Raw genomic sequence first — 57,149 nt, forward strand, 5'->3', positions numbered from 1 at the left:
TCGATTGAACCTCTGGTTTCATTCAACGCCTAGGACTTCAGGTGGAGTGTGGCTGGCATGGAAGGCAGGTTGCAGGCCTGATTCGAGACATTGTGACGAAGGACCGCTCTTGGCCGATTGTGCCCCTTGCCGTAGGCCAAACATGGCCGCGAAAGCTGATGTCTATCCTAGAAAAAAGCAGGCGCTGCTTGGGCGCTGCATCAAGGACAGCTGCAGTCCGGCCAGAGCATGCTGAGGCTCCCTCAACTCGATGGGAGACCATCATGGGATCAGTAAACACTGCAACCTGCCAAGTGCCCTGGAACAAGGGCAAGATCGTCGGCCAGAAGGCCCCTTTCAAGCTCAAGGACATTTGGGCGCTGCGGGTGCGGCTGCAACTGGAGGGCCGAGTGCGCGAGCTGGCTCTCTTCAACTTGGGTCTGGACAGCAAGCTGCGCGGCTGCGATCTCGTTAGCCTGAAGGTCAGGGACGTCTGCCACGGGGAGCAGGTTGCACCACGGGCGACGGTGATGCAGCACAAGACCCAGCGTCCGGTGCAGTTCGAGCTCACGCCTGGAACCCGAGAGGCTGTGCATGCGTGGATCCAGCGCACCGGCCTGCGATCGGACGACTTTCTGTTCCCGAGCCGAATGCACGGCTCGCCGCACCTCGGCACCCGGCAGTACGCCCGAATTCTGGGTGGCTGGGTCAGACAGCTTGGACTAGATCCTGCCGATTACGGCACTCACTCGATGCGGCGGACGAAGGCTACGCTGATCTACCGGCGGACGAGAAACCTTCGTGCGGTGCAGTTGCTGCTCGGCCATTCGAAGCTCGAGTCGACCGTCAGATACCTGGGCATCGAGGTGGATGACGCCCTGGAGATCTCGGAGCAGACAGAAATCTGAGCGAGCGTCGATTGAGCAGCGCAGGTCCGTCCTCCTTGCTGCGGCGGTGAGGCGGGTCAATGCGCTGCCGGATGGCTCGATTGCGGCGCACAGCAGACATTCAGCGGGCCGCGCCGACTGACCGCAACCAGTCTTGAGCCGACCTCCAAGCTACTGGCCAAACTCGAATTGCGCACGCATCACCGCGCTGCGGTGGCATTGCACAAAGCCCTGACAGTCCCCCGCCGAAGTTCACGATCAGCAGCGAGAGAAGCGGCAGCAATCAATCACCCCTGCCCAAACTCCCGCGCATGCTCCACCGCGTACTTGATGAGCTCCGCCTGCCCTTCGATGCCCAGCCGCCGCTTGATGCTCTGGCGGTGTGCCTCCACCGTGCGCACGCTCAGGCCCAGGTCGCGCGCAATCTGCTTGCTCGATTCGCCCCGGCCCAGCGCAGTGAGGATCTCGCTCTCGCGCGGCGTGAGCAGCGGCCGCGGCGCCTGGTTGCGAAAGAGCTTCTTCGACACGGCCGGGCTGAGGAACGTGCCGCCCGCCGACACCGCTTCGATGGCGGCCACGATCTCGGCCGCGGGCGCATCTTTCAGCACGTAGCCGCGCGCGCCAACCTGCATCGCCTTCTGCACGTACTCGGGGTTGTCGTACATGCTGAGCATCACGATGTGCGGCGCGGGGTGCGGCGGCAGAGGATCACGTTGCAGCACCAGCGCGGCAAGGTCGATGCCGTTCATGTCTTTCATGCCGACATCGACCAGCATGAGGTCGCACCGCAGCGTGTCGAGCAGCGCGAGCGCCTCGGCGCCGCTGCCGGCCTCGCCGACGATCTCCAGGTTGGGCATGGCGCCCAGGCGCGCGCGCAGGCCGTCGCGCACCAGCGGGTGGTCATCCACGATGAAGAGGCGGATGGGCCTTGGCTGCGACTGCGTGGGCGGTGTTGTCATTCCGGCCTCGCGCTGCGGGCCGGCACCTCGGCCACGATGGAGGTGTGGCCGCGGCCCGAGCGCATGGCCAGGCTCCCGCCGATCGCCTCGATGCGCTCGCGCATGTTGCGCAGGCCGATGCCGTGGCGCGGGTCGAGCTGCATCGCCTCGACGTTGAAACCCACGCCGTCGTCGCTCACCTCCAGCCGCACGGCCTCGTCGGTGAAGCCCAGCGAGATGTGCACGCGGTGCGCCTCTGCATGCTTGCGCACATTGGTGAGCGCCTCTTGCGTCACGCGAAAGAGCGCGGTCTTTGTTTCCTGCGAAAGCTCGAAGGGCTCGCCCTCGACCATGATGGATGCGTCGATGCTGCCCTCTTCGCCGAACTCATGGCCCAGACGCTCCAGCGCGGCGGGCAGGCCCAGCGTGTCGAGCAGCGCGGGGCGGAGGCGGTGCGAGATGCGGCGCACTTCGGTGAGCGAATCATTGAGCCGCTGCAGCGCCTTGCCGAGCGCGGGCGGCGCCGGCTGGTGGTCGCGGCCGAGCGCGTCGACGGCCGATTCGATCAACAACTTGGCCGACACCAGCGTCTGGCTGGTGCCGTCGTGCAGCTCGCGCGCGAGGTGGCCGCGCTCTTCTTCCTGCGACTGCACCACGCGTCGCGCGAGCAGCCGCAGCTTGGCTTCGGCCACGCGGTGCTCGCTCAGGTTCAGGAACAAGCCGGCCGCGCTGACCACGCCCAGGCACAGCGCCGCGATGCCGGCAATCCACAGCAGCGTGGCGGTGACGTTGGCGTTCATCTGCTTGTCGAGCGCGTCCATCGTGGACTGGATGTCGTCCAGGTACAGGCCGGTGCCGACCATCCAATTCCAGCGCGGCAGCGCCGTCACGTAGCCGAGCTTGGGCGCCATCTGCGCGCTGGAGGGCTTGCGCCATTCGTACTCGACATAGCCGCCGCCGTTTTCTTTCGCGCCCTTGATGAGTTCCTGGATGGTGAAGCGCCCGCGCGAGTCGCGCATGCCCCAGAGGTTCTGGCCGACCAGCTCAGGCTGGCGCGAGTGCATGAGGGAGTTGCCCTCCAGGTCGTACACGAAGAAATAGCCGTCGTCGCCGTAGTCGAGCGCAGCCAGGCGGCGCAGGGCCTCGTTGCGGGTGTCCTCGTCGTCCAGGCCCGAGTCGTACAGCGGCCGCAGGTTGCTCACGGCCAGCTCGACATAGCTGCGCAACTCGCTGCGGCGCTGGGCCATGTAGCTGCGCTCGATGAGCGCGCGCTCGCGCTGTGCGAGGTCGTGCTCCTGGTGGCGCACCGCGAGGGCCACGAGCACCAGCGCGACCAGCAGCGGGGCGACGGCCAGCGCGACGATCTTGGTGCGGAGGTTCATGGGGGAGGAAGACTACCACCAGGGCCCGGCCGAGGGCTCTCTGGCTCAGCGTTCGGGGTTCGCCCGCGGCAGCACGCCGCGCTCGCGCAGGGCTTCCAGCAGCGCCTCTTGGTCGGCACCGCCTTCGAGCAACAGGTCCAGGTTCTTCCCCGACTTCGGACGGATGGCAAGGAAGTCGAATTCGTAGCCGAGGCCACTGGCATGGCGGTAACTCGTGCGGGCCTCCAGCAGGTCGGCATGCCATGTGCCGTCGATGCTGCGCAACCGCGTGCCGTCGAGTTCGAAGGCGCGCACCCGCGAATGCGAAAGGATGCCGGTCTGCGCGAAGGGAATGGCCCAGACCAGCCACGCGATCATCGGCATCAGCACGCAGAGCGCCACCACGGTCTTCAGGAAGCCGACGTTCGGTGCGTACACGACAAGTGCCACACCCGCGGCGGCGGCCAGCCCGTAGCCCGCAGCTATCCACGCGACGAAGCATCGCCAGCAGAAAACGATGGCGCGGCTTTGCAGAGTGCCCGTAGGCATCGACTCTGCATCGCTTTTCAACGCGAGATAGTGGTTGATGACCGGCGCCAGTTCATCGACGGGCGCGGTCAGCATCAGCTTGGCGAAGGGGCGCGTGTGAACAACCAGGTAGTTATCGCTGTCGGGAATGCCTTCGATGGCCAGCACGTCAATCCAGCCCACATGGCCGAGCCCTTGCACCGACAGGCCGTTCTCGCCGATGTCGACCTGGGCGCTCTCGCTGAACGCCTTCGGCCGGCGCTTGACCGATGCCAGCCAGCGCTCCTCGACCCAGATCCATGCAGCGGCAACGACAAGCAGGCCGACCATCCACACCGCAATGAGCACCAGCAGTGCGACGGTACTCAGCACGGCGCGCCAACCGGTCGCGTCCTCGTCGAAGAGCCATGCGCTTCCCATCACCATCAGGAAGGAGTAGGCCGTGCAGAGCACCACGATCGCCCCAATGCCGCGGGCGTCCATCTGGGTGACGGGGATCTTTCGCGAGAAGACCGGTGAAGTCATGGCGTACCGGCAGCAGTCCCGCTTATCAGCCGACGAACGCGGGCACGGGCCGGCGACGGAACTCGGTGAGATACAGCAGCAAGGCCATCGACACGAACCCGCCACCCAGCAGGCACAATCCGGTCCAGCCGTGGAAGGCATACACCGCCGCCGCAATGCCCGAAGCCACTGCCGCGCAGATGAAGATGAAGGTCATGAACAGCCCGTTGAGCCGGCCGCGCAGCTCGGGCGCGAGCATGAACAGGCTGCGGAAGTTGAGCACCTGGCACAGCTGGACCGCGCCATCGAGCAGGATGCCGGCCGCGACCAGTCCGGCCAGCGAATGGAAGTGCATCGACACAGCGCCCAGCACGAAGGACAACAGCGCGACAACAATGGCTGCGCCCGTCGCGGGACGTGTCAATCCGCGGTCGGCCAACCGTCCCGCCACCGGTGCCAGCAAGGCCCCCGCCGCACCCGCCAGCGCGAAGAGCCCGATGCCGCGCTGCCCCATCCCGAACTCGTGCACCAGCGCCAGAGGTACGGCTGTCCAGAAGGCCTGGAAAGCCGCGAACATCATCCCCTGGTACCACCCGCGCCGGCGCAGCAGCGGCGTATTCCACACGATGCCCGGGAGCGACGCCATGGTGCGCGCATAGCCGATCGAGGCATGCGGCCGGCGCTCGGGCAGCACGCGCCACAGGACGGTGATGAGCGAGGCCATGAGCACGGCCGAGATCCAGAACAGCGCCCGCCAGCCGAGGCTCGCGGCCACCATGCTGGCGAAGGGGCGCGACAGCATGATCCCGCCCAGGAGGCCCGCCATGATGTTGCCGACCACCTTGCCGCGCGTGGCCTCGGGCGCAAGGTGCGAGGCGAAGGGCAGCAGCACCTGCGCCGCGACCGCGCAGGCGCCGACCATGAAGGACGCGGCGAGAAAGGTCACTGCCGAGTTCGAGAGCGCGATGCCCACGAGCCCGATGACGGCACCGAACAGCGCGACGATGATCAGCCGCCGGTTCTCGACCACGTCGGCCAGCGGCACCAGCAGCAACAGGCCGGCGCCGTAGCCGAGCTGGGTCAGCGTCATGATCAGACCCGCGAGCCCTGCATGGAGCTGCAGTGCGTCGGAGATCGGGCCGATCAGTGGCTGGGCGTAGTAGATATTGGCCACGCACAGGCCGCAGGCCACGGCGAAGACGAAGGTCAGCGCGGGCGTGAGGCCGACGGCGGAAGAACGGGTGGTGCTGGAGGCGGGCACGAGTCGGGTTTCTGCAGGCGCAGGCTCAATCAATGCAGGCTGGTCGGACGGCCCGATGCGACCCACGCGTCGAGCCCGCCGGTGAGCGGCAACGCACGCCGCGCCCCGCGCGCCAGCAGCACGCGCGCGGCCTGTGCGGCCGACACCTCGTTGGGGCAGTTGCAGTACAGCACCACGTCGCGGTTCGGGTCGATGGTGAGGTCGAGGTGACGGTGCTGCAGCGCCTTGAGCGTGTACGGCAGCGCACCCGGAATGCGGCGCGGATCGACCTGCACGCCAGCCTTGCCGCGCACGTCGATGATCAATGGCGGCTCCTCGCCGCTCAGCAGTTCGTGCAGTTCCTCGACCGAGATGCGCGGCATGCCGGTGAGCCGCATGAAGGCGCGGCGGCGCCAGTAGCGCACGGCCAGGATCACCAGCAGCAGCACCGCGACCGCGGCGGTGGCGATGCCGCCGGCCTGGGCCAGCACGGCGAGCACTTCCTGGATCTGGTCGCGGAAGGCCCAGCCGAGGCCGAGGAAGAGGCCGGTCCAGACCAGCGCGGCGCCCACATCGAAGCCGATGAAACGCCGCACCGACATGCCCAGCGCGCCCGCCATCGGCGGCGCGACCACCGAGACGCCCGGCACGAACTTGGCCGCCACGAGCGACAGGCCACCCCAGTCGGTGATGAGCGATTCGCCGCGCCGCACGCAGGAGTCGGGCGACAGCGAGATGCGGCACAGAAGGCGCATGAAGCGGTAGCCGAAGCGGCGGCCGGCATAGAACCAGGCGCCGTCGCCCAACAGGTTGGCGATGACCGCGGCCAGCACCACGCCGATGACCGACACATCGCCCGCCGCGAGCAGCGCGCCCGTGACCACCAGCACCGCTGCCGCCGGAACCGGCAGCCCGAGGCGTGCGGCAAAGCTGGCGACGAACACCACCAGGATCGCGTTCTGCACCAGCAGCGACATCAGCTGTGCCACGCCAGCCTTTCGGTCGATACGGGGATAAAACGCGGAGTGAGAGCGGGGTTCATGCGAACCGCGATTGTCCGGCATGCCCCAAGAACGTACCGGGCGCAGGCCATTCGAAACCGCCGTTTCAGCCGGTCCGCGAGACGCTGAAAGCGAAGGTGTTCACTCCGCCTTCGCTCGAAGCGCTGACCTGCCCGCCATGCATGCTCGCCACCGCCTTGACGATAGCCAGGCCCAGCCCGTGGCCGTGGTGCTCGCCGCCGCCGTCGTTGCGGGCAGCGTCGACGCGGTAGAAGCGGTCGAACAGGTGCTGCAGGTGCGCCTCGTCGATGGCCGTGCCGGGGTTCGACACGGCGATCCATGTCGCGGCCGGGTCTTCCCGCAGCGTGACAGTGATCTGCGCCCCCGGCGGCGAGTGCTCGATGGCGTTCTGCAGCAGGTTCGACATCGCCCGGCGGAACAACGCGCTCTCGAGCCGCGCCTCGGCCTGCACGTCGCCCGCGATGCCGACCTGCGTGCGGCTCTCGTCGAGCACGAACTCGAAGAAGTCGATGGTCTTGCGCACCTCCAGCGCCACGGGCGTGAGCACCAGCCCGGTGGCCACCTCGCCACGGTCGGCGCGCGCCAGAAAGAGCATGTCGTTGACGATGGAGCGCAGCCGCTCCAGGTCTTCGAGGTTGGCCTGCAGCACCTCCTCGAAATCGCCCGCGCTGCGCTGGCGCGAGAGCGCGACCTGGGTGCTGCCGATGAGGTTGGCCAACGGCGTGCGCAACTCGTGCGCCACGTCGGCATTGAAGGACTCGAGCTGCCGGTACGCCTCCTCGAGCCGGCTGAGCGCGCCGTTGAAGGCCTCGGCGAGCGCGGAGAGTTCGACCGGCAGCGCCGTGGTCTGCAAGCGTTGCGACAGCGTCTTGGGCCGCAGCGCCTGCGCTTCGCCCGACAGGCGCTCCAGCGGCCGAAGCCCGACCCGCGCGATCCAGTACCCCGCCAGCACCACCACCAGCACGCCGCCGAGCCCGAGCACCAGCAGCGCGCTCAGGAAAGTCTTGCGGGTGCGCTCGTAGGGTTCCGAGTTGCGCCCGACGATGAGCCGCACCGCCGGCCGGCCCTCGAAGGGCGGAATGTGGACCGAGAGCGTGCGGAACGGCCGCTCCTGCCCCGGCAGCAGGATGTTGCTGCTGCGGCCGTTGGCCTCGCGGGTGAGGCCGTCGAGCTCGGCCAGGCCCTTGCCGTACTGGAAGCGCGGATCGTCGCTCAGCACCCAGAAGCGCACGCTGCCGTCTTCGGGCGTCAGCGCGTCCATGCGGGCCTGCACGCGCGACCAGCGGTCGGCGGTGCCGATGGCGCCGATCCAGTACTGCAGGCTCTTCAAGGTGGTGTCGAGCTCCTCGTACTGGTGGCGTTCCAGCTCGCGCACCAACACGCCGTGCAGCGCGGCGCCGATCAGCGCGAAGGTGGCGAGCGCCGCCGCCGCGAACATCGCCACCAGCCGCACGGTGATGGAGCCCTTCACGAGTTTCACAGGGCGCCGCCCTCCCCCTGGGCTTCGTTCGCGCCGCCTGCATCGGTGTCGCGCAGTTCCATCACGTAGCCCATGCCGCGGATGGTGTGCAGCACCTTGGGGCTGAAGGGCGCGTCGATCTTGTCGCGCAGCCGCTTGATGGCCACCTCGACCACGTTGGTGTTGCTGTCGAAGTTCATGTCCCACACCAGCTCGGCGATGGCGGTCTTCGAGAGGATCTCGCCCTGCCGCCGCGCGAGTACCGCGAGCAGCGCGAACTCCTTGGCCGTGAGGTCGATGCGCGTCGTGCCGCGGAAGGCCTTGCGCGCGAGCAGGTCGATCTGCAGGTTGGCGATGCGCAGCTGCACCGGCTCCTGCTTCCGGCCGCGCCGGTTGAGTGCCTGCAGGCGCGCCAGCAGTTCGAGGAACGAGAAGGGCTTGACGAGGTAGTCGTCCGCGCCCTCGTGCAGGCCCTTGATGCGGTCTTCGACGCGGTCGCGCGCGGTGAGCATGATGACCGGCGTCTGCTTGACGGCGCGCAATGCGCGCAGCACCGCGAAGCCGTCCTGCCCGGGCAGCATGACGTCCAGCACGATCACGTCGTACTCGTGGGTGAGCGCCAGGTGCTGGCCATCGATGCCGTTGTGCGCCATGTCGACCGTGCAGCCCTGCTCGGTCAGCCCCTTGGAGAGGTAGTCCGCGGTCCTCAGCTCGTCTTCGACAATCAGGATCTTCATGCTCTTGTCTCGCTCCATTCGGCGGGCACTCAACCGTGCGCTTCGGCCACCGGCGGTGGGGTCTCCTCACCGCGCCTTGCCGCCTTGCGGGCCTTGCGCGCTTCCTTGCGGCGCAGGTACCAGTAGTGGGCGCGATCCAGGTACAGGTAGACCACCGGCGTGGTGAACAGGGTGAGCGCCTGCGAGAGTATCAGCCCGCCGACCATCGCGTAGCCCAGCGGCCGGCGCAGCTCGGAGCCCGAACCGTGGCCCAGCATCAGCGGCAGGCCCGAGAGCAGCGCGCACATGGTGGTCATCATGATCGGGCGGAAGCGCAGCAGGCACGCCTGGTAGATCGCCTCCTGCGGCGCCATGCCCTGCTCGCGCTCGGCCTTGAGCGCGAAGTCGATCATCATGATCCCGTTCTTCTTCACGATGCCGATGAGCAGGATGATGCCGATCAGCGCGATCACGCTGAGGTCGTAGCCCCCCGCCATCAATATCAGCAGCGCGCCCACGCCGGCCGATGGCAGCGTCGAGAGAATCGTGAGCGGATGGATGTAGCTCTCGTACAGGAGGCCCAGCACGATGTACACCGCCACCAGCGCCGCGGCGATCAGGTAGGGCTGCGAAGACAACGAATCCTGGAAGGCCTGCGCCGTGCCCTGGAATGCGCCGCTCAGCGACTGCGGAATGCCCAATTCAGCCTGCGCCTTGTTGATGGCGTTGACCGCATCGCCCAGCGCATGGCCCGGTGCGAGGTTGAACGAGATCGTCACCGCCGGGAACTGGCCCTGGTGGCTGATCGAGAGGTACGCGGTCTTGCTGGTGTCGACCTTCACGAAGGTGGACAGCGGCACCTGCTGGCCGGTGAGCGGCGAGGTGAGGTACAGCTTGCTGAAGAGCGCCGGGTCCTGCTGCAGCGCGGGCGTCACCTCCAGCACCACGTGGTAGCTGTTGAGCTGCGTGAAGTACTGCGCCACCTGGCGCTGGCCGATGGCGTCGTACAGCGTCGCGTCGATGGTCGCTGGCGAAATGCCGAAGCTCGATGCGCGGTCGCGGTCGATGGTCAGCACCGCAGATGCGGCGGCGTTCTGCTGGTCGGAGGCGAGGTCGGTGATCTCCGGAATCTGCCGGAAGCGCGCGAGCAGCTTGGGCGCCCAGGTGTTGAGCTCGTCCAGGTTCGAGTCGGTCACCGTGTACTGGTACTGCGTGCGCGACGAGCGGCCGCCCACGCGGATGTCCTGCCCCGCCTGCAGGAACAGGTTCACGCCCTGCACCTTGGCCAGCTGCGGACGCAGCCGCGTGATGATCTCGTCGGCGCTCGCGGTGCGGCCCTCGTCCTTGGGCTTGAGGTTGATGTAGAAGTTGCCGGTGTTGAAGGTCGACGAGCTGCCGTTCATGCCGAAGGCCGAAACGTCCGGATCCTTGCGCACCACATCGGCCAGCTCCAGCATGCGCGCGTTCATCGAGGCGAAGGAAGCGTCCTGCGCCGATTCGGCAAAGCCCGAGATGAAGCCCGTGTCCTGCTGCGGAAAGAAGCCCTTGGGAATGACCATGAACAGGAAGCCCGTGGCCGCCACCGTGGCGATGAAGACCATCAGCGTGATGAACTGGTGGTCGAGCACCACATGCAGCCCGCGTTTGTAGCCATTGAGCATCGCGTCGAAGCCGCGCTCGAACAACAGGTACAGCCGGCCGTGCTTGCGCGCATGCTCGTTCTTCAGGAAGCGCGAGCACAGCATCGGCGTGAGCGTGAGCGAGATGACGACCGACACCACGATGGTGAGCGTGACCGTCACCGCGAACTCGCGGAACAGGCGTCCCACGATGCCGCCCATGAGCAGCAGTGGAATGAACACCGCGATCAGCGACACGGAAATCGAGATGATCGTGAAGCCGATCTCGCCCGCGCCCTTGTATGCGGCTTCGAGCGGCGACATGCCCTCTTCCACGTAGCGGTAGATGTTCTCCAGCATCACGATGGCGTCGTCCACCACGAAGCCCACCGCGATGGTGAGCGCCATGAGCGAGAGGTTGTCCAGGCTGTAGCCCAGCAGGTACATCACCGCCACCGTGCCCAGCAGCGCGAGCGGCACCGTCACGCTCGGAATGAGTGTGGCCGGCACGTTGCGCAGGAACACGAAGATCACCGCCACCACGAGCGCGATGGTCAGGAGCAGCGTGAACTCCACGTCGAGCACCGAGGCGCGGATGGTCTGGGTGCGGTCGACCAGCGCGTTGACTTCGACCGTGGGCGGGATCGACGCCTTCAGGCGCGGCATCGCGGCATTGATGCGGTCCACCGTCTCGATCACGTTCGCGCCCGGCTGCTTGGTGATGGCCAGCACGATGGAGCGGCCGTTCTGGATGGTGTTGCCTTCAGGTGCGGCGGCGCCCGCATAGGCCCAGCCGGCGATCTTGGCGTTCTCGGGGCCGTCGATGGCCACGCCCAGGTCGCGCACGCGGATCGGCGCGCCGTTGCGGTAGGCCAGGATCACGTCGTTCCACGGCTGCGCCTTGAGCAACTGGTCGTTGGTATAGACGGTGAAGCTCTGGTTCGGCCCGTCGATGGTGCCCTTGGGCGCGTTCACCGTGGCCGACGAGAGGACTGTGCGGACGTCTTCCAGGCTCAGGCCGAGCGCGGCCAACTTGGCCGGGTCGAGCTGCACGCGCACCGCGGGCTTCTGCGCGCCGCCGATGTTGACGAGACCCACGCCCGCGATCTGCGAGATCTGCTGCGCGAGGATGTTGTCGGCGTAGTCGTTCACCTCGGTGAGAGGCAGCGTCTTGGACTGCACCGAAAGAATGAGGATCGGCGAATCGGCCGGGTTCACCTTGCGAAAGCTCGGCGGACTCGGCAGGTTGGCGGGCAGTTGGCCGGTGGAGGCGGTGATGGCCGCCTGCACGTCGAGCGCGGCGGCGTCGATGTTGCGGTCCAGGTCGAACTGCAGCGTGATCTGCGTGGAGCCAAGGCCGCTGGTCGAGGTCATCTGCGAGAGACCGGCGATGAGCGAGAACTGCCGCTCCAGCGGCTGCGCCACGTTCGAGGCCATGGTCTCCGGGCTCGCGCCCGGCAGGTTGGCCGACACCTGGATCGTCGGAAAGTCGACCTGCGGCAGCGGCGCCACCGGCAGCAGCGGGAACACCGCCGCACCGACCAGCAGGATGGCCAGCGCCAGCAGCGTGGTGCCGATGGGGCGCTTGATGAATCCGGCGGAAATGCTCAATTGCCGCTCCCGGTGCTGGTCGCGACTTGCGCCGCGTTGCCCGTCGTCGTGGCCTTGGCAACCGGCGGCGGCTCGACGATGGTGGCGCCGGCGCGCAGCTTGTACTGGCCGTCGACCACCACGCGCTGGTCAGCCTCGAGGCCCTTGTCGATCACGGCCACGCCGTCGGCGATTTGCAGCACGTGCACGGGGACGTTGTTGACTTTGTTCTCGGCATCGACCACCCAGATGTAGGTGCTGTCCTGGCCGCGCTGCACGGCGGCGGCGGGCACGGTGAGCGAATCGGGCCGGCGGTCCAGGTCCAGCCGCACGTTGACGTACTGGCCGGGCCACAGCGTGTGCTGCGGGTTGGCGAAGCTGCCCTTGAGCTGCACCGTGCCGTTGGTGGTGTCGATCTGGTTGTTCAGCAGGATGAGCTTGCCGGCGCCCAGCATCTGGTTGCCGGCGCGGTCGTAGGCCACCACCGCGAGCGGCTGGTTGCTCTGCTGCTGCACGCGGTTGATGTCCTGCACCGCTTCTTCTGGCAGCGTGAACTGCACGGCGATGGGGTCGATCTGGTTGATGACGACCAGGCCGTTGGTGTCGACCGCATGGACGATGTTGCCGGGGTCCACCAGCCGCGCACCGACGCGGCCATTCATCGGCGAGACGATGCGGGTGAAGCTCAGCTGCACCTCGGCGAACTGCACCTGCGCGGCGTCGGTCTGCACGGTGGCCGCGAGCTGGTTGACGAGGGCCTTCTGCGTGTCGACCTGCTGCTGCGTGGCGGCGTCCTGCGCGATCAGCGTGGTGTAGCGCTTCAGATCCGCGCGGGCGTTGACGAGCTGGGCTTCGTCCTTTGCCTTGGTGGCCTGCGCCTGCGCGAGCTGCGCCTGCAGCGTGCGCGGGTCGAGCTGCGCGAGCAGTTGGCCGGCCTTGACGTCCTGCCCTTCGGTGAAGCCGACCTTGTCGAGCTGCCCGTCGATGCGCGCTTTCACGGTGACCGTGGCCATCGAGGCGACGGTGCCGATGCCCGAGCGGTAGACCTGCACGTTCTGCGGCGTGACGCGCGCGGTGGTCACCTGCACCGGCGGTGTCTTCGGCGCCTCGGGCTTGGCGCCGAGGGCCTTGTTGTGGTTGAGCGCCCAGGCGCCGCCGCCCAGCACGATCACGAGCGTGGCGGCCGCGACCCAGGTCGAGCGGCGCTGAAGAGGAGCTTGGGTTGTGGTCGTCGTCATGGCATCAATTTCCGGAAGTCGTTTCAGCAGCGGTCCAACCACCGCCCGTGGCTGCGATCAGCGAGACGCTGGCCGCGAGCTGGCGGCCGAGCACCTGCGCGGCGGTGCGCTGGTTCGTGAGCGAGAGTTGCTGCGCCGTCACCACGCTGAGGTACGTGGCGGTGCCGGCGCGGTATTGGCTCAAGGCCAGCCGCTCGGCGAGTTGGGAAGCCTGCACGGCCTGCGCCTGCAGTGCGGATTCGCGGTCGAGCACGCGCAGGGTCGCAAGGTTGTCCTCGACCTGCTGGAAGCCGCCGAGCACGGTCTGCTTGTATTGCGCGACCGAGGCGTCGTAGGTGGCCACGGCCTGGTCGGTGTGCGCCTTGCGCAGGCCCCCGTCGAACACCGTCTGCGCAAGCGCGGCGCCGAGCGACCACACGCGGCTCGGCGTATTGAAAAGCGAGGCGAGGTTGCCGGCGCTGAAGCCGCCGCTCGCGCTCAGCACGATCTGCGGGTAGTAGGCCGCCTTGGCGACGCCGATGTTGGCGTTGGCGGCCTGCACGCGGCGTTCGGCGCCGGCGATGTCGGGCCGGCGTTCGAGCAGTTCCGAAGGCAGGCCCGCGGGCGTGACCGGGAGCTTCACGCGCAGCGCGTCGGTGGACGAGAGCGATGCGGCCGTCGTCTGTGCGGACGAGGGAAGCGGTGCCAGCGTGAAGGACGCGGGCGCCTGCCCGGTCAGCACAGCGACGGCGTGTTCGAGCTGGCTGCGTTGCGCTTCGAGGTCGACGGCTTGCGCTTCGGCGGTCTTGAGCTGGCTCTCCGCGAGCGCCACGTCGGAACGAAGCACCGTGCCGGCGGCGTACTGGTGCTGCGTGAGTTCGAGCGCCTTGGCGTAGGCAGCCGTGGTGCTGGCGTACAGGTCGCGCTGTAGGTCGATAACGCGGATCTGCAGGTAGTCCTGCGCGAGCGTGGTCTGGATGCTGAGGCGGGCGCCGGCCAGGTCATCGGCGCTGGCCTCTGCATCGGAATTGCCGGCCTCGACCGAGCGGCGCACGGCGCCCCACAGGTCGGGCTCCCAGCTAGCCGTGAGGCCGAGGGTGTCGGTGGTGGCGCGCTTGATGGCGCCGGTGCTGTTGGTCTGGGCGCGATTGGCGCCTGCGTCGAGGCCCACTGTCGGGAAGAAGCCCGCGTGCGCTGCGGCTGCTATCGCCTGTGCTTCGCGGTACTGGGCTTCGGCGACGCGGATGTTCTGGTTGGCGGCGTTGGCCTGCACGACCAGCGCACTCAGCGTGGTGTCGCCGTAGGCCTCCCACCAGGGATGGCTGGCGTCGATGAGCTGCGGCGTGGCGGTCTTCCAGGGGCCGGTTTCCTTGTAGGCGACCGGCAGGTCCATGGAGGGCCGCACGTAGTCGGGGCCGACGGCGCAGCCTGCGAGTAGCAGTGCGGCCAGCGCAATGGCAGTCGCTTTGGGTGATGGGGAAGTGGCGAAGAGAACCATGGTGGGTTCACTCTAGGAACCCGGCTCCAACCCTTCGCTGTCGTCTAACTGACAGTTCTGACAGTTTTCGGTTTGGCTCCCTTCCCCGCTGGGGGAGGGTTGGGGTGGGGGCACAGCGGCGCTCGCCTCGGGCGCTCTGCCTGCCCCCATCCCCGCCTTCCCCCAGAGGGGGAAGGAGCAAGACAGGATCAGCGCGGCGCGTCGCCCTTGCGGTACTCGGCCGTCAGCTCATCGAGCTTCTGCTTGAGCGCCGGATCGAGCTTGTACTCGGCCGCCGCAATCGTCGCTTCGAGCTGCTCCGGCCGGCTCGCGCCGAGCAGCGGCGCGGTGATCAGCGGATTCGCCATCACCCATGCCACCGCCAGCGTCGCGAGCGGCACACCCGCTTCGTCGGCCAGCTTGTGCAGTTGCGTCACGGTGTTGAAGCTGCGCTCGTTCCAGTAGCGGTCCTGGTACATGCCGCCGGCGGTGCCGAGCGTGAAGCGGGTGTTCTCCTCGGGCTTCGCACCAGGCTTGTACTTGCCGGTGAGCAGGCCGCCGGCCAGCGGGTTGTAGGGAATCACGCCCAGGCCCTCTTCGCTCGCGAGCGGCAGCAGCTCGCGCTCGATCTCGCGGAACAGGAGGCTGTAGCGCGGCTGCACCGACACGAAGCGCGTGAACCGGTGCAGGTCGGACTTGCCGAGCGCGCGGGCGAGGCGATAGGCCAGGAAGTTCGACACGCCGATGTAGCGCGCGCGGCCCGACTTCACGATGACGTCGAGCGCCTCGAGCGTCTCTTCGAGCGGCGTCTCGCGGTCGTCCATGTGCAGCTGGTACAGGTCGACGTGGTCGGTCTTCAGCCGCTTGAGCGAGAGATCGATCGCGTCCAGCAGGTGCTTGCGCGATGCGCCCTGGTCCCAGGGATTGGGGCCGACCTTGTTCACGGCCTTGGTCGCGACCACGAAGCGCCGGCGGCCCGCGGGGCCCTGCTTTTCGAGCCAGTTGCCGATGATCTCTTCGGTGCGGCCGGTGGTCTCGACGGTGCCGCCGAGCGGGTACACGTCGGCGGTGTCGAGGAAGTTGATGCCGCCTTCGGCCGCCTTGTCGAGGATCTGGTGCGACACGGCCTCGTCGGTCTGCAGGCCGAAGGTCATGGTGCCGAGGGCAAGGCGGGAAACGGTGAGGCCGGTGCGGCCGAGGCGGGTGGTGGGAATGCTCATGGGGCGCGCTCCGAGGGAGAGGAGGGAGGGGAGGGAGGGGAGGAAGGGCGGCGGCCATCATAGGCACGGCCGCGCAATCCTGCAGGCGCCGGAGATTTCGGGCGCGCGCCGTGATGCGCGCCGGCGGTGCTACGAAGCGCTCGTCGCGCGCTGGACGGCGCCGGGGCGCGCATCGGCCCGCGCACTCATCACGCCCCAGCCGAAGATGCCGATGCCCGCGAGCGCGAGCAAGGCGCCGACCCAGCCGGTGGAGGTCCAGCCCAGGCCGGCCGAGATGGCCACGCCGCCCAGCCACGCGCCGAGCGCATTGGCCATGTTGAAGGCCGAGTGGTTGAGCGCGGCGGCGAGCGTCTGCGCATCGCCCGCTACGTCCATAAGGCGGATCTGCAATGCCGGGCCGATGGCCACGGTGGTGCCGATGAGGAACACGCCGATGGCGGCCGTCACCACATGCTGCGCCGCGAAGGTGAAGAGCGCGAGCACCAGCACCGCGTACACCAGCACGCCGGCGATGGTGCGCATCAGCGACTTGTCGGCCAGGCGCGAGCCCACGAGATTGCCGGTGACCATGCCCAGGCCGAACAGCGCAAGCACGAAGGGCACGTTGTGCACCGACAGGTGCGCCACCTCGGTGAGCGTGGGCTTGATGTAGCTGAACACCGCGAACATGCCACCGAAGCCGATGGCGCTGATGCCGAGCGTGAACCAGACCTGCTTGCGCTTGAGCGCGCCGAGCTCGCGCCACGGGCTGGCACCGGCGGCCGCGGCGATGTCGGGCACGTCGCGGCGCAGGAGCACCACGGCCACGAGCGCGATGACGCCGACGAACACGAAGGCCGCGCGCCAGCCGAAGAGTTGGCCGAGCCATGCGGCAATCGGCACGCCGACCAGCGTGGCACCGGTAAGCCCCAGCATCACGAGGCCCACGGCGCGCGCACGGCGCCCCGGTGGCGCGAGCGTCGCGGCCACGAGCGCGGCCACGCCGAAGTAGGTGCCGTGCGGCAGGCCCGTGGCAAAGCGCAGCAGGTTGAGCGAGAGATAACCCGGCGCCATCGCGCTCGCGAAGTTGCCGGCGGCGAACACGGCCATCAGTGCGATCAGCAATGCGCGCCGGCCCCACCCTGCCGCGAGCACGGCCAGCACCGGCGCGCCGACGACCACGCCGAGCGCATAGGCGCTGATGACGTGGCCGGCCTGCGGAATGGTGACGTCGATGTCGCGCGCGACTTCGGGCAGCAGGCCCATGATGACGAATTCGCCCGTGCCGATGGCGAAGCCGCCGACGCCGAGCGCGAGCACGGCCCGCAAAAAATTGACGGGCGCAGGCGACGGGGAAGAAACGGGAATGGCGGTGTCCGCGCTGTCCAGCGCGGGTGGGGAGGCGTTCAAGGCCAGGCTCCTGGGAGGGCGCCCGGCGGCGACGGGCAAGGGCGAATTTTAGGGTAAACCCTGAATCGACACCGATACGCAGATGCCAAAGACCCGGTACCGGCAAGGCCTCGAAGCGCCGCTGCCCGTGGTCAGATCGCCACGAGCTGGCGCACGCCCTGCGCTTCCATGTCCTTGCCCAGGCCCCGCGCAATGACTTCGCCGCGCTCCATCACGAGGTAGTCGTCGGCCAGCTCCTGCGCGAAGTCGTAGTACTGCTCGCACAGCACGATGGCCATGTCGCCGCGGTCGGCCAGCATGCGGATGACGCGGCCGATGTCCTTGATGATGCTGGGCTGGATGCCTTCGGTGGGCTCGTCGAGGATCAGGAGCTTGGGCTTGGGCGCGAGGGCACGCGCGATGGCCAATTGCTGCTGTTGCCCGCCCGAGAGATCGCCGCCTCGCCGGTTGATCATCTGCTTGAGCACCGGGAACAGCTCGAACAGTTCGGAAGGAATGGGCGTGCTGCCGCTCTTGTAGGCCAGCCCCATGCGCAGGTTCTCTTCGACCGTGAGCCTCGCGAAGATCTCGCGCCCCTGGGGCACGAAGCCGATGCCCGCCCTCGCCCTGTCGTAAGGCGTGGCCTTCTGGATCGGCTTGCCTTCGAGTTCGATGCTGCCGCTCTTGATCGGCACGAGTCCCATCAACGACTTGAGCAGCGTGGTCTTGCCCACGCCGTTGCGACCCAGCAGCACGGTGACCTTGCCGAGCGTGGCCTCGAAGCTCACGTCCCTGAGGATGTGGGAGCCGCCGTAGTACTGGTGGATGTTCTTGACTGTCAGCATGGCTTCGGTTCCTCAGCGGCCCAGATAGACCTCGATCACGCGCTCGTCGGCCTGCACCTCGTCGAGCGTGCCCTGCGCCAGCACCGAGCCGTCGCACAGCACGGTCACGATCTCGGAGATGGTGCGGATAAAGCTCATGTCGTGCTCCACCACCATCAGCGAATGCTTGCCCTTGAGCGTGAGGAAGAGCTCAGCGGTGCGGGCCGTTTCCTCGTCGGTCATGCCGGCCACGGGCTCGTCGAGCAGCAGCAGCTTCGGGTCCTGCATCAGCAGCATGCCGATTTCGAGCCACTGCTTCTGGCCGTGGCTCAGGTTACCGGCCAGGCGCGACACGCTGTCGGCCAGGTGGATCGTCTCCAGCACTTCGGCCAGCCGGTCGCTCTGCGCGGAGTCGAGTTTGAAGAGCATCGAGGCGCGCACGCCCTTGTTGGTCTTGAGCGCGAGCTCCAGGTTCTCGAACACGGTCAGGTGCTCGAACACCGTCGGCTTCTGGAACTTGCGGCCGATGCCCAGCTGCGCGATGTCGGCTTCGCGGTGGCGCAAGAGGTCGATGGTGCTGCCGAAGAACACGGTGCCCGAATCGGGCCGGGTCTTGCCGGTGATGATGTCCATCATCGTCGTCTTGCCCGCGCCGTTGGGACCGATGATGCAGCGCAGCTCGCCGGGCGCGATGTCGAGCGAAAGCTTGTTGATGGCCTTGAAGCCGTCGAAGCTCACGCTCACGTCTTCCAGGTACAGGATGCGGCCGTGCGTGATGTCGACTTCGCCCGGCGTGGCGATGCGGCCGAAGCCGGCCTCGCGGCCACCGGACTCGGTGCTGCCGCTCGCGTAGGGAACGCCGTGGGCCCGCGCCGCGCGTTCGGCGCCGGCTTCCATCAGGTCGGGCGTCATGCGCGGGCTCCCTTCACGTCGGCGGCGAGCGGTGCGTGCAGCGCCTCGGGCTCCATGCCCTGCCCTGCGGCCATGGCGCGTTGCGCTTCTTCGCGGCCTGCGCTCGGCGCGGCGGGTGCCGCCTTCTCGCGCGACAACCATTTCTTCGCCAGACCCACGATGCCGTTCGGCAGGAACAACGTGACGGCAATGAACAGCGCGCCCAGAAAGTACAGCCAGTACTCGGGATACGCCACCGTGAGCCAGCTCTTCGCGCCGTTGACGATGAAGGCGCCGATGATCGGCCCGATCAGCGTGGCACGCCCACCGACTGCCGCCCAGATCGCGATCTCGATGGAGTTCGCCGCGCTCATCTCGCCCGGGTTGATGATGCCGACCTGCGGCACGTACAACGCGCCGGCCACGCCGCACATCACGGCGGAGATCACCCAGATCGTGAGCTTGTACGGCAGCGGGTTGTAGCCCGAGAACATCACACGCGTTTCCGCATCGCGGATGGCCTGAAGCACGCGGCCGAACTTGCTGCCGATGAGCCACTTCGCGAACAGGAAGAAGCCCAGCAGCGTGAGGCCGGTCAGCGCGAAGAGCGTCATACGCATCTCTTGCGTGGCGATCGGGATGTTCAGGATGCGCTTGAAGTCGGTGAAGCCGTTGTTGCCGCCGAAGCCCGTCTCGTTGCGAAAGAACAGCAGCATCGCCGCGAAGGTCATGGCCTGCGTGATGATCGAGAAATACACGCCCTTGATGCGCGAGCGGAAGGCGAAGAAGCCGAACACGAAGGCGATCAATCCCGGCACCGCGACGATGAGGATCAGGGTGGCGATGAAGCTGTCGCTGAAGGTCCAGTGCCAGGGCAGCGTCTTCCAGTCGAGGAACACCATGAAGTCCGGCAGGTCGCTCTTGTAGTTGCCGTCGCGGCCGATCTGGCGCATGAGGTACATGCCCATCATGTAGCCGCCGAGCGCGAAGAAGAGGCCGTGGCCCAGCGAGAGGATGCCGGTGTAGCCCCAGATCAAATCCATGGCGAGCGCGCAGATGGCGTAGCACATGATCTTGCCGACGAGCGCCACGGCGTAGTCGCTCATGTGCAGCGGGCTGTCGGCCGGCACCCACATGTTGAGCACCGGCGCCACCGCGCACACCACGATCAGCGCGACGAAGAAGGCCGTCCAGCCCTTGCCGCTCAGCAGCGGCCCCTTGGTTGGCAAAACGACCTTGCTCATGCTTCCGCGCTCCGGCCCTTCATCGCGAAGATGCCTTGTGGCCGCTTCTGGATGAAGATGATGATGAAGACAAGCACCGCGATCTTCGCGAGCACCGCGCCCGCCCAGCCTTCGATGAACTTGTTGAGAATGCCCAGCCCCAGCGCCGCATACACGGTGCCCGCGAGCTGGCCGACGCCGCCCATCACGACCACCATGAAGCTGTCGACGATGTAGCTCTGGCCGAGGTCGGGACCGACGTTGCCGATCTGGCTCAGCGCGCAGCCCGCAAGACCCGCGATGCCCGAGCCGAGCGCGAAGGCGTAGGTGTCGATTCGCGCAGTGTTCACGCCCATGCACGAGGCGATCGGGCGGTTCTGCGTGACGCCGCGCACGAAGAGACCCAGGCGCGTCTTGCCGATGAGCCAGCCCATCGCGAGCAGCACGAGCACCGCAAAAATGATGATGCAGATGCGGTTCCACGGCAGCGTGACGTTGCTCAGCATGGTGAAGCCGCCGCTCATCCAGCCGGGGTTTTCCACGCCGACGTTCTGCGCGCCGAAGAGCGTGCGCACGAGTTGCTGCAGCATCAGGCTGATGCCCCAGGTGGCCAGCAGCGTCTCGAGCGGCCGGCCATAGAGGAAGCGGATCACGCCGCGCTCCAGTACTGCGCCCACGAGCGCCGACGCGAGAAACGACACGGGAATAGCAGCGACCAGGTACCAGCCGAACGCCGCCTCGGGCATGTACTTCTGGAAGATGCCCTGCATCACGTAGGTGGCGTAGGCGCCGATCATCATCAGCTCGCCGTGCGCCATGTTGATGACGCCCATCAGGCCGTAGGTGATGGCCAGGCCGAGCGCCGCGAGCAGCAGCACCGAGCCCAGGCTGATGCCGCTGAACACGGCGTTGATGCGGTCGCCCCAGACCAGCGCACCGTCGATGTTGGCGATGGAGGCGGCAATGGCCGTCTTCACGTCGGCTTCTGTCTCGTCGGCCAGGCGCTGGTTCAGCAGCAACTTGGTGTCGGGGTTGCGGTTGTTGCCCAGTTCCTTGGCGGCCGCGAGGCGCTTGGCCTTGTCGGTGCTGGTGAGCATGCCGGCGGCGCGCACGAGTTCGAGCTGCGCCTTGATCTTGGGGTTGGTCTCGGCGGCCAACGCCTTCTCGACCATCGGAATACGGGATTCGTCGGGCTCCTTGAAGAGCGCCTGCGCGGCTTCGGCGCGCACCGCGTCGTCGGTGCTCGTGAGCTTGAGCGCGGCCTGCGCGGCATCGAGCGCGCCGCGCATGAGGTTGTTGTTGACGACGTCTTCGGCGGTGTCGGGCACCTTCAGTTCGGCGCCTGTGACGGGGTCGTAGCCCTTGTCGTCCTTCATCACGAAGACCTTGTCTCCGGTGTACTTCACGGCGTCATCGGACATGGCCTGGATGAACGCGGCGGTCTTGTCGTCGGCGGTGAGGACGGCCTTGTTGAGCGCGGCGATGCGGGCTTCGGATTCGCCGGAGGCGATGGCCCGGGCTTCGTCGGCGGTCAGCGCGTGGGCGGGCGCCGCTGCCAGGAGCAGCAACGCCGTCGCACAGAAGGAAATTGAGCGCAGTAATGAATGCACAGCGGTTCTCTCATTCGGGAACACCGAGGAACCGGCTTTGCCGGGCCTCAGGTGTTGCCCCCGGTAGGGGGTTGGCGAAGCGACACGAAGTGCGCGCAGCCTGGGGGCGAGCCCCAGTTACATCGACTTGCCAGCGGGGTAGTCAGGCTTCTTGTCGTTGCCTTCGATGTACGGGCTCCAAGGCTTCGCCTTGACCGGACCCGGCGTCTTCCACACCACGCTGAACTGCCCGTCGGCCTTGATCTCGCCGATGAACACGCTCTTGTGCAGGTGATGGTTCTTCTCGTCCATCTTCGAGACGATGCCCGAGGGGGCCGTGAAGGTCTGGCCGGCCATCGCCGCGATCACCTTGTCGGTGTCGGTGCTCTTGGCCTTCTCGACCGCCTGCTTCCACATGTGGATGCCGATCCAGGTCGCTTCCATCGGGTCGTTGGTCAGCGGCTTGTCCTTGTGGCCCGCGATGTTCTTGGCCTTGGCGTAGTCGCTCCACTGCTTGATGAACGCGGTGTTGGTCGGGTTCTTGATCGACATGAAGTAGTTCCATGCCGCGAGGTGGCCCACGAGCGGCTTGGTGTCCACGCCGCGCAGTTCTTCCTCGCCCACCGAGAAGGCGACGACCGGCACGTCCTTGGCCTTCAGGCCCGCGTTGCCCAGTTCCTTGTAGAAGGGCACGTTGGAGTCGCCGTTGATGGTCGAGACCACCGCCGTCTTGCCGCCGGCCGAGAACTTCTTGATGTCGGCAACGATGGTCTGGTAGTCGCTGTGGCCGAAGGGGGTGTACTTCTCGTCGATGTCGGTGTCCTTCACGCCCTTGCTCTTCAAGTAGGCGCGCAGGATCTTGTTGGTCGTGCGGGGGTAGACGTAGTCGGTGCCGAGCAGCACCCAGCGCTTGGCGCCGCCGCCTTCCTTGCTCATCAGGTAGTCGACGGCCGGAATGGCTTGCTGGTTGGGTGCGGCGCCCGTGTAGAACACGTTCTTGGAGAGTTCTTCGCCCTCGTACTGCACGGGGTAGAACAGCAGGCCGTTCATTTCCTCGACCACCGGCAGCACCGACTTGCGCGACACCGAGGTCCAGCAGCCGAAGATCACCGAGACCTTGTCCTGGCCGAGCAGCTGCTTGGTCTTTTCAGCGAACAGCGGCCAGTTGGAGGCCGGGTCGACCACCACGGGCTCGAGCTGCTTGCCCAGAACGCCGCCCTTCTTGTTGATGTCGTCGATCGCCATCAGCACCGTGTCTTTCAACACGGTTTCCGAGATGGCCATCGTGCCCGACAGCGAGTGCAGCACGCCGACCTTGATGGTGTCGGCAGCGAATGCGGGCGCAGCAGAAATGCTGGCCAGCGCGACGGCGGCGGTGAGCGCCTTGAGTGTGAAACGACGTTGCATGTGGACTCCTGCTCCGGTTGGGTTGAACCTTGTCGACAGCGCGTGGCTGGCGATGGAGAGGAGTCTGCGGAATGCACCAAGAAGGGGAAATACGCCGGGTGGCGTACACGGAGGTACTCAGGCGGTCGGATCGACGGGGACCGGATACTTCTGCGCGTTGACCACCATCTTGCGTTTCGCTGCATCAATCAGGTCGATACCGAGCTTGTCGGCGAGCTGCAGCAGATAGAGGAACACATCCGCCATCTCGGCGCCGACCTCGGCGCGCTTCTCGGGCGCGAGCGACCGGCTCTGCACTTCGGTGAGCCACTGAAAGTGTTCGAGCAGTTCGGCGGCTTCGACCGACAGTGCCGAGGCGAGGTTCTTGGGGGAGTGATAAGGCTCCCAGGCCCGGGCCTGCGCAAAGTCGCGCAAGGCCTGGACCAGTGATTTCAGTTCGGATTCCATGGCGCACCTGATGTTCGGCGAATCGCTTGCGCAGCGGTCGCCTTTTGGAAAAGCCATCCTAGCCGGAGGCGGTGGCGACTAGTCCTGCTTGCGCATGCCCTGCAACGCTTTCGTCATCGCATCCACGATCCCCGCATTGGCCGCATCGTGCAACCGCACCACGCCCACGGGCGGCAGGTTCCATTGCAGGCGCTGGGGCATCACACGGGCGCCGCTCGCGTCGGCCACCTCCTGTGCGATGTCGTCGGGCAGGATGGTGATCGCATCGGGCATGTGCCGCAGCACCGAGACCAGCGTCTTCTGTGCGTAGGCCTCCAGCAGAGGCACCGGCACCGGCTGCCCTGCCGAGGCGAAGATCGAATGGATCATCTGGCGGATCGGCGTGTCTTCCGGCGGAAAGATCCAGTGCAGGGAAACAAAGGCCTCCCAGTCCAGCCCGCGCCGCACCAGCCGCTGCGCGGCCGCGCGCGACACCACCAGGCGCGGCTCCTGGGTGTAGAGGAACTCCTGTGCCAGCCCGGCTTCGGCGCTGGCCGAGGTGAAGCGGCAGATCGCGCAGTCCAGCGTGCGTGCGCGCACCGCCTGCACCAGCGCGTGGGTCGTGGCCTCCTCGACCACGAAACCCAGCCGCGGCCGCACGGCAAGGAGGTGCTGCCAGACGGCGTCCTGCGTGGCGCGCGCGAGGAACGGCAGCACGCCGATGCGCAGCCGCCCCTGCAGCCCCGTGCCGAGCGCGGCCAGGTCCTGCCCCAGCGATTGCGCATCGGCCAGCGCCACGCGGGCCCGCGCCAGCACCAGCAGGCCCGCGGCCGTGGGCTCCAGGCCGCGCCGGCTGCGGGTGAACAGCGGGGTCATGAAGATGTTCTCGATCTCGCCGAGCGCGCGCGTGACGGTTGGCTGGCTCAAGCCCAGGTGCTCGGCCGCGCGGCTGACCGAGCGCTGCCGTTCGAGTTCGGCGAGCAGCGCGAAATGGCGCAGCTTGAGCCGCGGCGTGAGGTGCTGGAGGGTCGGCGCTGACATGCCGTGATGCTAAGCCAGAGGTATAGCAGTTGGCGCATACATGCATCAGCAAATATGTGCTTATGGCTATCCGGTCTTTCTACACTCGGCCGCATGTTCACCACCCGCCCTGAAATCGCCGGCACCTTCGGCGTCGCCTCATCGACCCATTGGCTCGCCTCGCAGACCGCGATGGGCGTGCTCGAACGAGGCGGCAACGCCTTCGATGCCGCCGTGGCGGGCGGCTTCGTGCTGCAGGTGGTCGAGCCGCACCTCAACGGACCCGGCGGCGAGGCGCCGATCCTGCTGTGGAGCGAGCGCGAGCAGCGCATGCACGCGCTGCGCGGGCAAGGCTGCGCGCCGGCCGATGCCACCGCCTCGACCTTCCGTGCCCTGGGTTTCGAGCAGGTGCCGGGGATCGGCCTCCTGGGGGCGACGGTGCCGGGTGCTTTTTCGGCCTGGCTCACCATGCTGCGCGAACACGGCACATGGTCTCTCGCCGAGGTGCTGGCTCCAGCGATCGGCTATGCGCGCGACGGCTTTCCGCTGGTGCCCCGGGTGGCCGAGGCGATCCTGGCGGTGCGCGGCCTCTTCCTCGAACACTGGCATTCGTCGGCCGAGGTGTGGCTGCCCGGCGGCAAGCTGCCGCAGCCCGGTTCGCTGTTCCGGCTGCCGGCGCTGGCCGCGACCTACAGCCGCCTCGTGGAGACGGCCGAGCGCGAAGGCAGCGGCCGCACCGGCGTGATCGATGCGGCGATCCGCACCTGGCAGCAGGGCTTCGTCGCGCGCGAGATCGATCGCTACTGCCGCAACACCACCGTGCGCGACAGCAGCGGCGAGGCGCATGCCGGCCTGCTGCGATTCGACGACATGGCCGAATGGCGCGTCGCCAGCGAGGCACCGCTCACCGCGGACTTCGGGCGCTACACCGTCGCCAAGTGCGGCTTCTGGAGCCAGGGGCCGGCCTTCCTGCAGCAACTGGGCATGCTGCGCCACGCGGGCCTGGAGCACCACCTGCCCGGTTCGGCGGGCTTCGTGCATCGCATCACCGAAGCCGCCAAGCTCGCGCTGGCCGACCGTCTCGCATGGTACGGCACGGCGTCCGGCGCGCGTGGCGATGCGCAAGAGGCGCTGCTGTCGGAGGCATACCTCCGCGAGCGCTGGGCCATGGTCGACCTGCAGCGTGCGTCCGAGGTGCTGCGTCCCGGCGCGCCCCTCGGTCTTGTGCCGCGCCTGCCCGACCTGGATGTGAGCGCGCGAACGCTGCGCACCGCCGACACGCGCTTCGGCATCGGCGAGCCCACCTTCGCCGCGCTGCCACCGGTGGCCGAATGGGCCGAGCGCGAGATCTTCGTGGGCGACACCTGCCACATCGACGTGATCGATCGGCACGGCAACATGGTCGCGGCCACGCCCTCGGGCGGCTGGCTGTCGTCGAGCCCGACGATTCCGACACTGGGCTTTGCCCTCAACACGCGGCTGCAGATGAGCTGGCTCGACGAAGGCCTGCCCGGTTCCGTGGAGCCGCGCGTCGCGCCCTGCACCACGCTGTCGCCGTCGATGGCGCTGCGCGACGGCGAGCCGTACATGGCATTCGGCACGCCCGGCGGCGACCAGCAGGACCAATGGTCGGTCGGCTTCTTCCTGCGCCATGCGGTGCACGGGCTCAACCTGCAGCAGGCCATCGACGCGCCGGCCTGGCACGTCAAGCACGCGCCCAGCTCGTTCTGGCCGCGCCAGACCACGCTCAACACGCTCACGCTGGAATCGCGCTTCGACCCCGAAACGCTCGACGAACTGCGCGCGATGGGCCACGGCGTCCAAGTCGGCGATGCCTGGTCCGAAAGCCGCATGTCCGCCTGCAGCCGCGAGCGCGACGCCGAGGGGCGGCTGGTGTTCCGCGCCGGCGCCAATCCGCGCGGCATGCAGGGCTATGCGGTGGGCCGCTGAGGCGCCCTCGCTTTTTTCATCTTCGTTCCAAGGACTTCATCACCATGTTCCAACGCGTCCTGCGGGGCCTGCTTCTGCTGGCCCTCACCTGCACTGCGCAGGCCGGCCTCGCCGCCTATCCCGAGAAGCCGATCACGCTGATCGTTCCGTGGGCCGCGGGCGGCTCCACCGACATCCTGGCGCGCGCCATCGCCGAGCAGCTCACCAAGTCGATGGGCCAGGCGGTGGTGGTGGACAACCGCGTCGGCGCCTCGGGCAACATCGGCTCGAACTTCGTCGCCAAGGCCAAGCCCGACGGCTACACCCTCTTGATCGGCTCGATGAGCACGCACGCGATGAACCCGACGCTGATGCCCGGCATGCCGTTCAACGGCACGGACGACTTCACGCCCATCGCGCTCGTAGCCAACGTGATCAACACGATGGTCATCAACCCGTCGGTGCCGGCGAAGAACCTGCGCGAGTTCATCGCCTATGCCAAGGCCAACCCGGGCAAGTTGGCATATGCCTCGGCCGGCGGCGGCTCCACCAACCACCTGAGCGCCGAGATGTTCAAGAAGGCCGCGGGCATCGACATGCTGCACGTGCCCTACAAGGGCGGCGCGCCGGCCGTGCTCGACACCGTGGGCAACCAGACCCAGGTGCTGTTCTCCGCCGGCACGCAGACGCTGCCGCACGTGAAGGCGGGCAAGCTGCGCCTCCTGGCCGTGACGGAGCCCAAGCGCTCTTCGCTGTTGCCCGACACGCCCACCGTCGCCGAGACGCTGCCCGGCTACGAGATGAGCGTGTGGTACGCCGCGTTCGGCCCGGCGGGCATGCCCGCCGAACTGGTTACGCGCCTGAACACCGAGATCAACAAGGCGCTGGCCGTGCCCGAAGTTCGCGCGCGCATGGATTCGATCGGCGTCGAGCTGGTGAAGAGCACGCCCGAACAACTGGCCACCTCGCTGCGCAGGGACACCCAGCGCTACGACAAGATCATCAAGGACCTGGGGATCAAGCTTGACTGAGGCGGGCGTGCTGCCCCTGGCGGTGTGCGAGCAGCTCTGCAACGCGCTGCTGCGCACCACCACCTTCGATGCCGCGATGGGGCACGTCGAGGCGGCACGCCTGGCGCTGCTCGGCCCGGGCCTGCTCACGGTGAACCTGAACGCGACGACTTCGGACGATCCGCCGGACGAGGTGCAACTGCAGCGCCTGTGGTCCTCCAATCCGCAGGCCTACCCCGTGGCCGGGCGCAAGCGCAAGACGCTCACGCCGTGGACGCGGCAATTGCTCGTGCGCGCCGAAGTGTTCATCGGTGAAGGCGATGCAGCGTTGGCCGAGGTGTTCGACGACCATGCGCTCATCACCGCGCTGGGCCTGCGCGCCGTGGTCAACGTACCGCTACTCAAAGGCAGCCGATGCGCGGCGACCTTCAACGTGCTGGGCACGCGAGCACGCTGGATGCCCGAGGAGATTGCACTGGTGAAACTGCTGGCACTGGTGGCGACGCCCTGGGTATTGCGCGCGCGCCACGCAGCCTGAGCAGCACGGGACCCTCAGACTGCTACCTCCGGCTGGAGGGCCGAGTGCACGATTCGCGTGCGCAGTTCACGCGGCGTGCAGCCGCGTCACCAGGCTGCCGGCGGCCTTGCGCAACGCGGGCAGGAAGGTCTCGCGCACTTCCGCCAGCGTCATGCGCTCGGCGCGCACGGCGATGCTCATCGCCGCCATGACCTGGCCCGAGCGGTCGAACACGGGCACGGCCATCGAGCGCACGTCCAGTTCGAGCTCGCCGTCGTTGCTGGCGTAGCCCTCTTCACGGCAACGCGCGATGAGCGCCAGCACCTCGCCGGCATCGGTGACGGTGCGCGGACTCAGGCGCGGGCGCGGCATGGCGCGCACGCGCCGCGCCGCTTCTTCGGGGGGCAGGCCCGCGAGCAGCACACGCCCCAATGCCGCGCAATAGGCCGGCAGCCGCGAGCCGATCCCCAGCCCCGTGCTCAGGCTGCGCCGCGCGGTCGAGCGCGCAATGATGATCGCGTCGTCTCCCTGCAGCATCGCCAGCGACGCCGACTCGCGCGTGCGTTCCGACAGCGCATCGAGCAGCGGCTGCGCGAGCGACGGCGCGGGCCGCGACGCGAGGTACGCGTGCGCCACCAGCAGCGCCTTGGGCAGCATCCAGAACCGCTTGCCGTCGCTGTCCAGATAGCCCAGCGTCTGCAACGTGAGCAGCGAGCGGCGCGCCGACGCTGGCGAGCTCTGCGTGAGCCGCCCCACCTCCGACACCGTGAGGCGGCCGTGCTGGCGGCCGAAGCAGGTCAGCACGTCGAGGCCCTTTTGCAGCGAGGCCACGAAATTTTTGTCGGGTGCCATCTCCTCATTGGGGGAACTCGCCTGGTTTTTGCGCATTGCGCAAATCTAGCTTGTTGCATGCGCCCTGGCAAAGAGACACTGAAATCCCCTCGACGCACGAAGAACACGGAGACAGCCAATGTTCCAGAGACTCAACCGGCGCACGCTTGCGCTGCTGGCCTGCGCCTGCCTGGTGGCACAGGCACAGGCGCAGACCGACAACAAGATCGCACGCCTGGTCGTGCCTTTCCCCGCCGGCGGCACGGCCGACATCCTGCCGCGCGTGGTGGCCGACAAGCTGCGCGACCTGTACCCCGCGGGCGTGGTGGTCGAGAACCGCACCGGTGCCGGCGGCAACATCGGTGCCGACGTGGTGTTCCGCGCCGAGCCCGACGGCAAGACGCTGCTGGCCTCGCCGCCCGCGCCCATCGCCATCAACCAGCACCTGTACAAGAAGCTGGGCTTCGATCCGACGCGCTGGGTGCCCGTGACCGTGCTGGCCACCGTGCCCAACGTGCTGGTGGTCAACCCCAAGCTGCCGGTGCACAGCGTGGCTGAGTTCATCGCCTACCTGAAGGCCAACCCCGGCAAGGTGAGCTTCGCCTCGCAGGGCAACGGCACCACCTCGCACCTCACGGCCAGCCTCTTCATGCAGCTCACGGGCACCGAGATGACGCACGTGCCCTACAAGGGCACCGCGCCCGCGCTGGTCGATCTCATCGGCGGCCAGGTCGACGTGTTCTTCGACAACATCTCCTCGTCGCTGCAGTTCGAGCGCACCGGCAAGGTCCGCATCCTGGCCGTGGCCGACGAGCAGCGCTCCAAGGCCCTGCCCAACGTGCCCACCTTCGCGGAGCAGAAGCTGCCCGCGATGAACGCGGTCACGTGGTTCGCGGTGGTCGCGCCGCCGGGCACGCCTGCGGCCACGGTCGATGCCACGCAGAAGGCGATGACCGCCGCGCTCGCGCTGCCCGACGTGAAGCAGAAATTTGCCGAACAGGGCGCCGAGCCGCGCGGCTGGGACAGCGCGCGCACCGGCCAGTTCATCCAGGCCGAATCGGCCAAGTGGCACAAGGTCATCCAGGCCGCCAAGGTCACCATGGAATAAGCGAGTTCCTCATGCACGACGACATCCAATCCCAACCCGTCCACTGGTCCGGCCCCGGTCTCACACGCATCCCGTTCGCGGTGTACAGCGACGCGCAGCTCGCCGCCGACGAGCAGGTGCGCATCTTCCGCGGCCCGGTGTGGAACTACCTTTGCCTGGAAGCCGAACTGCCCGACGCCGGCAGCTACCGCACCACCTTCGCGGGCGAGACGCCGGTGGTGGTGGTGCGCGACGACGACGGCGAGATCTACGCCTTCGAGAACCGCTGCGCGCACCGCGGCGCGCTGATCGCGCTCGAGAAATCGGGCCGCAGCGACAACTTCCAGTGCGTCTACCACGCGTGGAGCTACAACCGCCAGGGCGACCTCACGGGCGTGGCCTTCGAGAAGGGCGTCAAGGGCCAGGGCGGCATGCCCGCGAGCTTCTGCAAGGAAGCGCACGGCCCGCGCAAGCTGCGCATCGCAACCTTCTCGGGCCTCGTGTTCGGCAGCTTCAGCGACGACGTGTCCTCGATCGAGGAATACCTGGGCGACGAGATCTGCCAGCGCATCGAGCGCGTGCTGCACAAGCCCGTGGAGGTCATCGGGCGCTTCACCCAGGCACTGCCCAACAACTGGAAGCTGTACGTGGAGAACGTCAAGGACAGCTACCACGCGAGCCTGCTGCACATGTTCTTCACGACCTTCGAGCTCAACCGCCTGTCGCAGAAAGGCGGCGTGATCGTGGACGAGACCGGCGGCCACCATGTGAGCTTCTCGATGATCGACACGGCGGCCGAAAAAGATGCGTCGTACAAGGAGCAGGCCCTTCGCTCCGACAACGACCGCTATCGCCTGAAAGACCCAAGCGTCCTGGCCGGCTTCAAGGAGTACGACGACGGCGTGACGCTGCAGATCCTGTCGGTGTTCCCCGGCTTCGTGCTGCAGCAGATCCAGAACTGCCTGGCCGTGCGCCAGGTGCTGCCCAAGGGCACGGCGCGCACCGAGCTCAACTGGACCTACATCGGCTACGCCGACGACACCCCCGAGCAGCGCAAGGTGCGCCTGAAGCAGTCGAACCTCGTGGGGCCCGCGGGCTTCATCTCGATGGAAGACGGCGCGGTCGGCGGCTTCGTGCAGCGCGGCATCGCGGGCGCTGCGGACCACGAGGCCGTCGTCGAGATGGGCGGCGATGCGGCCGCCTCCGGCGAAGGCCGTGCCACGGAGGCCTCGGTGCGAGGCTTCTGGAAGGCCTACCGCCAGCACATGGGCGCCTGAAGCCAAGCAAAGAGAGAACCCCACATGATCGACCTGCTGGCGCTGTGCGCCTTCAACGCGGCCTATGCCGATGCCATCGACAGCGATGCGCTGGAGCAATGGCCCGCCTTCTTCACCGAAGACTGCCACTACCGCATCACCCACATCGAGAACGAGCGCGAAGGCCTCGCGGCCGGCATCGTCTACGCCGACTCGCGCGCGATGCTCGAAGACCGCATCGCCGCGCTGCGCGAAGCCAACATCTACGAACGCCAGCGCTACCGGCACCTGCTGGGCATGCCGCTGGTACAGAAGTCCGACGCCGAGTCCACCGAGGCGCGCACGCCGTTCCTCGTGGCGCGCATCATGGCCACGGGGCAGACCGAGGTGTTCGCCACCGGCGCCTACCAGGACCGCTTCGTGCGGCAGGACGGCCGGCTACGTCTGCAGTCGCGCGTGGCCGTGTGCGACAGCACCGTGACGGACACGCTGCTCGCGTTGCCGCTGTGACCATGCACGCCCCGTCCCGCCAACTCGCGCTGGCCGCCGGCGATCCGAACGGCATCGGCCCGGAGATCGCGCTGAAGGCGCTGGCCGCGCTGCCGGAAGCCGACCGCGCGCGCATCGCGCTCTATGGCCCGACCAGCGTGTTCGAACGCACGGCGGCACAGCTGGGCATGGCCGCGCTGCTGCGCGATGCGCGGCTCGTGAACGCGGGCGAACTCCCTGCGAGCGCCGCGATGCCCGGCCGCGTCGACCCGGCGGCGGGCGCCTCGGCCATCGCCTCCGCCACCGCCGCGCTGCAAGCCTGCCGGCGCGGCGAGGTCGATGCGGTGGTCGCCTGCCCGCACCACGAGACCGCCATCCACCAGGCCGGCATCGCGTTCAGCGGCTACCCGTCGCTGGTCGCGCGCGTGTGCGGCGTGCCCGAAGACCGCGTGTTCCTCTTGCTGGTGGGCGGCGGGCTGCGCATCGTGCATGCCACGCTGCATGAGAGCGTGCGCGCCGCGCTCGACCGGTTGACACCGGAACTGGTCGCGCACGCCGTCCGCGCGGGCGCGCAAGCCTGCGCGCTGCTGGGCGTGCCCGATCCGTCGATCGGCGTGTTCGGCATCAACCCGCACGCGTCGGAAGGCGGACTGTTCGGGCCCGAGGATGCGACCATCGTGGTGCCCGCCGTCGACACGCTGCGCGCCGAAGGCCTGCGCGTGAGCAGCCCGGCCGGTGCCGACATGCTGCTGGCCCAACATGGGCACGGCGGCCACGACCTCTACGTGGCGATGCTGCACGACCAGGGCCATATCCCCATCAAGCTGCTCGCACCGCATGCGGCCAGTGCACTCAGCATCGGCGCCGATGCGCTGCTGTCGAGCGTCGGGCACGGCAGCGCCATGGACATCGCGGGCCGCGGCACGGCCGACCCGCAGGCCGTGCTGCGCACCATCGCGCTGCTGTCGGGAGATCGGGCATGAGCCATCGCATCGCCATCACGGGCAGCGACGTCGCCTTCGAATGCGCCGGCAACGAGAGCGTGCTCGACGCGGCCGCGCGCGCCGGCATCGAGCTGCCCTACTCGTGCCGCAAGGGCGTCTGCGGCAACTGCGCCGGCGTGGTGGTGGCCGGCGAAGTGGGCGCCGTCGGCACGGGTGCACTCACCAACGAGACCTGCCTGCCGGGCCAGGTGCTGTTCTGCATGTGCGCGCCGCGCGGCGACCTCGAGATCGCGCCGACCGCGATGCGCCGCGTCGACCCCGCCGCGCGCAAGCGCTTCACGGCGAAGGTGTTCCGCAACGAGCTGGTCGCGCCCGACGTGTCGGTGCTGCAGTTGCGCCTGCCCGCGGGGCAACGGGCCAGGTTCAGGGCCGGGCAGTACCTGCAGCTCTCGCTGCCCGATGGCAGCACGCGCAGCTATTCCATGGCCAATGCGCCGCACGAGAGCGATGCCGTCACGCTGCACGTGCGCCATGTGCCAGGCGGCGCCTTCAGCGCACGCGTGCCGCAACTGGCGGCCGGCGAGCTTGTCGACATCGAGCTGCCCTTCGGCGCGTTCTCGCTGCAGGAGGAACAGGCGCGGCCCGTGGTGTTCGTGGCAGGCGGCACCGGCTTCGCGCCGGTGAAATCCATCCTCGACGACATGCTCAAGCGGCGCATCGACCGGCCCCTCACGCTGATCTGGGCGGCGCGGCGGGCCGACGGCATCTACCTGCGAACGGCGGTCGCGCGCTGGCAGAAGCAATGGCCGGCGATGCGCTTCGTCAGTGCATTGAGCGACGACGGCGCGGCAGGCGACGGCAACTTCGCGGGCCGTGCCGACGAGGCGCTGCTGGCCACCTGTCCGGACCTGAAGGGACACGCGCTGTATTGCTGCGGCTCACCGGCCATGGTGAACGCGGTGCGCGATGCGGCGGTGCGGCATCGCGGACTCGACGCGGGCGACTTCCACTCGGACGTGTTCGTCGAAGGGCCGGCCGCTCGCCCTTGAGGCGGGAGCGCCTGCACCGCGACGACCCGCGTCCGTGATCGTCAGGCCTTGGCCGCGTGCTTGAACTGCACCATCGCAAACGCCCACGCCATGCGCGTGGCATCGGGTCCGGCCGCATCGCTGAACAGCAGCTTCGACGCACCGCCGCTCCACGCATGACCCAGCCCCGCGATCTCGCACAGCGAGACCACCGTGCGGCCCTTGCGCTTGAAGTCGGTCACGCGCATCGGGCGGCGCTTGCCGCGCTGCACATCGCGCGCCACGCCGGGCCGCGCGCCCATCGCCGTTGCCCACACGGCTGCGCTGTTGACGGCGTTGCTGGGCGCGACCACCGCATCGGCATCGCCGTGCAGCACGAGCATCGGCGGCAGGGTCGCGAAGACGGCGGCGGCCCCCATCGCCTTGCCGACCGCGGTGACGGGCATCGGCGGCACGTTCTGGCCGCGCATCGCGCCGAGCGCGGTGGCCGAGGACTTCGCGGCGCCGGGCGCCACGCCCGAATGCATGACGACGGCGCGAAAGCGCTGCGGATAGCGCGTGGCCACCAGCGCTGCCATGCTGGCGCCGGCAGAGAGGCCGGCCAGCGCGACGCGCTCGCGGTCCACCGGGTAGAGCATGCAGGCCTGGTCGACCGCGGCCATCAGCGTGGCGGCCTCGGCGTCGGCCTTGCCGGAGCGGCGCTCGTACCAGTTCCAGCAACCTTGGGGATGCGCGAGCCGGTCCTGCTCGGGGTAGAGCACCAGGAAGCGCTGGCGCACGGCGAGTGCGTTCATGCGCGTGCTGGCCGCGAAGTCGCGCCCGGTCTGCCCGCAGCCGTGCAGCATGACCATGAGCGGCAGCTTCTCGCCAGGCTTGAGTTGCAGGCCTGTAGGGCGGAACAGGTGATAGCCGCGCGCGCCGCCAGGGCCGATCGCCACGCCGCTGAGCCAGTCGCCCTTGCCGGGCGGCGGCTTGAGTCGCTTGGCGGTCGCGCGCTGCACCTGGCCCGCCACGCGCTTGCTGTTGCTCAGCGTGATTTTGGTGAGGGCCTTCAGGTTGCGCTCGTAGGCGCGGGCGAAGACGGAAGCAGTGGAACGACGGGCCATGGCGCAGTGTGCAGGCAAAGCGCCGGGCGGCCAAACGGCCGCGAAGCCCTTCAATAGATCTCGGGGACGATCATGCTGGCAGGCACGGGCTGGCGCAGGTAGTCGTCATGGCGCACGCGCTCGGGCAACGCGATCGGCGGATGCGCCACTTCCTGGTAGGGCAGCTGGCCCAACAGATGGCTGATGCAGTTCAGGCGCGCCTTCTTCTTGTCGACCGCCTGCACCACCCACCACGGCGCCTCGGGGATGTGGGTGCGCTCCAGCATGATTTCCTTCGCCTTGGTGTATTCCTCCCAGCGGCGGCGGCTCTCCAGGTCCATGGGGCTCAGCTTCCATTGCTTGAGCGGATCGTGGATGCGGCCGAGAAAGCGCATGTGCTGCTCGTCGTCGGTGATGGAGAACCAGTACTTGATGAGCTTGATGCCCGAGCGCACCAGCATCTTCTCGAACTCGGGCACGGTGCGGAAGAACTCCTCGTACTCGTCGTCGCTGCAGAAACCCATCACGCGCTCGACGCCGGCGCGGTTGTACCAGCTGCGGTCGAACAGCACCATCTCGCCGGCGGCCGGCAGGTGCGCCGCGTAGCGCTGGAAGTACCACTGCGTGCGTTCGCGGTCGTTGGGCGCGGGCAGCGCGGCCACGCGGGCCACGCGCGGATTCAGGCGCTGGGTGATGCGCTTGATGACGCCGCCCTTGCCCGCCGCGTCGCGGCCTTCGAACAGGATGACGACCTTCTGCTTGCTGTGCTGCACCCAGTCCTGCAGCTTGACCAGCTCGCCCTGCAGGCGAAAGAGTTCCTTGAAATAGGCCTGCCGGGCCGCCTTGTCCGCGGAAGTCGGCGTGGCCGAGGCCGGGTCGAGGCCGTCGATGTTGCGGTCTTCGATCTCCAGCTCGAGCTCTTCGTCGTAGCTGTCGATCAGGTCGCGGGCGATGCGTTGCATCAGGTCTTCGTGGTCTGGAAGGGCGCTCGTCAGCATGATGAGAGAGGAGAAGTGGGGGAAGAAAAAAGCATGCTGCACGCCCCATATGACTGCGGCGTGACGGTTTGGAGGCTGTTTCCCGTAGGCCGACACGCCGTTGTCACACACCGCGAACACCATGTGCAGCCACTCCAACACCTCAAAAACCGCCCATGAACACGCTCGCCGCCCCGACCACGGAGATGCCGGCCGCGCCCGCTGCGGCGCACCGGCCCAAGCTCGACGCCAAGCCCGGTCCGATCACGCTGATCACTTTCGTGGGCCTGCTGGCCGCGGGCCTGCTCTTCACGGCATGGAGCCTGGTGGGCGATGTCACGGCCTCGGGCGCGCCCATGACGACCTGGGTGCCCTATATCTTGTTGGGCGTGGCGCTGCTGATTGCGCTGGGCTTCGAGTTCGTCAACGGCTTCCACGACACGGCCAATGCGGTGGCCACGGTGATCTATACGCACTCGCTGCCGCCCAACTTCGCGGTGGTGTGGTCGGGCTTCTTCAATTTCATGGGCGTGCTGGTGTCCAGCGGCGCGGTGGCCTTCGGCATCATCGCGCTCTTGCCGGTGGAGCTGATCCTGCAGGTGGGCTCGGGTGCGGGCTTCGCGATGGTGTTCGCGCTCTTGATCGCCGCGATCATCTGGAACCTGGGCACCTGGTGGCTCGGGCTGCCGGCGTCCTCCTCGCACACGCTGATCGGTTCGATCATCGGCGTGGGCATCGCCAACGCGCTGATGCACGGCCGCGACGGCACCAGCGGCGTCGACTGGGGGCAGGCCACCAAGGTGGGCTATTCGCTGTTGCTCTCGCCGATGGTGGGTTTCGGTTGCGCGGCGCTGCTGCTGCTGGCGCTGCGCGCCTTCGTGAAGAACCGCGCCCTCTATGAAGAGCCCAAGGGCAGCACGCCGCCGCCGTGGTGGATTCGCGGCCTGCTGATCCTCACCTGCACCGGCGTGTCGTTCGCGCACGGCTCCAACGACGGACAGAAGGGCATGGGGCTGATCATGCTGATCCTGGTCGGCACGGTGCCGATGGCCTACGCGCTGAACCGCGCGATGCCCGCCAACGAGACGGTGAAGTTCGTGGCCGTGGCCGAGATGGCGCAAACCGCGCTGAACCGCAGCGTCCCGACTTCGCTCCCCGCGCTGCAATCCACCGCGGCGCGCGACGCGCTCTCTACTTATGTACGCACCCGCGAGTTCAACGACAAGGTCGTGCCGGCGCTGGCCGCCACCGCCGGCAGCATCGGCCAGCAGGTGCGCGAGCACGGCTCGCTCGCCGCGGTACCGGCCGAGGCCGTCGCCAACGTGCGCAACGACATGTACCTGGCCTCCGAAGCCATTCGCCACCTCGACAAGAGCGGCGCCGCGAAGTTCGACGACGAGACCAAGCTGCGTGTCGGCACCTTCCGCCAGGAACTGGACGACGCGACGCGCTTCATTCCGCTGTGGGTCAAGATCGCCGTGGCCATCGCGCTCGGCCTGGGCACGATGATCGGCTGGAAGCGCATCGTCGTCACCGTGGGCGAGAAGATCGGCAAGACGCACCTGAGCTACGCCCAGGGCGCATCGGCCGAGGTGGTGGCGATGATCACCATCGGCGCGGCCGACATGTACGGCCTGCCGGTCTCGACCACGCACGTGCTCTCCTCCGGCGTGGCCGGCACCATGACGGCCAGCGGCTCGGGCCTGCAGATGTCCACGCTGCGCAACCTCGCGCTCGCCTGGGTGCTGACGCTGCCGGTGGCCATGCTGCTGTCGGGCTCGCTCTACTGGCTCTTCACCCGTCTTTTCTGATCACGCACCTTGTCGGCATTCCATGATCTCGCCGCCCAGTCCTATGGCGGCGACGAAGCCGGGCTGATCTGCGGCTATCTGTTCGACGCCGCGGCGCCCGAGCCCGCGCGCGCCATCGATTCGGCGCAGGCGGCGGCGTGGCTCGGCGCTCAGCCCGAAGACACCGTTGTCGATGATGGCAGCGGCGCCTACGTGTGGCTGCACTTCAACCTGAGCCACGCGCAAGCGGAGCGTTGGCTCGTTCGGCACGCGAATCTCTCCGACACCTTCTACGAGACGCTGCACGACGGCCTGCCCTCCACGCGCATCGAGCGTGCCGACGATTCGCTGATCGCGGTCATCAACGACGTGCACTTCGAGTTCAGCTTCGAGCCCTCGGACATCTCCACGCTGTGGATCAGCGTGGGCCCGCGCCTCGTGGTCACGGCGCGCGCGAAGCCGCTGCGTTCGGTCGACGCGCTGCGCACGGCAGTGAAGGCAGGCGATGCGCCGCGCTCCAGCACCGAGTTGCTCGAGCATCTGCTGCGCGCGCAGGCCGATGTGCTGGTGAAGATCGTGCGCGGCGTCACCTCGCGCATCGACCACATCGAAGACGAACTGCTCGCCGGCCGGCTCGACCACAAGCGCGCCCGTCTCGGTGTGCTGCGACGCTTGCTGGTGCGGCTGCAACGGCTGCTGGCGCCCGAACCGGCCGCGCTGTTTCGCCTGCTGCAAGGCCCGCCGTCTTGGATGTCGGAGCCCGATGCGCAGGAGCTGCGCGGCTCGACCGAGGAGTTCTCGGTGGTGCTGCGCGACATGCAGGCGCTGCAGGAGCGCATCAAGCTGCTGCAGGAAGAAATAGCCGCCAACGTCAACGAGGACAACAACCGCAGCCTCTTCGTGCTGACGGTGGTGACGGTGCTGGCGCTGCCGATCAACATCCTGGCGGGTTTGTTCGGCATGAACGTGGGCGGCATTCCGCTCGCGGAGCACAAGCACGGGTTCTGGATCGTGGTGGCGATCGTGGCGAGCTTCACCGCGGTGGCGGCCTGGGCGGCTTTCCGCAAGAAGCGCTGAGCCGCATGCAGCGGCGCAGTAATGCTATTTATTTAGTAGCATCTCGCGCAGCATCCATGCGCCCGCATCGACGTTCCAGACCCCCTAGAATGGCGGGGTGTCCTCCATTCTCAATGCCGATCTTCATTGCCACTCCGTGGTCTCCGACGGCACATTGACGCCCGAAGAACTGGCTGTACGCGCAGCCGCCAACGGGGTCGAGCTCTGGGCCCTCACCGATCACGACGAGGTCGGCGGCCAGCACCGCGCAGCGGCCGCGGCCCGTGAAAACGGCATGCGTTACCTCACCGGCACCGAGATCTCGGTGACCTTCGCGAACGAAACCGTGCACATCGTCGGCCTGGGCTTCGACCCCGACGACGCCGCGATGACGCAGGGCCTCTACGACACGCGCGGCGGGCGCGGCAAGCGCGCGCAGGAGATGTCCGAGGGGCTGGCCAAGGTCGGCATCCAGGGGGCCTACGAGGGCGCGCTCAAGTTCGTCGGCAACCCCGAACTCATCTCGCGCACGCACTTCGCGCGCTTCCTGGTCGAGCAGGGGCACTGCCGCGACACCTCCGAGGTGTTCCGCAAGTACCTCACCGAAGGCAAGCCCGGCTACGTGCCGCATCGCTGGGCCTCACTCAAGGATGCGGTGCACTGGATCACCGCCGCCAAGGGCATGGCCGTGATCGCGCACCCGGGCCGCTACAAGTTCACGGCCAACGAGGAGTACGCGCTGTTCCTCGAGTTCAAGGCGCATGGTGGCCGGGCGATCGAGGTCGTCACCGGCAGCCACACGCCGGCCGAATATGTCGAGTACGCCGACAAGGCGCTCGAGTTCGATTTCGCCGCATCCCGCGGCAGCGATTTCCACAGCCCCGACGAGAGCCACTGCGATCTCGGCAAGCTGCCACCGTTGCCTGGCGCCCTCACGCCGGTGTGGGAACTGCTCGGCCATCGCATCCAGCAGTGAGCCAGAGCCCCGGGCCCGGCATCGACGGTGCGGCCAGCGCTGCACTGGCGAATGCACGCGCCGCGCAGCAAGCCAGCCGCAGCAAGGAATCCGAACGCATCCTCGCGGGCATCGGCATGGTGATCGTGGCCGTGGCCTGCTTCGCCACGCTCGACACGGCTACAAAAATGTCGACGGCCAGCGTACCTATCTTGATGGGCGTGTGGTTCCGCTACGTCTTCCAGGCCGTGGCCACCACGGCCGTGCTGTTGCCACTGCACGGCACGGCGCTGCTGCGCACGCGGCATCCGCGCTACCAGCTGCTGCGTGGCGCGCTGCTGCTGGTATCGAGCACGCTGGCCTTCCTGAGCCTGCGCTACATGCCGCTCGCAGAGTTCACCTCGATCGTGCTGATCGCGCCGCTGGTGATCACGCTGCTTGCTGCGACCACACTCAAGGAATACGTCTCGCCGCTGCGCTGGGCGCTGGTGGCGGGCGGCTTCATCGGCACGCTGGTGATCCTGCGGCCGGGCGGCGATGCCTTCAGCTGGGCCATCCTGCTGCCGATCGGCCTCGTGCTGACCAACGCCTGGTTCCAGGTGCTCACCAGCAAGCTCGCGCAGACCGAGAACCCGCTCACGATGCATTTCTATACGGGCTGGGTCGGCGCGCTGATCGCGTCGCTGGCGCTGCCCTTCGCGTGGACCGCCCTGCCCTCGTGGGAATGGTGGGCGCTGCTGTGCCTCATGGGGTTCATGGGCACGGTGGGTCATTTCATCTTGATCCTGGCCTACCAGCGTGCGCCGGCCTCCACGCTCACGCCGTACCTCTATGCGCAGATCGCCTTTGCCATGCTGGGCGGCTGGCTTGTTTTTTCCCAAGTGCCCGACCGTTATTCGCTCATCGGCATTTCGATGATCGCGGTCTGCGGCGCAGCCGGTGCGTGGCTCACGGTGCGGGAGCGCCGCGTGCCCATCGAACCGGCGGAATCCTGATCAGGAGATAGCTTTATGGCCCAGTATTTCGAAGTCCATCCCGAGAACCCGCAGCAGCGGCTGCTCAAGCAGGCCGTGACGCTGCTCGCGCGCGGCGAGATCGTGGCCGTGCCCACCGACTCCAGCTATGCGCTGGCCTGCCACCTCGACGACAAGGACGCGGTCGACCAGCTGCGACGCATCCGCCAGGTCGACGAGAAGCACCACCTCACGCTGCTGTGCCGCGACCTGAGCGAGCTGGCCAACTACGCGCGCGTCGACAACAAGCAATACCGTTTGCTGAAGGCCGCAACGCCCGGCCCTTACACCTTCCTGCTCGAAGCGACAAAGGAAGTGCCGCGGCGCGTGAGCCACCCGCAGCGCAAGACCATCGGCCTGCGCGTGCCCGACCACAAGGTGCTGCTGGAGTTGCTCGCGCTGCACGGCGCACCGCTGCTGGCCACCACGCTGATCGCGCCCGGCGAGACCGAAGCGCTGAACGACGCCGCAACCATCCGCGAACGCTTCGAGAAGCAGATCGGTGCGGTCATCGATGCCGGTGCCTGCCCTTCGCAGCCGACCACCGTGGTCGACCTGACGCCCATGGGCACGGGTGACGATCCGGTCGTGGTGCGACAGGGACGCGGGGCGCTCGCGGTGCTCGGTCTCTGAAAGAGGTTGGAACCGATAACTAATGCACGTCTGACACAATCGCACAGTGGATATTTCCAATCTCATACAGACCGTTCTCATCTACGCGCTGCCCGTGATCTTTGCGATTACCGTGCACGAGGCGGCCCATGGCTATGTGGCCCGCTACTTCGGCGACAACACAGCTGCGGTGATGGGACGTGTAACCCTCAACCCCATGAAGCACATCGACCCCATCGGGACCATCCTGATGCCGTTGATGCTGTACTTTGCGACCTCGGGCGCCTTCCTGTTCGGCTATGCCAAGCCGGTGCCGGTCAACTTCGGGCGGCTGCGTCATCCGAAGCGCGACATGATCTGGGTGGCGCTCGCGGGGCCTGCCTCGAACTTCATCCAGGCCATCCTCTGGGCATTGCTGTTCGTGGTGCTGGCTGCGGCCGGTTTCGACAATGAAAACTTTTTCATCCAGATGGCGCGTGGCGGCATCCTGGTCAACCTCGTGATGTGGGCCTTCAACCTGTTTCCGCTGCCTCCGCTCGACGGCGGCCGCGTGCTGGCCGGGCTGCTTCCCAACGGGCCCGCGCAGAATTTCCTCGCGCGCATCGAGCCCTATGGCTTCTTCATCGTGATGGGCCTCGTCATTGCGGGCGTCGTCAGCACCTTCTGGCTGCGCCCCCTGATGGACGTCGGCTACTTCGTCATCAACCTCATCATCACGCCGCTCAAGGCATTGCTGCTCTAAGTCTGTCGTTCCATGGCCTCGTCTTCTTCCGCTCCGCTGCGCGTCCTGACCGGGATCACCCCGTCGGGCACGCCCCACCTCGGCAACTACGTCGGCTCGATCCGCCACTCGGTGCGGCAGAGCGTCGCGCCCGGTGTGGAGAGCTTCTTCTTCCTGGCCGACTACCACGCGCTCATCAAGGTGCAGGAGCCCGCGAAGATCCAGCGTTCCACGCTCGAGATCGCCGCGAGCTGGCTGGCCTGCGGGCTCGACCCGGAACGCGTGACCTTCTATCGCCAGTCGGACATCGCCGCGATTCCCGAGCTCACCTGGTTCCTTACCTGCGTGACCGGCAAGGGTGTGCTCAACCGCGCGCATGCCTACAAGGCGCAGCTCGACAAGAACATCGCCAAAGGCGAGGACCCCGACGCCGACGTGACCGCCGGCCTCTTCATGTACCCGGTGCTGATGGGCGCGGACATCCTGATGTTCAACGCCCACAAGGTGCCCGTGGGCCGCGACCAGGTGCAGCACATCGAGATGGCGCGCGACATGGCGCAGCGTTTCAACCACCAGTACGGCGAGCACTTCACGCTGCCCGAAGCCGAGATCGACGATGCCGTCGCCACGCTGCCCGGCCTCGATGGCCGCAAGATGAGCAAGAGCTACGGCAACACGATCCCGCTGTTCGCGCCGCGTGCGTACCTGCAAAAGCAGATCGCCAGCATCGTGACCGACTCGCGCGCGCCCGGCGAACCCAAGGAAACCGAGGGCTCCGCGCTCTTCCAGATCTACCAGGCCTTTGCCGATGCCGACGAGACCGAGATGCTTCGCAAGGCCTATGCCGACGGCATCGGTTGGGGCGACGCCAAGCAGTTGCTGTTCGAGCGCATCGAAGTCGAAGTGGCGCCGCTGCGAAAGCGCTACGAGGCACTGATGAGCGACCCGGCGGAGATCGAGCGCATCCTGCTCATCGGTGCCGAGAAGGCCAGCGCGCTGTCGCAGCCCTTCATGACGCGCCTGCGTCACGCGGTGGGCCTGCGCAACCTCGCGGCAGGCCGCGACAAGGGCAATGCCAAGGCGGCGAAGGTCGCCAAGCCCAGTTTCAAGCAGTACCGCGAGCGCGGCGACGGGCTTTTCTATTTCAAGCTGCTCGATGCGCGCGGCGAAACCCTGCTGCAGAGCCGTGGATTTGCTTCGCCGCAGGAAGCGGGCCGTACCATCGCGCTCCTGCAGGCCGAGCGCGGTGCGGCGCTGGCCGCCGCGGCTGCGCAGCTCGAGCCCATCGACACAGAACAAACACGCGCCGTGACAGAGGCGCTGGAGGCATTGGCGGAAGCAACGACCACGACAGATGGAAGTTGAACCGGCAAGGGCCCACCGGCTTATCCGCCGGTGAGCGAGACGAGAGAAGACGGTGCGATCACAAAGGAAGAAAACATGAGCATTTATGTCATCGACGACCACCCCCTGATGCGCGACGCGATCGTGATGGTGTTGCGACGCCTGCGACCCGCCGAGAACATCGTCGAGCTCGAGCGGCTCGACAAGCTCGCGAGCTCGGTGCAGCAGCGTGGCGCGCCCACCCTCTTTTGCCTGGACCTGAAGCTTCCGGACACGAATGGCGTCTCGGGCGTGATTGCGGTCAAGCAGGTCTACCCCAACGTGCCGATCGCCGTGTATTCGGCGGCCCCGGCCGCGGACATGGAAGACGCGTGCATCGAAGCAGGCGCCGACACCTACATCGAGAAGTCGGCCAGCTCCAATGAATTGGCAGCCGCCCTGCGCGGCCTGCTGATGGCAGGCTCCGAAGAGGCCGACGAGCCACCGCTCGCGAGCAGCAAGCTCTCCAAGCGCCAGACACAGCTGATCGCCATGCTCGACAAGGGCATGAGCAATCGCGACATCGCGACCGACCTGGAGATCAGCGAGCACACGGTGAAGGTTCACCTGTGGCGCCTGTTCCGCCGGCTCGGTGTGAAGAGCCGCACGCAGGCTCTCCATTACGCCCGCACCAACGGTCTTCTGTCGGGCTGATCCCGGCGAGAAACTGCCTCTTCGAAACCGCGCCTCGTGCGCGGTTTTCTTTGGGCAGAACTTTTTTCTTCAGCCCCCGGAAGCGCTGACGCGTGCCTGCGCCACCGCCTCGTCGGCGTCGTGCAGCGCCACGCGGAACACGCTGCCGCTGCCCAGGCGCGAGCGCACGCTGATCGGGTGCCCCAGCACGTGCGAGAGCCGCGCGACGATGGCCAGGCCGAGGCCGAAGCCGTCGGACGTGCCGGCATGATCGGCCACCTTGTAGAACTCCAGGAACACGTCGCGCAGGTGCTCGGGCGCGATGCCGATGCCCGTGTCCCACACTTCCACGCGCATGCCGTCGCGCGTCTGCCGCGCGGCCAGCAGCACGCCGCCTTCGGTGGTGTACTTGATGGCGTTGGCCAGCAGGTTGCCGATCATGCGGCGCACGCGGATCGGGTCGGTGAGGAAGGAGCCTTCGGTCACATGCACGCGAAAGTCGAGGCCGCGGCTCTCGGCCACCGGGCGGTACTGCAGCTCCAGGTCGTGCAGCAGCTCGGGGACATCGACGCGCTCGATGTGCAGCCGCACCTGGCCCGAATCGATGCGCGCGAGGTCGAACATCGAATCGAACAGCGCATTCACCGCATGCGTGGCGCGCACGATCTTCGGTGCGAGTTCGAGCACCAGCTCGGGCTCGTTGCGCAGCCAGTCGGCGTACAGCGAAAGCGCCAGCACCGGTTGGCGCATGTCGTGCGCGGCGCTGGCCAGGAAGCGGTTCTTCATCGCCACCGCCGACACCGCCGCCTGCCGCTGCTGCGTGAGCGACTTGATCAGGATGTGGTTGTGGAACAGGAGCTCCAAGCTGTTGCGCGCCGTCTCATGGATGTGACGCCCCGCGCGCAGCAGCAGGAACCAATGCAGCATCGGCAGGATCGGCATCAGGTAGCCGTAATGGAACTGCGGCTCGTGCAGGTTGACGCTGACAAGCCGGATCACCACCGCCCCCAGCATCGTGATGAAGAGCGTGTTGACATAGCGCTTGAGCAGCGGAGGATGCAGCGCGAGCCCGTTGAGCGGGAAGGTGCCCACCCCGGCCACGATCAGCCAGCTCATGAACTGGTTGACCTGCGGCGTACGCTCGAAGAACAGCAGGATCGACGATCCCCACACCACCGCGGTGGTGCTCCAGATGAAGCCGTAGCGCTCTGTGAACTGCTGCTGCGCCGCGGAGCTGCGGCCGGCGTAGCGCACCGTATAGACGTGTGAGCCCCAGGCCCGGCAGGCCGTGGCGATGACGCCGGCCAGCAGCCACGTCAGCAGCTCCCAGCGGGGCACTTCGACCCAGCTCAGCCCGACCATGGCCGGTATGAGCGCGACAGAAACGATGTACGAGCTGCGCGATGAGCGCATCAGGCTGCGGATCAGTTCGCCGCGCACCCACGATTCGGCCTCGTCGGCCGAAGCCGGTGCCGGTGTCAAGCTCGCGATCGACGGATTGGCCATATGGCACAGGCCCCTTGTTCTTATCCGGCAATTGAAGATGGGCCCCATGCAGAGGCTCCGAGAGATGGCGATATTAACGGGCTGCCATCCATTGTTTCCCAAGGTAACCGCGGAAGGCCTGTAGCCATAATTCGCAGACCTCCGCAGATCCACCGAACAAGAAGGAACCCACCCGCATGCTGTCCCATGTTTTCGTCGGCGTGAACGACTTCGAACGCGCCTTCGACTTCTACACGGCGCTCATGAGTGAACTGCGCCTGAAGCTGCGCTTTCGCGACGACGCCAAACCGTGGGCCGGCTGGCAAAGCCCCGATGCACCGCGCCCCTTGTTCCTGGTCGGCGCGCCCTTCGACGGACAAGAGGCCACGAACGGCAACGGCCACATGGTGGCGCTGATGGCCGCAGATCGCGCCACCGTGGACCGCGCCCACGCGGCCGCGCTGGCCAACGGCGGCAGCTGCGAAGGCCCGCCAGGACTCAGGCCGCACTACCACCCGGACTACTATGGCGCGTACTTCCGCGATCCGGACGGAAACAAACTCTGCGTCTGCTGCCACACGCCACCATCGACATGCTGAACAACATCACTCCTTTCCTCGTCCACTGGGCCATCACCGCCGTCTCGCTCTGGGTCGCCAGCCACCTGTTTCGCGGGCTCAAGTTCGACGGCACCGGCGCGCTGGTGATCTCGGCCTTGCTGCTCGGGCTGGCCAACGCAGTCGTGAAGCCGCTGCTGATCGTGCTCACGCTGCCGCTGACGCTGGTGACCTTCGGGCTCTTCCTGCTGGTCATCAACGCGCTGATGATCCTGCTGGTGGCTGCGCTGGTGAAAGGCTTCAAGGTCTCGGGCTTCTGGACCGCGCTCTTTGCCAGCATCTTCATCTCGCTCTTGAGCATCGTCATCGGCTCGTTCGTCACCAGCGGCGACCCGGCCGAGAAGGTGCAGATGCCGCAGAGCGGCAACTGGCTTTGAGAGTCCCGCGAGCCCCTCTTCTGGAGGGCCCAATGGAACCGTGTTCCATACGGTCGTCTAAATCGATCAATTCACGGCTGTAGAGCGCTATTTCCTTCTTTTACGCGCGCAGGCATTGCCGACGGACGCTGCTTCGTCCAAGATGAGGCACGCGCTTCGTGAGAATGAGAAGTGCGTGAAGAAAAGGGACGGAATGCGCATCGCAATACTCGACAACGAGCGGGATCAGCTGCGACTGGTCACCCACACCGCAACGAGCCTCGGCCACGAATGCCATGAATACATCGACGGGACCCTGTTGCTGCAGGCGGCGCAGGCGCAGCGTTTCGACCTGCTGATCTTTCAGTGGCGCCTGCCCGGTCTCGACAGTCCGGCACTCGTGAAGGCGCTGCGGCGCGCCGCCGGCAACCGCCTCCCGATCCTCTTCATGACACACAGAGCCGACGCCGCGGACATGGCCATGAGCCTGCATGCCGGCGCCGACGATTTCCTGATCTCGCCCATCTCCGGCGCGGAACTCGAAGCGCGCATCGGCGGGCTGCTTCGCCGGTCGTATCCCGCGCTGCACGAACCCCGGCTTGTCTTCGGGCCTTATCAGTTCCTTCCGGCGTGGCGCACCGTCAAGCTCAAAGGTGCGCGGGTCGGCCTGAGAAGCCGCGAGTACGACCTTGCACTGTTTCTTTTCCAGAATACCGGCCGCCTGCTCTCGCGCGAGCAGTTGTATCGGGCCATCTGGGGTGCCGACTTCGAGGTGCTCTCGCGCTCGCTGGACACACACCTGTCGCGGGTGAGGGCCAAGCTCGATCTGCGTCCGGCGAATGGCTTTCTGCTGGCCGCCCTGCGCGGGTTCGGCTACCGGCTCGAGGCCATTGAAGCGGCTGCGGCGCAGGAGGAAATTCACGCGGGCGCGATGTCGTAGGAAAAAACCAACGAATAAGAAAGCAACAACCTGCAAAGACCGCACATTCGCACACGTATACGAGAGAGAAATGGGTTGCGACGCCCTTGTGATGCGTGCTACCCTCGACTGCAAAGATATTTGAGAGGACTACCATGAAGATGATCAAACTCGCAGCCGCCCTTGCCTCCTTGGCAATTTCTTCGGCTTTTGCGCAAGCGCCGGCTCCTGCCACCGCACCGGCACCCGCCGGCAACGCAGCCGACGCGACTGCCGCTACGACCGGCGGCCTGACCCCCGGCCAATGGGGTGCTGTTGCAGGTAGCAGCGCTCTGCTCGTGGCAATTGCTAGCAGCAACGGCGGCAATGGTGGTGGTGGTTTCGTCATCATCCCGGGCACGGGTACGGGCACCACCGGCACGCGTTAAATGCTGCGTGCCCTCCCAATGGGAGGGCATTCGCTGAGAGCTCCGCGCGTTGGTTTCGCCACGCGACTTTTAAAACGTTGCCTTTGGGCAACGTTTTATTTGGGCGTTGGCGGTTGTTCCTCCGGGTCTTCAGCCATGCTGGATGCTGCTCGGCTTGTATACAAAGGCCAACCCGCAGCAGCACAGCCGAACTTCAATCCCGCCTATCGCTATTTGCGGACCCAGATCGGTGACCGCACTATTTTCATGGTGCTCGGCTATATCGATCAGCGCCCCGAGGGCCCTGTCGAAGTTTGGTACAGCGGTAGCGGCGAGGTCGTCAGGCTCCTGAACGGCCAGCTCGTGGGCACCACAGGGCTCAGTACCGACTGGCGAAACGTTCGATTCACAGGACTCCCCGCGTGGCCGGGCGCTGATACGACGGGCGGCTCGGGTCAAAGCTACACGCGCCTGCGCGATCTCATGCCAGGCTATCGCTTCGGAATTCGCGACGAAATCGTTCGGATCTCCATCTCGCCGCCACGAAACACCGCCCTTGCAGGCGCCGACGCCACCTCCTTGCGTTGGTATGAAGAGCGCAGTGTGTCGCGGCCGTCTGCGGCCTCATTGCCCACGGCTCGCTTTGGCATATCTCGCTCCTCTGAAAAACCACAAGTCGTGTATTCAGAGCAATGCCTCTCCAGTGACTTCTGCATGAGTTTCGAACAATGGACGCCCCCCGCACCGGCCGTCGGTAAATCGGCAAGCTCCGGCACATGAATCCCTGGGTTCGCGGTATTGGCAAACGGCATTGGCCTCGTCGAGCGGCCATCGCGTGCGCGTTGGCGGCAAGTTTCGGCGTCTCGGCACAGCCGCTGAACACCGCTGCAAAGAACGAGACGACGAATGACGCCGACGTGCGCCCCGGTGAGCGCCTGAGCACTTGGCTGTTGCGCCAGCCCGCTGATACAGCCTCTGCCGGCCTCGCATGGCGCGTGCCGCAGGAACGGCTGGCGCAGCAGTTTCTCAAGAACACCCTGCTGGTCCGCATCGAGTCGATTCAACGCCGCGCTCCGCGCTCGGAACAAGCCGATCGCCTGAGCCTGATTTCCTGGCTCCAGGGCTTGCCCGTCACTGGCCGAGTGGCGCTGGCCATCGTGGACCCTCGCTGGCTGCAGGCGCATCCCGAAGAAGACCCGGTGTTGGCGACTGGCCAGCAGTTGGTTGCGGCGCAGCCCAACCTGAAGACCATCGCCGTGGTCCGCCCCAATGGGGAGCTTTGCCATGTGACGCATGAAGCCGGCCGAACCGCGTGGGACTACGTGGCAGCCTGCGAGCCTCGAGGCCCCTCCGACTGGGCCTGGGTCGCACAGCCGGATGGCCGAACCGCCCGCGTGGGCGTGGCCCCCTGGAACAGCGAGCCTTCGGACGAACCTGCACCAGGCGCATGGATCTGGGCGGCTCCCCGAGAGATGACCGATCTGGTCGCCGCTTCCGAGGGGATCATCAAGTTTCTCGCCACGCAGGGGCCCTCCCCTCAAAGCGACGTTTCAGCTGCTGCCCCTGCGCAATCGGAGGGGCAGCAGCCTCCCGTTCCGGCGCTGACTCCGGCAATCACGCCATCGACCGCAATTTCCGTGCGCCCCGAAGTAGCACCGCAGTACAACGCCATTCGCACCAGCGGCAACGATTGGGGCGAAACCGGCCTGCTGCAGACCCCCACCGCACGCATGGGCCAGGCCGGCGACTTTCGATCATCGATGACCCATGTTTCGCCGTACACCCGGCTGAACGTGATGTTCCAGCCACTGGACTGGATGGAAGGCGGCTTTCGGTACACATCGATCAGCAATCGGGCCTACGAAGCAAGTACCACCGGCCAAAGCAACAAGGACAAGAGCATCGACCTCAAGTTGAGGCTCATGCGCGAGTCCGCCTATGTGCCCGAGCTTGCGCTCGGTTTTCGAGACATCGGTGGTACCGGATTGTTTTCCGCCGAGTACCTGGTTGCGAACAAGCGGTATGGCGATTTCGACTTCAGTCTAGGCATTGGCTGGGGATACCTGGGCAACAGCGGCAACATCCGCAACCCTCTGACGCTCCTGAGCAGCCGCTTCGACAGGCGCAGGGTGGGCTCGGCGCAAGGCGGCGAAGCCAATTTCGGCGCCTTCTTCCGAGGCCCTGCCGCCCTGTTCGGTGGCGTGCAATGGCGAACTCCCTGGGAGCCCCTGACAGTCAAGCTTGAATACGAAGGCAACAACTACAAGAACGAGCCTCAGGCCAACACTCAGGTACAGCGCACACCCTTCAACATCGGCTTCGAGTACCGCTACTCGCCCGGCGTTGCCTTCTCCGCCGGCGTGGAGCGCGGCAACAAGCTGATGGTGGGCGTGACCCTGTCCACCAATGTCGCAACGCTGCGGGCATCCAAGCCCGCCGATCCGCCCCAGCCCCGCTTCACGCCCCAGGCGCCGCAAAACCCGCCCGGCTGGGCATCGACAGCAGCGGAGATCGAAGCCCGTACCGAATGGACGGTCCAGCGCATCGCACCGCAAGGCAGCGGTGTGCACGTGTGGATCACCGAGAGCAACACCGTCTACCGCCAGGCGCGGGTAGAGCAGATCATTGCCGTGCTGCATCGCGATTCGCCTGCATCGATCAAGAGCTTCATCCTGCACTACAACGAGCGCGGCCTCGCGATGCATGCGCAGGTCGTCGACCGGGGCGAATGGGTCGCCGAGCACTACCAGGCGCAGTCGCCCGCCGAAGCGCGTGCAGCCAGCCAGCGCGACTACGCACCGCACCAGGACGCCAGCGAAGACCGGCTGTTCCTGCCTCCGGAAAAGTCCGTCAGCGACAACGCGGCAACTGCTTCCGCGCAGCAGTACTCGGGAGCAATGGCGCCATGGGAGCGCCGCACCCAGAAGCTCACTTATGGCGTGACGCCATATTTCTCGCAGATCCTGGGCGGCCCCGATGCCTTCATGCTCTACCAGATCGGCGTTCAGGCCACGGCGGAATACCGCTTTACCCCGAGCACCTGGGTGAACGCCGCGCTGAACTGGCGCCTGCTGGACAACTTCGACAAGTTCACCTACACCGCGCCCAGCAATCTTCCACGCGTGCGCACCTTCCAACGCGAATACGTCACCACCTCGCGGGTGACGATGCCGGTGTTCCAGCTGACCCACGTGGGCCGGCTGAGCGACGACCAGTACTACAGCGTTTACGGCGGTGCCCTTGAATCGATGTTCGCCGGCGTGGGTGCCGAATGGCTGTATCGCCCATGGCGCAGCAAGTTCGCCCTGGGCATCGACATCAACCATGTGCGCCAGCGCGACTTCAAGCAAGACTTCGGTCTGCGCGACTACAAGGTCAACACCGGCCATGCCACGCTGTACTGGGATACGGGCTGGAACGGCGTGATGACAAGGATCAGCGTCGGCCAATACCTAGCCGGGGATCGTGGGGTAACGCTCGACATCAGCCGTCGTTTCGACAATGGCGTGATGGTTGGCGTCTACGCGACCAAGACCAATGTGTCGGCGGCGCAATTCGGCGAAGGCAGTTTCGACAAGGGCATCTACATTTCCGTGCCGTTCGATGCATTCCTGCCGAAGTCCAGCAAGTTCTCTGCGGGCTTTGCCTGGTCGCCGGTGACGCGCGATGGCGGTGCGAAGTTGGGGCGGATCAATCCGCTCTACGAAATGACGTCTGCACGTGACCCGCGCGCCTTCAGTTTCGCGGCACCTGAGAACAAGCAACCGAAGGCCGGGGACAACATTCTCAATTTCGAGAACGCACGGTAAAAAATAGAGCGCGGCAAGGCCGGAAAAGCCGAAGCGTTCAGGTGCGAAAGCGCTTGAACGCTGAACTTTTTAGTGGCCTCTGAAGCGCGTTCATCGTTGGCGCCATGGTCGGCAGGCGCTAGCGGCTTCACGCACGCAATGCCAACACGCATGAAGAGCGGCTGAAGGCACCTCTTCAAATGTCCGCGCAGATTCGCTGCACGGGTCCGACCGACGCGTTACAGCGCGACGGCGATCGGCATGTCCGAGTTCGCGCTTTCCTCGTCGCGACCCACCACGGTCACGGCCAGGCGATGGCGCTCCCGCTCCATGTGCACCCAGTCGACCACTTCCGCGTGAGCACGGTAGCCGGGCAACATCTGCTGCAGCGTGCGTTTTAGGGCCGGCACATCGCTGCTGCGAAGCGCCGCAGTCAACACGTCGAGCTGACGCCAAAGCTCTTCCTGAGGGAGGCAAGGCTCGTGCGCCTTCATCACGCGCGGGTGTGAGGTCGGCATGGCGTTGTCGCCGATCAGCAGTTCCTCGTACAACTTCTCGCCAGGCCGCAGGCCGGTGATCTGGAGTTCGATGTCGCCATCGGGCGAATCCTCGTCTCGCACCGTGCGCCCCGACAGTTCAACCAAGCGGCGCGCCAGGTCGATGATGCGCACCGGCTCGCCCATGTCGAGCACGAACACATCGCCGCCCTCGGCCATTGCGCTGGCCTGGATGACCAGTTGTGCAGCCTCGGGAATGGTCATGAAGTAGCGAGTGATGTCCGCATGCGTCAGCGTGATGGGGCCGCCCGCTTCGATTTGCCGGCGGAACAGCGGAACCACCGAGCCGCTGGAGCCCAGCACATTGCCGAAGCGAACCATCGAGAAGCAGGTGCCCGATTTTTGTTGCGCGAGACCCTGCAACGTCATCTCGGCCAACCTCTTGCTGGCGCCCATGACGTTGGTCGGGCGCACCGCCTTGTCGGTGCTGATGAGCACGAAGCGGCGCACCTTGCATTCCATGGCGACCCGGGCCGCCGTGAGTGTGCCTATCGCGTTGTTGCGCACACCTTCGATGGGGTTGTGTTCGACCAACGGCACGTGCTTGTAGGCGGCGGCGTGATAGACAGTGTCCGGCTGCCAGGCACGCATCACCTCACGCAGCCGAGCCGCATCGCATACCGAAGCAAGCAAGGGAACCACATGAATCTGCGGCGCCAATGCTTCGAGCTCCTGGTGGATGGCATAGAGCGCGAACTCATTCATCTCCACCAGAAGCAATGTCTTCGGCGAAAGCTGCACGATCTGCCGGCACAGCTCGCTGCCAATGGAGCCGCCCGCCCCCGTGACCAGCACGACTTGATGGCGGATGTTCTTGTGCAGCAAATCGCCTCTCGGCGTGACCGGGTCACGACCCAACAGGTCTTCAATATCGACCTCGAGCAGATCGTGGACCTGCACTCGCCCATTGGCCAGGTCAGCCAGCGCCGGGAGCGTCCGCACATGAAGATGCAGAGGCAGCAGCTGGTTCAGGATTTCCGCCCGGCGCCCACGGCTGGACGAAGGCATTGCCAACAGCACATCGGTAATGCTCTGCTTGGCAGCGTTGTGCTTGAGCCAATCGGGCGAATGGATGGGTAGCCCGTGAAGGGTATTGCCCTGGAGGTGTCTTGCGTCATCGATGAAGGCACGAACCGACATCTCGCGGCTCTGGGCCAATGCGGCAGCCAGTTGCACCCCGGCACCGCCGGCACCGTAGATCACCACTTGCGGCAGTGCCTTCCGGTCGAGCGCGCTCATGTACATGCCGCCCAACCAGTAGCGCGCCAGCATGCGCGAACTGGCCACTGTGAGGAACAGCATCATGGGCATAAGGAACCCGACCGTCCGCGGCACGCCGCTCACGCCGATCACGGAAAACACGAGCCCATAGCCGATGCCAAAGAACATGCAGGCACGCACGATGGCCATCAATGCGGCGGGACCGGCGTAGCGGAAGATGGCCCGGTACAGCCCGAAAACAATGAAGAGAGGAAGCGCGCCGACGATCGCGACACCGACCGCCGTCCATTGAACTCCGCGAAGGGTTAACCACTGCTCGTAACGAAGGCTGAACGCTACCCACACGCACAGGATGCAAAGCGTGGCATCGACAGCCAGCGCCAGCAGGCGTTTGGCAGGGCGAGGCATCGCAAGCAAGGGTGCTGCAAGACAGTTGATCAGGGATCGCACTTCGGGTGAATAATTGTTTTTGGCGGATAACAATTTTCCCCGAAGCTCTCGCTCTTGCCTCCCTTATTCAGGGTATCAAGTCCCCCTAAAATGTTAGCTTGTGTATCTATTGTCGGACAACGTCACCGCGGACAGTAGGACGTGACTGACGTATCAAGCGGCATCTTTGTATTTGTATTCGGTGTACCGGTAACCACCGTACTTGTAGCCATGGCTGCCGTAGTGTCGACGCGAGAGGTCCATGCCGTTGAAGACAACGCCACTGACCCGTTGACCTGCATGCGCCAACCGCTTGACGCTTTCACCGAGCTCGCCGAGTTGCGTGAGGTTGTCGCGAGCCACCAACAGGATCGCACCAGCGTGCGCTGCAACCGCTGCCGCATCAGCTGCCACCAGCACTGGCGGACTGTCGATCACCACCAGGTCGTAGCGTGCCGACATGGCTTCCAGGAACTCTCGCAGAGTCGAGGACAGCATCATGCTTGCCGGGTTGAATGGGTAGTTGCCCGTGGTGAGAACGTCGAGATTGGGAGTTACCTGGCTATGAATCGCCTGCTCGCTCGTCATGTCGCCCGCGAGGACGTCGGCCAATCCACCCTTGCGCGGTAGGCCGAAGGCAGTGTGGAGGTGCCCCTTGCGCAAGTCGGCGTCGACCAGTAGCACGCGTCGACCGGCCTCGGCCATGATGGCCGCGAAGTTGCCTGAAACGAAGCTCTTGCCCACCCCTGGCGTGGCGCCTGTAATGAGCACGCGGTTGTTGCCACTCTCCATCAAAGCTAGTTGCAAGGAGATGCGCAGGTTGCGCAAGCTTTCTATGGCGAGACTTTCCGGCTCATTAATGGCCAGCACCTGCACCCCCCCGACACCGCCTGCAATGCGCTGCAGAATCCGCTCCTGCTCAGCGGCGAGCGGCACGACGGAATAAACATTCAACCCGAGGCGATCCTCGATTTCCTGTGGGTTGTGAATGCCGCTGGCCATTTTGCTTCGCAGGATCGCAAGAGAAATGCCGGCCAGCAGACCTAGCACCAGCGACAACGCCATGATCATGGGCTTTTGCGGCCTCATGGGATTCTTTGGCTCGGTCGCCTTGTCGAGCAGGCGCACGTTGCCGACCTTGCCTTCCTTGACAAGGCGCAATTGCAGTGAACTGTTGAGCAGCGACTTGTAGAGTTCGCCATTGACACGAACGTCGCGCTCTAACCGCAGTGCATCGCGCTGAACGACAGGCATGGCACTTACGCGATGGTCAATGTTCTCAAGTTCACGCCGGATGGCGGATATTTGACCATCGATCACCTCAACCTTCGGATTCGCCGCGGTGAAGCGAGCGCGCAATTCGCGCCGCTGCTGGTCCGACTCAAGCAATCGCTTTCGCAACTCCACCGTCTGACCGAGCATGGCCTTGGCCTCCTCGTCGAAGGCAATGGTGCCGTTCTTGTTGCGAAAGCTCGCATAAGCATCTTCGGAGCTCTCAAGTTGTTTTTTGAACTCGGGCAGTTGCTGGTCGAGAAATTCGAGCGTCTTCTCAGCCTCCGCCGCCTTGCGCTCGATATTCTGGTGTACGTACTGCGCGCCGATTTCGTTGAGAATCCGCCGCAAGCGGTCACGATCGCTGTCTTCGAGGGTCACGCTGATCACGTTCGATTGCTTGCCCTGCTCACTGAGTTGCACGCGTTTTTGCAGGCTCTCAGTGGTCGCGAGAAGAGAGGCGTGTGAAACGACGAACTCAGCACCGGGCTTTCCGTCAAGTTTCGACACCATCAGCGTCACGGTCCCGCCGGGCGTTTCTTGGCTCAGCAGTTTGCCGACTGCACCCGTCAGCGGCCCCGGCAAGTCAGGATGCGCAAGCGTGTACTGCCCCTCACCCAGCGCTGTAATCATGAAGGGTTGCTGGTCTTCGAGAGCGGCAGGCACGTCGAATTTGTCGATACCGATTGCCTCGGTGCCCGACACGTAGCCGCTCATGCCAAGGAACCCAGGCTCCGACAACCCCTTCGCGCGCCGCGCGAGCCATGTGCCAATCAGCGGAATGCGACGCGGCCGAGCGTTGATGTACAGACGCGTTGCCTCTACTGCTCCGCCCATGATCATGCGCGACCGAAGGATCTGAATTTCACCTGTTGCCGGCGTCTTCACATCGAACAGGTTGGCTGTATCACCAAGGAAATTCTTCGCGTCGGGCGCCGAGTCTTCGACCTGAACCAGCAGATTGGACTGGTAGATGGGGGTGGACAGCAGCGCGTAAGCCAACCCCAGTGCGACGGCAACAACCGTCACACCAGCCACCAGCCATTTGCGATCAATCAGGATGTCGAGATACTCGGACAGGCGAATTTCATCGTCGTCATCGTCACGCGTCGATGCGACAGGAGAAACCGGAGGAGAAGCTAAAGAAGTCATGAAAGTTTCTTGATGCGCTCGACCCACGCACTCGCGCCGTCGTCGATGAGTTTCAGGGCTCGCTCGAAGGCCGGCCGGCCCAGGCGATAGGGGTCGGGAATGTCCACACGTGCGACTTCACCGAGACGGAACAACTTGCCACGCGTGAGCGGATGATTCTGATTGACATGCAGCCGCTGCTCTTCATCCATAACCAAAATCAGATCCGCCTGCTGGCACATCTGGTTAGTTAGCTGGCGCGCGCGGTGGCGCTCGATGTCGAGGCCGCGTTCGGCCATGAGCTGATGCGCCAGAGGATCAGCGGGATGGCCCACCAGCGCCCCGATGCCGGCCGATTTAACGTCCAGGTGCGGCAGCGCAGCGGCAATCAATGCCTCTCCCATCGGGCTGCGGCAGATGTTGCCGATGCATATGACCAGTACGGACTTCATCGCGTGCAGTCGAGCATCAAGCCGGCGACTTCCTGCAGTAGTGGTTGCGCAAAACGTTTCATCACAATAAGAACTCCCTTCCAAATCACATTTTAGTTGTCAGCAGTAACTACCCCGCTCCAGCGTGCTCGCGGGCACGCTCAGGAGCGTATGGGTATCCGATGCCACATCCCTCGCGCCAACACCTCGCCGACCAGCAACCCGGCTCCACTTGCCCATAGATCGCCCCATTCGGCAGCCCGGTCCGGCGTGAAGGATTGCAGGATCTCGATGAGCGCCGCGTAGGCCAGCAACCCGGACAACACCGTCAAGGTACGCCCCGGCCATGCGCGATGCGCCAGGAGCGCCAAGACCGCAAAGCCCAGTGCATGGTTGCCCTTGTCCCACCCCGTGCTCGGCAATGGGGCTGACGCCGGCGCCAGGCAGAGCACCAGCATCGCCAGCATGGCGGCAAGCAGCAACCCGCGCCAGAGCGCAGAGCCTGCCATCAGCCGGACCAGCGTTGTCGTCAAGCGGATGCCTCGGCCAGCACCTGCGCCAGGACCGTGCAACTCTTGTCGATCTCGGTCGGCGTCAACGTCGGGTGCACAAGGAACATCAAGCTCGTTTCGCCGAGCGCGCGCGCAACGGGCAACGGCTCAGCGGGACGCCAGCCTGTGCCATCGAATGCCCGCTCCAGATACACCTCGGAACA

51 protein-coding genes (1 of these 51 running past the window's edge) are annotated in these 57,149 nt (G+C 66.4%); 23 read left to right on the forward strand and 28 right to left on the reverse strand.

Translation table 11 applies throughout. The features are described from left to right. Positions 1–263: 263 nt before the first annotated feature. Positions 264–887, forward strand: a complete 624-nt coding sequence (locus ACSFA7_RS24700) for a tyrosine-type recombinase/integrase (protein WP_435501809.1) — start codon at positions 264–266, stop codon at positions 885–887. Positions 888–1,153: 266 nt separating this feature from the next. Here ACSFA7_RS24700 and ACSFA7_RS24705 read toward each other — a convergent pair whose 3' ends face one another. The 19 genes from ACSFA7_RS24705 to ACSFA7_RS24795 all read right to left on the reverse strand — a co-directional run bounded on the left by ACSFA7_RS24705 (position 1,154) and on the right by ACSFA7_RS24795 (position 24,526). Then, positions 1,154–1,825 (reverse strand): response regulator transcription factor, encoded by a 672-nt coding sequence (locus ACSFA7_RS24705; protein ID WP_435501810.1) that lies wholly within the window; start codon positions 1,823–1,825, stop codon positions 1,154–1,156. Then, complete coding sequence (locus ACSFA7_RS24710) at positions 1,822–3,186, reverse strand: cache domain-containing protein (protein ID WP_435501811.1); 1,365 nt, start codon at positions 3,184–3,186, stop codon at positions 1,822–1,824. Before ACSFA7_RS24710 ends, ACSFA7_RS24705 begins: the two co-directional genes overlap by 4 nt. 45 nt (positions 3,187–3,231) lie before the next feature. Beyond that, positions 3,232–4,218 carry a hypothetical protein gene (locus tag ACSFA7_RS24715; RefSeq protein ID WP_435501812.1) on the reverse strand — a complete coding sequence of 329 codons (987 nt, stop codon included), beginning with the start codon at positions 4,216–4,218 and terminating at the stop codon, positions 3,232–3,234. A 25-nt stretch (positions 4,219–4,243) separates the two neighbouring features. After that, positions 4,244–5,458, reverse strand: coding sequence for an MFS transporter (locus ACSFA7_RS24720; protein ID WP_435501813.1), 1,215 nt, complete (start codon positions 5,456–5,458; stop codon positions 4,244–4,246). Positions 5,459–5,487: 29 nt separating this feature from the next. Further along, on the reverse strand, positions 5,488–6,426 hold the full coding sequence (locus ACSFA7_RS24725; RefSeq protein WP_435501814.1) for a DedA family protein/thiosulfate sulfurtransferase GlpE: 939 nt from the start codon (positions 6,424–6,426) through the stop codon (positions 5,488–5,490). A gap of 118 nt (positions 6,427–6,544) precedes the next feature. Continuing rightward, positions 6,545–7,930, reverse strand: a complete 1,386-nt coding sequence (locus ACSFA7_RS24730) for a heavy metal sensor histidine kinase (protein ID WP_435502115.1) — start codon at positions 7,928–7,930, stop codon at positions 6,545–6,547. A 5-nt stretch (positions 7,931–7,935) separates the two neighbouring features. Further along, positions 7,936–8,655, reverse strand: coding sequence for a heavy metal response regulator transcription factor (locus tag ACSFA7_RS24735; protein WP_435501815.1), 720 nt, complete (start codon positions 8,653–8,655; stop codon positions 7,936–7,938). Positions 8,656–8,684: 29 nt separating this feature from the next. Beyond that, positions 8,685–11,864: an efflux RND transporter permease subunit gene (locus ACSFA7_RS24740; RefSeq protein WP_435501816.1), complete on the reverse strand. Its 3,180-nt coding sequence runs from the start codon at positions 11,862–11,864 to the stop codon at positions 8,685–8,687. Further along, entirely contained in the window at positions 11,861–13,081 is a 1,221-nt protein-coding gene (locus ACSFA7_RS24745) for an efflux RND transporter periplasmic adaptor subunit (RefSeq protein ID WP_435501817.1), read from the reverse strand. Before ACSFA7_RS24745 ends, ACSFA7_RS24740 begins: the two co-directional genes overlap by 4 nt. Positions 13,082–13,085: 4 nt before the next feature. Continuing rightward, positions 13,086–14,558, reverse strand: coding sequence for an efflux transporter outer membrane subunit (locus tag ACSFA7_RS24750; protein ID WP_435501818.1), 1,473 nt, complete (start codon positions 14,556–14,558; stop codon positions 13,086–13,088). Positions 14,559–14,746: 188 nt separating this feature from the next. Continuing rightward, positions 14,747–15,757: an aldo/keto reductase gene (locus ACSFA7_RS24755; RefSeq protein WP_435501819.1), complete on the reverse strand. Its 1,011-nt coding sequence runs from the start codon at positions 15,755–15,757 to the stop codon at positions 14,747–14,749. A gap of 129 nt (positions 15,758–15,886) precedes the next feature. Next, positions 15,887–17,146, reverse strand: coding sequence for an MFS transporter (locus tag ACSFA7_RS24760; protein ID WP_435501820.1), 1,260 nt, complete (start codon positions 17,144–17,146; stop codon positions 15,887–15,889). 131 nt (positions 17,147–17,277) lie between these two features. Then, positions 17,278–17,970, reverse strand: coding sequence for an urea ABC transporter ATP-binding subunit UrtE (gene urtE, locus ACSFA7_RS24765; protein WP_206175013.1), 693 nt, complete (start codon positions 17,968–17,970; stop codon positions 17,278–17,280). Positions 17,971–17,982: 12 nt separating this feature from the next. Beyond that, positions 17,983–18,861: an urea ABC transporter ATP-binding protein UrtD gene (urtD, locus tag ACSFA7_RS24770; RefSeq protein WP_435501821.1), complete on the reverse strand. Its 879-nt coding sequence runs from the start codon at positions 18,859–18,861 to the stop codon at positions 17,983–17,985. Beyond that, complete coding sequence (gene urtC, locus ACSFA7_RS24775) at positions 18,858–20,084, reverse strand: urea ABC transporter permease subunit UrtC (protein ID WP_435501822.1); 1,227 nt, start codon at positions 20,082–20,084, stop codon at positions 18,858–18,860. Before urtC ends, urtD begins: the two co-directional genes overlap by 4 nt. Next, complete coding sequence (gene urtB, locus ACSFA7_RS24780; protein WP_435502116.1) at positions 20,081–21,628, reverse strand: urea ABC transporter permease subunit UrtB; 1,548 nt, start codon at positions 21,626–21,628, stop codon at positions 20,081–20,083. Before urtB ends, urtC begins: the two co-directional genes overlap by 4 nt. A gap of 162 nt (positions 21,629–21,790) precedes the next feature. Beyond that, a complete protein-coding gene (gene urtA, locus ACSFA7_RS24785; protein ID WP_176659534.1) occupies positions 21,791–23,059 on the reverse strand; it encodes an urea ABC transporter substrate-binding protein in 1,269 nt (422 codons plus the stop codon). Positions 23,060–23,176: 117 nt separating this feature from the next. Further along, positions 23,177–23,506 carry a nucleotide pyrophosphohydrolase gene (locus ACSFA7_RS24790; protein ID WP_435501823.1) on the reverse strand — a complete coding sequence of 110 codons (330 nt, stop codon included), beginning with the start codon at positions 23,504–23,506 and terminating at the stop codon, positions 23,177–23,179. 78 nt (positions 23,507–23,584) lie between these two features. After that, entirely contained in the window at positions 23,585–24,526 is a 942-nt protein-coding gene (locus tag ACSFA7_RS24795; RefSeq protein ID WP_435501824.1) for a LysR family transcriptional regulator, read from the reverse strand. 93 nt (positions 24,527–24,619) lie between these two features. On the opposite strand from ACSFA7_RS24795, the gene ACSFA7_RS24800 reads away from it, so the two are divergent. The 3 genes from ACSFA7_RS24800 to ACSFA7_RS24810 are packed head-to-tail and all read left to right on the forward strand — an operon-like array spanning position 24,620 to position 27,982. Next, positions 24,620–26,455, forward strand: coding sequence for a gamma-glutamyltransferase family protein (locus ACSFA7_RS24800; protein ID WP_435501825.1), 1,836 nt, complete (start codon positions 24,620–24,622; stop codon positions 26,453–26,455). Between the two features lie 44 nt (positions 26,456–26,499). After that, positions 26,500–27,465 carry a Bug family tripartite tricarboxylate transporter substrate binding protein gene (locus tag ACSFA7_RS24805; RefSeq protein ID WP_435501826.1) on the forward strand — a complete coding sequence of 322 codons (966 nt, stop codon included), beginning with the start codon at positions 26,500–26,502 and terminating at the stop codon, positions 27,463–27,465. After that, complete coding sequence (locus ACSFA7_RS24810; RefSeq protein WP_435501827.1) at positions 27,458–27,982, forward strand: GAF domain-containing protein; 525 nt, start codon at positions 27,458–27,460, stop codon at positions 27,980–27,982. Before ACSFA7_RS24805 ends, ACSFA7_RS24810 begins: the two co-directional genes overlap by 8 nt. Positions 27,983–28,048: 66 nt before the next feature. Here the strand turns inward: ACSFA7_RS24810 and ACSFA7_RS24815 are convergent, their stop codons facing one another. Continuing rightward, complete coding sequence (locus ACSFA7_RS24815) at positions 28,049–28,813, reverse strand: IclR family transcriptional regulator domain-containing protein (protein ID WP_435501828.1); 765 nt, start codon at positions 28,811–28,813, stop codon at positions 28,049–28,051. A gap of 118 nt (positions 28,814–28,931) precedes the next feature. Between ACSFA7_RS24815 and ACSFA7_RS24820 the strand changes: the two genes are divergently transcribed. The 5 genes from ACSFA7_RS24820 to ACSFA7_RS24840 are packed head-to-tail and all read left to right on the forward strand — an operon-like array spanning position 28,932 to position 33,617. Beyond that, positions 28,932–29,900, forward strand: a complete 969-nt coding sequence (locus ACSFA7_RS24820; RefSeq protein ID WP_435501829.1) for a Bug family tripartite tricarboxylate transporter substrate binding protein — start codon at positions 28,932–28,934, stop codon at positions 29,898–29,900. 11 nt (positions 29,901–29,911) lie between these two features. Beyond that, on the forward strand, positions 29,912–31,156 hold the full coding sequence (locus tag ACSFA7_RS24825; RefSeq protein ID WP_435501830.1) for an aromatic ring-hydroxylating dioxygenase subunit alpha: 1,245 nt from the start codon (positions 29,912–29,914) through the stop codon (positions 31,154–31,156). 24 nt (positions 31,157–31,180) lie between these two features. Beyond that, positions 31,181–31,645 (forward strand): aromatic-ring-hydroxylating dioxygenase subunit beta, encoded by a 465-nt coding sequence (locus tag ACSFA7_RS24830; RefSeq protein ID WP_435501831.1) that lies wholly within the window; start codon positions 31,181–31,183, stop codon positions 31,643–31,645. A gap of 2 nt (positions 31,646–31,647) precedes the next feature. After that, a complete protein-coding gene (locus tag ACSFA7_RS24835; RefSeq protein WP_435501832.1) occupies positions 31,648–32,607 on the forward strand; it encodes a PdxA family dehydrogenase in 960 nt (319 codons plus the stop codon). Beyond that, entirely contained in the window at positions 32,604–33,617 is a 1,014-nt protein-coding gene (locus tag ACSFA7_RS24840; RefSeq protein WP_435501833.1) for a 2Fe-2S iron-sulfur cluster-binding protein, read from the forward strand. The genes ACSFA7_RS24835 and ACSFA7_RS24840 overlap by 4 nt, the downstream gene beginning before the upstream one ends. Positions 33,618–33,658: 41 nt before the next feature. Here the strand turns inward: ACSFA7_RS24840 and ACSFA7_RS24845 are convergent, their stop codons facing one another. After that, a complete protein-coding gene (locus tag ACSFA7_RS24845) occupies positions 33,659–34,702 on the reverse strand; it encodes an extracellular catalytic domain type 1 short-chain-length polyhydroxyalkanoate depolymerase (protein WP_435501834.1) in 1,044 nt (347 codons plus the stop codon). A gap of 50 nt (positions 34,703–34,752) precedes the next feature. Further along, complete coding sequence (gene ppk2 / locus ACSFA7_RS24850) at positions 34,753–35,679, reverse strand: polyphosphate kinase 2 (protein ID WP_435501835.1); 927 nt, start codon at positions 35,677–35,679, stop codon at positions 34,753–34,755. Between the two features lie 155 nt (positions 35,680–35,834). Here ppk2 and ACSFA7_RS24855 point away from each other — a divergent pair, with 155 nt between their 5' ends. From ACSFA7_RS24855 to ACSFA7_RS24890, 8 genes are all read left to right on the forward strand, one after another. Beyond that, positions 35,835–37,469 (forward strand): inorganic phosphate transporter, encoded by a 1,635-nt coding sequence (locus tag ACSFA7_RS24855; protein WP_435501836.1) that lies wholly within the window; start codon positions 35,835–35,837, stop codon positions 37,467–37,469. 9 nt (positions 37,470–37,478) lie between these two features. Beyond that, complete coding sequence (locus ACSFA7_RS24860) at positions 37,479–38,525, forward strand: transporter (RefSeq protein ID WP_435501837.1); 1,047 nt, start codon at positions 37,479–37,481, stop codon at positions 38,523–38,525. Positions 38,526–38,622: 97 nt separating this feature from the next. After that, positions 38,623–39,480 carry a 3',5'-nucleoside bisphosphate phosphatase gene (locus ACSFA7_RS24865; protein ID WP_435501838.1) on the forward strand — a complete coding sequence of 286 codons (858 nt, stop codon included), beginning with the start codon at positions 38,623–38,625 and terminating at the stop codon, positions 39,478–39,480. Further along, the gene (locus ACSFA7_RS24870; RefSeq protein ID WP_435501839.1) at positions 39,477–40,454 is read left to right on the forward strand and encodes a DMT family transporter; all 978 of its coding nucleotides are present in this window, start codon (positions 39,477–39,479) and stop codon (positions 40,452–40,454) included. The genes ACSFA7_RS24865 and ACSFA7_RS24870 overlap by 4 nt, the downstream gene beginning before the upstream one ends. 15 nt (positions 40,455–40,469) lie before the next feature. Next, positions 40,470–41,105 (forward strand): L-threonylcarbamoyladenylate synthase, encoded by a 636-nt coding sequence (locus ACSFA7_RS24875; RefSeq protein ID WP_206175034.1) that lies wholly within the window; start codon positions 40,470–40,472, stop codon positions 41,103–41,105. 46 nt (positions 41,106–41,151) lie between these two features. Beyond that, a complete protein-coding gene (locus tag ACSFA7_RS24880; RefSeq protein WP_435501840.1) occupies positions 41,152–41,826 on the forward strand; it encodes a site-2 protease family protein in 675 nt (224 codons plus the stop codon). 12 nt (positions 41,827–41,838) lie between these two features. Continuing rightward, positions 41,839–43,170: a tryptophan--tRNA ligase gene (locus ACSFA7_RS24885; protein WP_435501841.1), complete on the forward strand. Its 1,332-nt coding sequence runs from the start codon at positions 41,839–41,841 to the stop codon at positions 43,168–43,170. Positions 43,171–43,245: 75 nt separating this feature from the next. Then, the gene (locus tag ACSFA7_RS24890) at positions 43,246–43,842 is read left to right on the forward strand and encodes a LuxR C-terminal-related transcriptional regulator (protein ID WP_013543036.1); all 597 of its coding nucleotides are present in this window, start codon (positions 43,246–43,248) and stop codon (positions 43,840–43,842) included. Between the two features lie 69 nt (positions 43,843–43,911). Here ACSFA7_RS24890 and shkS read toward each other — a convergent pair whose 3' ends face one another. Beyond that, complete coding sequence (shkS, locus tag ACSFA7_RS24895; RefSeq protein ID WP_435501842.1) at positions 43,912–45,327, reverse strand: surface-behavior sensor histidine kinase ShkS; 1,416 nt, start codon at positions 45,325–45,327, stop codon at positions 43,912–43,914. A 176-nt stretch (positions 45,328–45,503) separates the two neighbouring features. On the opposite strand from shkS, the gene ACSFA7_RS24900 reads away from it, so the two are divergent. The 6 genes from ACSFA7_RS24900 to ACSFA7_RS24925 all read left to right on the forward strand — a co-directional run bounded on the left by ACSFA7_RS24900 (position 45,504) and on the right by ACSFA7_RS24925 (position 51,414). Next, a complete protein-coding gene (locus ACSFA7_RS24900) occupies positions 45,504–45,905 on the forward strand; it encodes a VOC family protein (RefSeq protein ID WP_435501843.1) in 402 nt (133 codons plus the stop codon). After that, a complete protein-coding gene (locus ACSFA7_RS24905) occupies positions 45,899–46,300 on the forward strand; it encodes a phage holin family protein (protein ID WP_435501844.1) in 402 nt (133 codons plus the stop codon). Before ACSFA7_RS24900 ends, ACSFA7_RS24905 begins: the two co-directional genes overlap by 7 nt. Positions 46,301–46,493: 193 nt before the next feature. Then, positions 46,494–47,219: a response regulator transcription factor gene (locus ACSFA7_RS24910; protein WP_435501845.1), complete on the forward strand. Its 726-nt coding sequence runs from the start codon at positions 46,494–46,496 to the stop codon at positions 47,217–47,219. A gap of 134 nt (positions 47,220–47,353) precedes the next feature. Then, entirely contained in the window at positions 47,354–47,626 is a 273-nt protein-coding gene (locus tag ACSFA7_RS24915) for a hypothetical protein (protein WP_435501846.1), read from the forward strand. 135 nt (positions 47,627–47,761) lie between these two features. Next, on the forward strand, positions 47,762–48,385 hold the full coding sequence (locus ACSFA7_RS24920; protein ID WP_435501847.1) for a YjbF family lipoprotein: 624 nt from the start codon (positions 47,762–47,764) through the stop codon (positions 48,383–48,385). Positions 48,386–48,447: 62 nt separating this feature from the next. Beyond that, positions 48,448–51,414: a YjbH domain-containing protein gene (locus ACSFA7_RS24925; protein ID WP_435501848.1), complete on the forward strand. Its 2,967-nt coding sequence runs from the start codon at positions 48,448–48,450 to the stop codon at positions 51,412–51,414. Positions 51,415–51,632: 218 nt separating this feature from the next. Here the strand turns inward: ACSFA7_RS24925 and ACSFA7_RS24930 are convergent, their stop codons facing one another. The 5 genes from ACSFA7_RS24930 to ACSFA7_RS24950 form a co-directional block, all read right to left on the reverse strand. Then, positions 51,633–53,612 (reverse strand): polysaccharide biosynthesis protein, encoded by a 1,980-nt coding sequence (locus ACSFA7_RS24930; RefSeq protein WP_435502117.1) that lies wholly within the window; start codon positions 53,610–53,612, stop codon positions 51,633–51,635. A gap of 162 nt (positions 53,613–53,774) precedes the next feature. Further along, positions 53,775–56,024, reverse strand: a complete 2,250-nt coding sequence (locus tag ACSFA7_RS24935; protein WP_435501849.1) for a polysaccharide biosynthesis tyrosine autokinase — start codon at positions 56,022–56,024, stop codon at positions 53,775–53,777. Then, positions 56,021–56,455: a low molecular weight protein-tyrosine-phosphatase gene (locus tag ACSFA7_RS24940; protein WP_435501850.1), complete on the reverse strand. Its 435-nt coding sequence runs from the start codon at positions 56,453–56,455 to the stop codon at positions 56,021–56,023. The genes ACSFA7_RS24935 and ACSFA7_RS24940 overlap by 4 nt, the downstream gene beginning before the upstream one ends. 140 nt (positions 56,456–56,595) lie before the next feature. Then, a complete protein-coding gene (locus ACSFA7_RS24945; protein ID WP_435501851.1) occupies positions 56,596–56,967 on the reverse strand; it encodes a VanZ family protein in 372 nt (123 codons plus the stop codon). Then, on the reverse strand, positions 56,964–57,149 hold the final stretch of the coding sequence (locus tag ACSFA7_RS24950; protein ID WP_435501852.1) for a DegT/DnrJ/EryC1/StrS family aminotransferase. Its footprint extends 1,002 nt past the window's final position; the window shows 186 of its 1,188 coding nt (coding positions 1,003–1,188); its start codon lies beyond the right edge, outside the window; its stop codon occupies positions 56,964–56,966. The genes ACSFA7_RS24945 and ACSFA7_RS24950 overlap by 4 nt, the downstream gene beginning before the upstream one ends.

The sequence above is a fragment of the Variovorax trehalosi genome, assembly GCF_051216415.1.
Classification (GTDB): domain Bacteria; phylum Pseudomonadota; class Gammaproteobacteria; order Burkholderiales; family Burkholderiaceae_C; genus Variovorax.

Excerpts from the sequence above, each read along its gene's own strand:
- ACSFA7_RS24700 (WP_435501809.1), top strand. The coding sequence starts at position 264 with ATGGGATCAGTAAACACTGCAACCTGCCAAGTGCCCTGGAACAAGGGC.
- ACSFA7_RS24705 (WP_435501810.1), bottom strand. The coding sequence starts at position 1,825 with ATGACAACACCGCCCACGCAGTCGCAGCCAAGGCCCATCCGCCTCTTC.
- ACSFA7_RS24710 (WP_435501811.1), bottom strand. The coding sequence starts at position 3,186 with ATGAACCTCCGCACCAAGATCGTCGCGCTGGCCGTCGCCCCGCTGCTG.
- ACSFA7_RS24715 (WP_435501812.1), bottom strand. The coding sequence starts at position 4,218 with ATGACTTCACCGGTCTTCTCGCGAAAGATCCCCGTCACCCAGATGGAC.
- ACSFA7_RS24735 (WP_435501815.1), bottom strand. The coding sequence starts at position 8,655 with ATGAAGATCCTGATTGTCGAAGACGAGCTGAGGACCGCGGACTACCTC.
- ACSFA7_RS24745 (WP_435501817.1), bottom strand. The coding sequence starts at position 13,081 with ATGACGACGACCACAACCCAAGCTCCTCTTCAGCGCCGCTCGACCTGG.
- ACSFA7_RS24750 (WP_435501818.1), bottom strand. The coding sequence starts at position 14,558 with ATGGTTCTCTTCGCCACTTCCCCATCACCCAAAGCGACTGCCATTGCG.
- ACSFA7_RS24755 (WP_435501819.1), bottom strand. The coding sequence starts at position 15,757 with ATGAGCATTCCCACCACCCGCCTCGGCCGCACCGGCCTCACCGTTTCC.
- urtE (WP_206175013.1), bottom strand. The coding sequence starts at position 17,970 with ATGCTGACAGTCAAGAACATCCACCAGTACTACGGCGGCTCCCACATC.
- urtD (WP_435501821.1), bottom strand. The coding sequence starts at position 18,861 with ATGACGCCCGACCTGATGGAAGCCGGCGCCGAACGCGCGGCGCGGGCC.
- urtC (WP_435501822.1), bottom strand. The coding sequence starts at position 20,084 with ATGAGCAAGGTCGTTTTGCCAACCAAGGGGCCGCTGCTGAGCGGCAAG.
- urtA (WP_176659534.1), bottom strand. The coding sequence starts at position 23,059 with ATGCAACGTCGTTTCACACTCAAGGCGCTCACCGCCGCCGTCGCGCTG.
- ACSFA7_RS24790 (WP_435501823.1), bottom strand. The coding sequence starts at position 23,506 with ATGGAATCCGAACTGAAATCACTGGTCCAGGCCTTGCGCGACTTTGCG.
- ACSFA7_RS24795 (WP_435501824.1), bottom strand. The coding sequence starts at position 24,526 with ATGTCAGCGCCGACCCTCCAGCACCTCACGCCGCGGCTCAAGCTGCGC.
- ACSFA7_RS24800 (WP_435501825.1), top strand. The coding sequence starts at position 24,620 with ATGTTCACCACCCGCCCTGAAATCGCCGGCACCTTCGGCGTCGCCTCA.
- ACSFA7_RS24805 (WP_435501826.1), top strand. The coding sequence starts at position 26,500 with ATGTTCCAACGCGTCCTGCGGGGCCTGCTTCTGCTGGCCCTCACCTGC.
- ACSFA7_RS24815 (WP_435501828.1), bottom strand. The coding sequence starts at position 28,813 with ATGGCACCCGACAAAAATTTCGTGGCCTCGCTGCAAAAGGGCCTCGAC.
- ACSFA7_RS24820 (WP_435501829.1), top strand. The coding sequence starts at position 28,932 with ATGTTCCAGAGACTCAACCGGCGCACGCTTGCGCTGCTGGCCTGCGCC.
- ACSFA7_RS24825 (WP_435501830.1), top strand. The coding sequence starts at position 29,912 with ATGCACGACGACATCCAATCCCAACCCGTCCACTGGTCCGGCCCCGGT.
- ACSFA7_RS24830 (WP_435501831.1), top strand. The coding sequence starts at position 31,181 with ATGATCGACCTGCTGGCGCTGTGCGCCTTCAACGCGGCCTATGCCGAT.
- ACSFA7_RS24835 (WP_435501832.1), top strand. The coding sequence starts at position 31,648 with ATGCACGCCCCGTCCCGCCAACTCGCGCTGGCCGCCGGCGATCCGAAC.
- ACSFA7_RS24840 (WP_435501833.1), top strand. The coding sequence starts at position 32,604 with ATGAGCCATCGCATCGCCATCACGGGCAGCGACGTCGCCTTCGAATGC.
- ACSFA7_RS24845 (WP_435501834.1), bottom strand. The coding sequence starts at position 34,702 with ATGGCCCGTCGTTCCACTGCTTCCGTCTTCGCCCGCGCCTACGAGCGC.
- ppk2 (WP_435501835.1), bottom strand. The coding sequence starts at position 35,679 with ATGCTGACGAGCGCCCTTCCAGACCACGAAGACCTGATGCAACGCATC.
- ACSFA7_RS24855 (WP_435501836.1), top strand. The coding sequence starts at position 35,835 with ATGAACACGCTCGCCGCCCCGACCACGGAGATGCCGGCCGCGCCCGCT.
- ACSFA7_RS24875 (WP_206175034.1), top strand. The coding sequence starts at position 40,470 with ATGGCCCAGTATTTCGAAGTCCATCCCGAGAACCCGCAGCAGCGGCTG.
- ACSFA7_RS24885 (WP_435501841.1), top strand. The coding sequence starts at position 41,839 with ATGGCCTCGTCTTCTTCCGCTCCGCTGCGCGTCCTGACCGGGATCACC.
- ACSFA7_RS24890 (WP_013543036.1), top strand. The coding sequence starts at position 43,246 with ATGAGCATTTATGTCATCGACGACCACCCCCTGATGCGCGACGCGATC.
- shkS (WP_435501842.1), bottom strand. The coding sequence starts at position 45,327 with ATGGCCAATCCGTCGATCGCGAGCTTGACACCGGCACCGGCTTCGGCC.
- ACSFA7_RS24900 (WP_435501843.1), top strand. The coding sequence starts at position 45,504 with ATGCTGTCCCATGTTTTCGTCGGCGTGAACGACTTCGAACGCGCCTTC.
- ACSFA7_RS24905 (WP_435501844.1), top strand. The coding sequence starts at position 45,899 with ATGCTGAACAACATCACTCCTTTCCTCGTCCACTGGGCCATCACCGCC.
- ACSFA7_RS24910 (WP_435501845.1), top strand. The coding sequence starts at position 46,494 with ATGCGCATCGCAATACTCGACAACGAGCGGGATCAGCTGCGACTGGTC.
- ACSFA7_RS24915 (WP_435501846.1), top strand. The coding sequence starts at position 47,354 with ATGAAGATGATCAAACTCGCAGCCGCCCTTGCCTCCTTGGCAATTTCT.
- ACSFA7_RS24920 (WP_435501847.1), top strand. The coding sequence starts at position 47,762 with ATGCTGGATGCTGCTCGGCTTGTATACAAAGGCCAACCCGCAGCAGCA.
- ACSFA7_RS24935 (WP_435501849.1), bottom strand. The coding sequence starts at position 56,024 with ATGACTTCTTTAGCTTCTCCTCCGGTTTCTCCTGTCGCATCGACGCGT.
- ACSFA7_RS24940 (WP_435501850.1), bottom strand. The coding sequence starts at position 56,455 with ATGAAGTCCGTACTGGTCATATGCATCGGCAACATCTGCCGCAGCCCG.